The following is a 57,671-nucleotide window of genomic DNA, read 5'->3' on the forward strand; positions in this document are numbered from 1 at the left end:
CCCGTGCTCGCGGTGCCGACCAGCGTCGGGTACGGCGCTTCCTTCGGCGGCGTCGCGCCCCTGCTCACCATGCTCAACTCCTGCGGTCCCGGCGTGCTGGTGAGCAACATCGACAACGGCTTCGGAGCGGCGGTCGCGGCGGCGCGGATGACCCGCCGCCGCACGCCGCGAACGGCATGCGCGGAAGCCGATCTGCCGGTCGGGGCGGCTTCGTGAGCGCGCCGACGCACGCCTGGTTCGACTGCTCGGCGGGCGCCGCCGGGGACATGCTCCTGGGCGCGCTGCTCGACGCCGGAGCGTCGCTGACGGCGGTCCGCGAAGCGGTCGAGGCCATCGCGCCCGGCAGTGTCCGGCTCCGGGTGGAGAGCGTCCGGCGATGCGGTCTCGCGGCCACGAAGGCGCACGTCGACACCGTCGCGGACCCGCCGCACCGCACCTGGCGGTCGATCCGCGCGCTGCTGGCGAAGGCCTCGCTCCCCGAACCCGTACGGGACCGGGCGCAGTCCGTCTTCGCGTCGCTCGCGCGGGCCGAGGCCGCGGTGCACGGGGTGGCCGCCGAGGAGGTCCACTTCCACGAGGTGGGCGCGCTCGACGCGATAGCCGACGTGGTCGGCGTGTGCGCGGCCTTCCACGACCTGGGCATCGCCACGGCGACGGCGACGCCGCTCGTGCTGGGCAGCGGGCGCACCCGGGCCGCGCACGGCGAGCTGTCCGTGCCCGCGCCGGCCGTGCTGCGGCTGCTGGCCGACCACGGGGCGCCGGCCGAGTCCGGCCGTTTCCCCCAGGAGATGTGCACACCGACCGGGGCGGCGCTCGTCCTCTCGCTCTGCTCGGCCTGGGGCCAGATGCCCTCGCTGCACATACGCGGCACCGGAACGGGGGCCGGCACGCGCGACCTTCCCGACGTCGCCAACGTGGTGCGGGTGGTCCTGGGCACCGTCCCGCAGAAGCCGCCGACCGAAACGGAGCTGCCGCCCGGGGCGGCGGCCGAGGCCGAAGCCGAAGCCGAAGCCGAAGCCATGATCGAGGCCGTGGTCGTCGAGGCGAACGTCGACGATCTGGACCCGCGGCTGTGGCCACAGGTCCTGGCCCGGTTGCTGGCTCTGGGGGCGTCCGACGCCTGGCTCACTCCCATCCTGATGAAGAAGGGACGGCCCGCCCACACGCTCTCCGTCCTGTGCACACCGGCGTCCCTGCCGGCCGTACGGGAGTCGATGGTCCGCGAGACGTCGACCATCGGCACCCGCGAACACCGGGTGGGAAAAAGCGAGTTGGCGCGCGAGACGAGGAAGGCCGACGTGGACGGCGTCCCGGTCCGGGTCAAGATCGCCCGGCTGCGGGGGCACGTCGTCAACGTCCAGCCGGAGTACGAGGACGTGGCCGACGCGGCACAGCAGCTCGGCATCCCGCTCAAGACGGCGCTGGCACGGTCGACAGCCGCGGCCGAAAGCCTGGCGAGCGAGCTGACACCCGGCCCGGCGAGCGGCCCTGCGAGCGGACTGGCGAGCGGGCTGGCGAGCGGGCTGGTCGAGGACGACAAAAGGGCGGCTGGTCGATGAAGCATGTGATCGTGGTCGGCGGCGGGCTCGCGGGCCTGAGCACCGTGGAGGCGCTGCGGGCCCAGGGGTACCAGGGCGAGCTGACCCTGCTCGGGGCCGAGCCCCACGAGCCGTACGACCGGCCGCCGTTGACGAAAGAGGTCCTGGCGGGCGACGCCGACGACCCGACGCTGCCCGCCGACTGGGAACGGCTCGGCTGCCGGCTGCGGCTCGGGATGCGGGCCGAGGGGCTGCGGCTGCACGACGGCCGGCCCGGGGGCGTGGTCCGGACGGCGACCGGCGCCCTGGAGTTCGACGCGCTGGTGATCGCGACGGGTGCGACGCCGGTCCGGCTGCCCGGCGCGGGGCCCCAGCACGTCGTCCGCAGCCTGGACGACGCGCGGGTGGTCCGGGCCGCGCTGTGCGAAGGCGCGCGGGTGGTGGTCGTCGGGGCCGGCTGGATCGGCGCCGAGGTGGCGACCGTGGCGGCCGCGAAGGGCTGCCGGGTGACGGTGCTGGAGTCCGCGGACACCCCGCTGGCCGAGGTGGTCGGCCCGGAGATCGGCGCGCTGACGGCCGCCTGGTACGCCGAGGCGGGAGTCGAGCTGCACTGCGGGGTGCGGGTCGCGTCGGTGGACCACGGCGGAGTGACCCTGGCCGACGGCCGGTTCGTGCCGGCCGACACGGTCGTCGTCGGGGTGGGCGTCCGGCCGGAGGTCGACTGGCTGGCCGGGTCCGGGCTCCCCGTGGAACGCGGGGTGGTGGTCGACGGCTCGATGCGGACGGCCCGGCCCGAGGTGGTGGCGGTGGGCGACTGCGCGGCCTGGTGGTCGCACCGCTACGGGCGCCGACTGCTGGTCGAGCACTGGGACTCGGCGCTCAACGCCCCCAAGGTGGCGGCCGCTTCACTGCTCGGCGGGGACGCCGTCTACGACCCGGCGCCGTACTTCTGGTCGCAGCAGTTCGGGCGGACGGTGCAGTACGCGGGTCATCACTCGGCGCCGGAACGGATGGTGTTCCGCTCCTCCGCCGACGGCGCCGGCTGGGCGGCCCTCTGGCTGGACGGGGACCGGCTGGAGGCGATCCTGACCGTCGACCGCCCCCGCGACATGGTCCAGGGCCGCCGCCTGATCGCCGACGGCGCCGCCCTCGACGTCACCCTGCTCCCCGACCCGGACGTCCCCCTACGCGACACAGCCCACCCCCGAACCACCCCGTCCTACGGCAGCCCACGCCCATGACCCACCTCCAACCTCCGCCGCACGGCACGCACGCCCACCAGCCCCACCGGCCCGCACCCGCCCCCTGGGGCCCACGTCCACGCCCACGCCCGATGCCCACGCCCACGCCCGACGCCCATGTCCCACGCCCGCGACCCACGCCTGTGCCCACGGAGCGCCCGGTGCGGCGGACGCCCCCTGACACGCCCCCTCTGGAGACCCATGTCTTTCCTTCGCCCCCATTTCCCGGGTGAACGGGCCCTCATCACCGGCATTGCCATCGACGCGACCGGCTCCGGTCTGTACGTCCCCTTCAGCCTGGTCTTCTTCCACCACGTCACCGGGCTGTCGTTGCCGGTCATCGGGCTGGTGCTGACCATCACGGGGCTGATCGCCATCGGCGCGGTGCCGGTGGCCGGCGTCGCCGTGGACCGGTTCGGCGCCCGAAGAGTGCAGTTGTTCCTGTACGTGCTGCGCGGCGCCAGCTTCGCCTGTTTCCCGCTCGCCGCGCATCTGCCGACCTTCGCCGTGCTGGCGCTGCTCACCGCGATCGGCACCCGGGCCTTCCCCGCGGTGCTGCAGGCGAGGATCGCCGAACTCGTCGAGGGCACGGACCGGGACCGGATGCAGGCACTGCAACGCAGCCTCGGCAACGCCGGGCTCGGCGCGGGCACCCTGATCGCGTCGATCCTCATCGCGGTGGGCGGCGACACCGGCTACGTCATCGCGGCCTTCGTCAACGCGGGCAGCTTCTTCCTGGCCGCGCTGCTGGCGCTGCGGACCCCGCCGAGCCCCGTGGTGAGCGCCAAGGCCCGCGCGGAGAACCCCGGCTCCTACCGGCTCGTCGGCCGGGACCGGCCCTTCGTGACCCTGGTCTTCGCCAACTTCCTGGTGGCGCTGGGCTACACCTCCCTGACCGTGCTGCTGCCCATCTACAGCACCGACTGGCTGCACATGCCCGAGGGTCTGACCGGTACCGCGTTCCTCGTCAACACGGTCATCTGCGCCACCCTCGGCGTTCCGGTCGGCGCGCTGGTGCGGACCCGGTTCAGCACCCGCAGCCGGGCCGCGGCGGGCGGGGCGGCGATGTTCGTGGTCGCCTTCCTGGGGCAGGCCGCGCTCGGCACGTTCCGCCCGGAGCACGTCTCGCTGGCGCTGGCCGGGGTCATCGCGTGCGTGCTCGTCATGACCGCCGGCGAGCTGGTGCACAGTCCGGCCTCGGGCGCGCTGTCCCAGGCGGCCGCCCCGCCGGAGATGCGCGGCCGCTACATGGCCGCCTTCCAGCTGTCCTGGACCCTGGCCTACGCCCTCACGCCCAGCCTGCTGACCTCCCTCCTCACCGTCGACGGCCGGCTGCCCTGGCTGCTGCTGGCGGCGGCCGCGCTGCTGGGCGGGGTGCTGATGATGCGCGTGGAGCGTTCGCTTCCCGACGACGTCGTCCGCTACCCGCGTCCCGCCCCGAGCAAGCCGGTCACCGCGGCCTGACCGCCGACCGGAGCACCGCCGACCGGAGCATCGCCGGCAGGAACACCTCCGACAGAAACACAGAAACATCGCCCACCGACCACCAGAAGAGAGGTTTCCGTGGATCGCGTCTCCCTCACCGCCGAGTACCTGAGCAAGCTGGAGAAAAGCAATCTGAAGTCGAGCGAACTGCTGGGAGCGCTGCCGGAGAACAAGATTCTCAACAGCGACAAGCCGGGCGGCAAGGGCAAGTGGCTCGCGCGTCCGATGTTCCTCGGCGGCGCCGAACTCGCGCGGCTCACCGACGACCTGGACAACCTGCTGACCGCGTTGTCCAGTCTCCCCGACCGCCTTTTCGACGGCGATTTCGCCGCGTTCGCCCGTGCGGTGGGCCTGAACGAAGAGCAGGTGTCCGCAGTTCTCCTGGGAAGGGGCGCCTCGATGACGCGCCAGTCCCGCGCGGACATGATTTGCGACAGTTCCGGATTCAAGCTTTTGGAACTGAATATGGGCAGCACCATCGGCGGCGCGGAAAACGTCGACGTCTGCCGCGAGCTGCTCGCACACCCGGCGCTCGCCGAGTTCGCCGAGCGGCACGGACTGGGTTTCGTGGACTCACTGCGCGAGCAGGTGAACAACGTCCTCGCGGAAAGCGGTTTCAGCGCGGACGACCGTCCGGTGGTCGCACTGACCGAGCAGCCGGGCTGTTTCGAGGACGAGGTCCGGTACATGACGGCCCTCTGCGAACGTTGGCGTGAATTCGGCCTGTTGGCCGAACCCTGTCACCTCGGGCAGTTGGAGCTCCGCGACGACCGGGTCTGGCTCGGCGGGAAGCCCGTGGACATCGTCGTGCGGACGTTCCTCATCCGGGACATGGAGTCCCCCGAGGTACGCGCGCTCGCCGAGGCGGTCTTCGCGGCGGCGAACCGCGGCGAGGTCGCGATCTTCACGGCCATGGACACCTCGGCGTACGCCAGCAAGGGCGCCCTGGCGATGCTCTCGGACGAGCGCAACCGCGATCTGTTCGGCGCCGCCGAGCTGGCGAGCATGGACCGCATCCTGCCGTGGACCCGGATGGTCCGCCCCGGCACGGTCACCCTGGAGAGCGGCGAGCGCGTCGACCTGCTGGAGTACGCGGCCGCCCACCAGCGGGAGCTGGTGCTCAAGCCGACCTCCCTGTCGGGCGGCCGGGGCGTGGTGCTCGGCTGGGCCGACGACGTCACCCCGCAGCGCTGGCGCGAGCAGCTCACCGCCGCGCTCGGCAAGCCGTTCGTCCTCCAGCGCCGAGTTCGCGCCGAACTGGAGCAGCTCCCCGACGGCGACGGCGAGCTGCGACCGTTCCGGCCGGTCTGGGGCGTGTTCACCGGCGCCAACGGGTTCGCGGGGGCGAGCGTCCGCGCCATCCCGGAGACGGTCGGGGACGTCGTGGTCAACGTGTCGAACGGGGCGCACGTCGGTGCCGTCCTGCACCAGAAGGCGGAGCCCGCCGCGGCCCGTTAGGGCAGACCCCAGGAGAGGAGACCCGCCGCGCCCGCTTTCGCTCCCCGGCCCGGGAGCGAAAAGCGGGCGCTCGGTGCACCGAATGCTTTCCCGTCCCGCAACGGCAAATAATCCACCCATAAACAAGTGCCCCTCGCACCTATCCTGTTCCCTCAAGAGAGGCCATATCTTGGGCTGTATTTCTACGTCGTCCCACGACTCCGGTACGGTTAAGATGGACTTGAACGGGACTGCATCTTCTGAGTAATTGAACCAGAATCCGGGCGACACCCCACAGCGCACGACCACCATGAGTCACACCTGTCACGGTGTGAGCCTCACCACCTGATATTCGCCGGTCGAACACGCTACGCTCACGCCCGATCTGACGGCGACAAACATCGCAATCGATCACATGACAACCAAACGGCCGCCCAGTCCAGACCAATGGGCGACCACGACGGGGGGAATGTCATGCAGGCGGTTCGCTGGCATGAACAAGTTCATGCCGGTCAACGCGCGTTGACCGGCCAGACCACGACACAATTGATCAGCATCTGCGCACCGGCACTGGCGTGCGAGGTATTGCGCCAGACACTCTCGGAACTTCCGATTCCGCGCCGGAGTGTGCACCTGACGGGCCGTTTCGCCGCCGAGGCGATCAACCGGCCCGATTCGGACCTCGCCCGATTCGCGTGCGGGCAGACCCTCGGGCGCAGTCACGGGCTACGGCTGCTGCTGCCCCAGACCGACATGCCGGGGCCGGAGACCCACTCCCGCCTGACCCGACTCACCGCCGAGGGGACGCAGATCCGCGTCTCGTCGGGCTCGCTGCCCAACCTGGCGCTGCTGGCCAGAGAGGTCGCCCTGGTGGAGACCGCGGCCGGCCAGGACGGCCGGCCGCAGATCGTCGTCGTCCGCCGCGAGGCCACCGACGCGCTGTACCAGTTCCAGCAGACCCTGTGGGAGCACGCCGCGGAGCTGATGCAGCCCCGGCGCGGCGCCCGCCCGGTACGGCTGGACGAAGCGCAGACGCAGGTCCTGCGCATGCTCGGCAGCGGTATGAAGGACGACACGGCGGCCCGGCAGATGAACGTCTCCGTCCGCACCTACCGGCGGCATGTGGCCGCGATCCTGAAGACCCTGGGCGTCAACACCCGCTTCGAAGCAGGCCTGAAGGCCGCGGAACTGGGGCTGCTGACCCAGCGTCGGGTCCCGTCACAGGGCACCGGACCGGGGGCCGGGGCGGGGGCCGGGGCGAGCAACGGCCCGGGCCGGGGATCCGGTTGCGGACCCGGTGGCAGATCCGCCGACGGTTCGGACGGTCGTTCCAGCAGCCGATCCAGCGGCCGATCCGATGGCCGATCCGATGGCAGGTTCCTGCCGACTCTCCTGACCGAGGACGCTTGTTGAACGTCCCGGACGAGCGGACCGGCTCAGCGGAGCACACCGGCGCGGCGGAGTCGTAGACCTCGCCGGTGTCGCCCCCGGCGCGGCCGGGGGCGACACCGGTGGTTCCCGACTTCAGGCACTGCCTGTGTTCTTGGAACCGTTCACCCCGTTTTCACGTACCTCTGTACGATCACCGCACGCGAGGCGGCGCGCCGAGACGGAGGGGGCGGAAATGGACGACAACTCGGGCAGACCCGGACCGGTTTGGCCGGCTGGGCCAGTTCGGCCGATTCGGTCGGCTGGGTCGGTGCGGCCGGTTCGGTCGGTGCGGCCGCTGAGGGCCATGGCGTCGGCGGCCACGGTCGCCGTGCTGCTCGGCGGCTGCGGCGCCGGGGACGACAAGACGGCCGAGCCGAGCCCTTCGGCGTCCGCCCGGTCGTCGTCCGGCACTCCGTCCGGGTCCGGTTCCCCAACAGCCTCCGCCTCCACCGGCAGTGGTTCGACTTCCGGTAGTGACGCGACGTCGCTGACTCCGTTCGAGGCGGACCCCGCGGCCGTGCCCCGGACGAAGGCGCAGGCCGAGGCCCTGGCGAAGGCGGTCGCGCTACGGCCGCAGGGCTGGGGAGCGGGCTTCGTCGCCCAGCAGCCGGCCGAGAGCGCCCCCGGCACCGCCGCCGTCCTCGACGAACAGTGCCGGTGGCAACGCCGGTCGCTCCCCCAGGGCGTCCTGGCCTCGCTGTCCCTCTACAGCGCGCGGCCGGCCGTCAAGGGCAAGGGAGAGCTCAAGGTGACCGCGGCGGTCACCGTGCACGCCACGGTCCTCGACGCGGACGAGCAGTTGTCCACCACGCTGGAGGAGGCGCTGCGCTGCCCCGTGCAGCAGGTCCGCACCGACGAACAGATCGCCGGACTCCGGTCGATCGGCACACCGTACGGTCAGGGCGCCAACAGCTACGCCGACGACGACGTCCTGGAAGCAGGTTCCTACCTCAGCGCGGACGGCGAGCAGACGTACCGCTGGGACGTCGCCCGGCTCGGCACGCTCACCGTCGCGGTCTCGGTGAAGGGCGCCGCGGGTTACTCCGTCGACGAGCTGACCGATTACATGTCGGAGGGCCTCGTCTCGATGCTCAACCGCGCTGAGTTCGAGCTCGGAGGACAGAACTGATGGAGCCGCTGCGTTCGTCCGATCCCGCCCGTATCGCCGACCACCGCCTGCTCGGGCGGCTCGGCGCCGGCGGCATGGGTGTGGTGTACCTGGCGCGCACGCCGGGCGGCGCCCTGGTCGCGCTGAAGGTCCTGCTCGCCGAGTACGCCGAGGACCAGGATTTCAAGGAGCGGTTCCGCCGCGAGGTCGAGGTCGCCCGGCTGGTCGACACTCCCTGGGCGGTGCCGTTGGTGGACGCCGACGCCGACGCCGAAGCACCCTGGCTGGCAACGGCGTTCGTGCCCGGCCCGTCGCTGGGCGAGGCCGTGTCCGCACACGGGCCGCTGGCCGAGCACGGGCTGCGGCTGCTCGGCGCCCGGCTGGCGGAGGCGCTGAGCGAGGTGCACCGCGCCGGGCTGGTCCACCGGGACCTGAAGCCGGGCAACGTACTGCTCGCCCACGACGGGCCCCGGCTCATCGACTTCGGCATCGCCCGGGCCCCGGAGGACACCGCCCTCACCGCGACCGGAATGGTCGTCGGCACCCCCGGCTATCTCTCGCCCGAGCAGGCCGGCGGCCCCGGCGGCGACGACATCGGTCCCGCGAGCGACGTCTTCGCCCTCGGCTGCGTCCTGGCGTTCGCCGCCACCGGACGGGCGCCCTTCGGCAGCGGAGCGGTCGACGCCCTGCTGTACCGGGCCGTGCACGACCCGGCGGACCTGGACGGAGTGCCGCCGAACCTGCTCCAACTGGTGGAACGCTGCCTGGAGAAGGACCCGGCCGGACGTCCGACCGCGGAGGAACTGGCGCGGGAGCTGGCGGAGGAACCGGAGGAGCAGTCGGAGTCCGGGAAGTCAGGGGCGACATCGGGGTGGCTGCCCGAGCCGGTCAGCCGCCTGATCGCCGAACGCTCGGCAGCCGCCCTCGCGCTACCGGACATCGAGCACACCCACGTGACGGCCGGTGCCCCGGCACAACCGGACGACGACACCGCACCCGCCGAGTCCGAAGCACAGGACACGCCCCCCGGTCAGGCGTCGGCACAGACAGCCGCGCCCGAAGCGGAACCCGAACCGGAGGACGCTGCCCCTCCGGCCGCCCGACGGCGTTTCCTGCTGCTCGCCGGCGGAGCCGTGGCGCTCGCGGCGAGCGGCGGCGCGGCCTGGTGGGCGGTCGCCCGGGACGATGACTCCGGAGACGACGCCCCCGCCGCCTCCGCGTCGTCGCAGCGCCCCGTGCACACCATCGCGCTGCACGGCGACCTCAGCGGTCCGCAGCGGGAGGCGGGCAAGGCCCAGGAGCGCGGACTGCGCCTGGCCGTCGCCGAGTTCAACGCGCGCACCGACGCCCCGTTCACCGTGCGGGTCAAGGCCGTCGACGACGCGGGCGACCCGGCGACGGCGGAGCGGCTCGCGACGGAACTCACGGACGACCCGGCGGTCCTCGCCGTGGTCGGCCCGACCACCGACGCCACGGCGCAGACGGCCCTCGCGAAGTACGACGCCGGGCTCCTGCCGGTGGTCGGCGTGTCCCCCGGCGGGGTCAACCTCGCCCTCTACGGATTTCGCTCGTTCTTCCAGGCACGGCTGACCGACTCGGCGTTCCCCATTTATGTCCACAACTACCTGACCGGCACCGCGCGTTCACGCAAGGTCGGCATCGTCCTCGACCGCCCCGCCGGTAACTACGCTTCAGAGCTGGGCAGTTCACTCAGCGTTGCGCTCACCGGCGCGGGACAGCCGTCCGTGCCGGAGGTCGTCAGCGCGATGCGGCCCGACTTCGGCAGCGCGGTGGACGGTCTGCTCGCCGCCGGCGTCGATTCCGTGTTCTTCGCCGGGCTGTACGACCGGGGCGCCCTGATCGCCGGGACGCTGCGAGACCGCAAGTTCCAGGGCGCCCGCGTGTCCGGCCCCGCGCTGCTCGACGGACGGTTCCTGACCGAGGCCCAGGACGCCGCCGAGGGCTGGGTGGTGGTGGCCCCGGTCATCGACGCGACCGTCAAGCCCGAGGCGAAGGCGTTCGCGGCCGCGTACCGCGAGCGCTGGAAGGAGGCGCCGCCGTGGTACGCGGCGGAGGCCTACGACGTCACCGGCATGCTGCTGAAGTCGCTGTCCGGGCTGCCGACGAAGGGCCGTACCCGGGAGAAGCTGCTCGCGGCGCTGCGCGCGGTGAAGTACGAGGGCATCACCAAGCAGTACGCCTTCCAGCAGAACGGCCAGCTCGTCATCGACGGCAACGGCGGCTACCTCTGGCGGGTCGAGCAGGGCGACTTCGTGTACGGCGGCCCCGCGCCGCTCACCCGCTGATGGAGCCGTTGCGGACCGGCGATCCGTCCCGCCTCGGCCGCTACCGTCTGCTGCGCCGACTGGGCGCCGGCGGCATGGGCGTCGTCTTCCTGGCCCGCGCGCCGGGCGGAGCGATCGCCGCGGTCAAGGTCGTCCGCGCCTCGTACGCCGAGGAGGCGGGCTTTCGGGCCCGTTTCCGCCGCGAGATCGAGGTGGCCCGCCGGGTGGACAGCCCTTGGGTGGTCCCCCTGCTGGACGCCGACGCGGAGGCGGAGACCCCATGGCTGGCGACGGCATACGTGCCAGGCCCGTCGCTCGCCGAAACGGTGGACGCCTTCGGACCGCTGTCGCTCGCGTCCGTCCACACGCTGGGCCGACGCCTCGCCGAGGCGCTCGACGCGATGCACGGGATCGGCCTGGTCCACCGCGACGTGAAACCGGGCAACGTCCTGCTGGCCCCGGACGGTCCCCGGCTCATCGACTTCGGCATCGCCCGCGCCCCGGACGCCACGGCGCTCACCTCCAGCGGCGTGATCGTCGGCTCGCCCGGCTTCCTCTCGCCCGAGCAGGCCCGGGCGCGCGCCGGGGAGATCGGCCCGCCCAGCGACGTGTTCTCGCTGGGCTGTGTGCTGGCGTTCGCCGCGACCGGGGTGCGCCCGTTCGGCGCCGGCGCGGCGGCCGGCATGCTGCTGCGCACGGTCTACGACGACCCCGACCCGACCGCGATGCCGGAACCCCTGGCCCCCCTCCTCCAGTCGTGTCTGCACAAGGCTCCGGCAGACCGCCCCACCCTCGCGCAACTCCAGGAGGCGCTGGCGGAGGGAACGCGGGAGGACGCCCCCGGGCACGCGAGCTGGCTGCCGGAGCAGGTCACCCGCCTGATCAACGAACGATCCGCGGCAGTGCTGGCTGTCGGGGCGATAGAACCGACCCAGGTGCCGAAGCCGACGACCGGAGTCTCACCGGAAGCCACGACGCCGACGACCGGGGTCTCACCCGAAGCCGCGACCCTGACGGCCGTCACGACGGCGCCGCGGCCCGCCGCACCGCCCGCGGTCGGCCGCCGCGCCCTTCTCCTGGGCTCGGCGGCGGGGGTCCTGGCGGCCGGTGGCAGCGGGGCGTGGTGGTGGAGCAGCCGCCGGAAGACGGGAGGAACGACGTCGACGTCCGAGGCGCCCCCACGCCCCGAACTGACCGTCGCCTTCCAGGGCGACCTGACCGGCGCCCAGAAGGAGTACGGCAACGCCCAGCTCAACGGAGCCCGGCTGGCCGTGGAGCAGGTCAACGCCGACAGCGCCCACCCCTTCCGCATCAAGCTGCTCCCGCACGACGACGGCGGCGATCCGAAACGATCGTCCGCGGTGGCCGCCCAGCTGACGAAGGACGCGGGCGTCCTGGCGGTACTGGGCCCCACGACCGACGCCTGTCTGCTCTCCGCCGAACCCACCTACGCCAAGGCGACGTTGCCCGTTCTGTCCGTCTCGGTGGGCGTCGACATGGAGCCCGGTTCGGTCGGCTCGGGGCAGTTCCCGTCCCATGCGTTGCTGCGCGTCACGAACGAGCTCCTCGCCGCCCCCTGCACCCGCTACCTCAGCAACCACGTCAACGCGCAGAACGCGTTCCTCATCGCCGACCAGGCACAGGGCGACTCGGCCTGGAACCTGTGCGACCAGTCCCAGCGAGCACTGGACCGGGTCGGTCGGGACGCCACGCTGAAGAGCATCCCGGCCGGAGAGATCGACTACGCGTCCCTGGCCGCCGAGGTGATGTCCGCGCGGGCGGACGCGGTCGTCTTCACCGGCGACGCGCCCCGCGCGGCCGGCCTGGCGACGGCCCTGAAGTCGGCGGGTTTCACCGGAACCCGCCTGGCGACGGAACGAGCCCTCGCCCCCCGCTTCCTCACCGCCGCCGGCGCCGCCGCGACCGGCTGGGTCTTCGCCACGTCCTTCATCGACCCGACGGCCGCCCCCTCCGCCCGCGCCTTCGCCGCGGACTACCGCACCCGGTTCGGTGCCGCCCCCGGCTGGTACGCGGCGGAGGCCTACGACGCCCTGATGTTCCTGACGGCGGCCTGCACGAGGAACGGCACGGCGGTGCGGGAACGAGGTGCGATCGCCCGCAGACTCCGCGAGATCGCCTACACGGGCGTCAGCCGTACCCTCAAGTTCGAGACCGGGTACGGCTTCAACCACGACGCGATGTTCGTGTTCCAGGTCGTCGACGGCAGGTTCCGCTACCTGGGGCAGTACAAGGACGCGGCGGTGTCGTGAGGCGGGCGGTCAGCGGGAGGTGAGGGGCGTCTCGGACTCGACGTGGGTGAGTTTCTCGGGGTTGCGGACGTAGTAGAGGCCGGTGACGCGGGCGTCGTCCACGCGGAAGGCCAGCACGCCGTCGATCACGCCGTCCACGCGCAGAACGAGTCCGGGGTTGCCGTTGATCGTCGTGGGCTCGCTGGTGAAGGCGCCGTCGGCCTTGGCGACGCTGCCGGCCATGTAGCGGAGCACCTTGTCGGCGCCGACGACGGGCCGCAGGGCCGCCAGCTTGAGGCCGCCGCCGTCGCTGACGAAGACGACGTCCGGGGCGAGGAGGTCGAGCAGCCCCTGCAGGTCTCCGGTCGCGAGGGCGGACTGGAACGATTCGAGCGCTGCCCGGGTCTCCTCGGGGGAGACCGGTGTGCGCGGTCGGCGGGCGTCGACGTGCTGACGGGCGCGGTAGGCGATCTGGCGTGCCGCGGAGGGGCTCTTGTCGATGACGGCCGCGATGTCGTCGTAGCCGAAGTCGAAGACCTCGTGCAGGACGAAGACGGCGCGTTCGATCGGTGAAAGGCTTTCGAGGACGAGCATGAGCGCCAGCGACAGGTTCTCGGACAGCTCGACGTCCTCGGCGACGTCCGGCGCGGTGAGCAGGGGCTCGGGCAGCCAGGGGCCGACGTAGGCCTCCTTGCGTCGTTGGAGGGTGCGCAGCCGGTTGAGTGCCTGCCGGGTCGTGATCCGCACCAGGTAGGAGCGCTGGTCCCGCACCTGCGCCAGGTCGACCTTGACCCAGCGCAGCCAGGTCTCCTGGAGGACGTCCTCGGCGTCCGCCACGGATCCGAGCATTTCGTAGGCGACGGTGAACAGCAGGTTGCGGTGGGCGACGAAGGCCTCGGTCGCGGGGTCGGTGACGTGGTCGCTCATGTCGTGCGTTTCGTTCTCTCCGGAGCGGGGGTGGCGACGGCTAGGCGGCACGCCGAGGGCCGGCGGGGGCCTCTTCCGACTGAGACGCTTCCACACGATCGGCGCCGTCGCCGTGGGACGCGCGGGTCGCACGGGTTGCGCGGGAACTGGCCTTGCGCGCCCCGGAGAGCAGCTTGCCGAGGGTGAACCGGCAGGCGATCTCCTTGACGCCGGCGCCGGTGCGTCCGCTGATGCTGAGCGCGTTCACCTTGTCGTTCAGGTAGGAGAACTGGGTGACGCCTTCGTCGCGGCCGAGGCTGAGGCACTGCCCGGCGAAGAACATCCGGACGGGGGCGGCCTTCTTGCCCGCGATCCGGCGCAGGACGGTGTCGGCGGCGGCCGGGCCGAGCTGGGTGGCGGCCTGGCAGCTCATCCGGAAGGGGTGGTCGGGCATGACTCCCGCGTCCCCGGCGGCGATGATGCGCACGTCCTCCACGCTGGTCAAGGTCGTGTCGGTGATCAGTCGACCGTCGGCGTCGGTGCGCAGCCCGCTGCGGGCGGCCAGGTCCGGGACGCGGAATCCCGCGGTCCAGATGGTCACCGCGCTGGGCAGCGAGCGGCCGTCGTCGAGCCGCACGGCGTCCTGGGTCACTTCCGTGACCCGCGCGCGGGGACCCTCGATGACGTGTACGCCCAGCTTGGCGAGGCGGCGGGCGACGGGGCGGCGGACCCGGGCGTGCAGGGAGGGGCCGAGGACGCGGCCGCAGACCAGGGTGACCTTGCGGCCCGCCTCCGCCAGCTCGGCGGCGGTCTCCAGACCGGTCGGGCCGGACCCGACCACGGTCACCGGAGCCGACTCGGACGTCGCCTCCAGCGCCGACCGCAGTCGTTGCGCCCCTTCGAAGTCCGACACCCAGTGAGCGAACTCCGCCGCTCCGGGCACGCCGGGATCGGCGGCGCCGCTGCCCACCGCGTAGACGAGGTAGTCGTAGGAGAGCGTGCCGCCGCCCGCCAGCGACACCTTGCGCCCGGCGGCGTCGATCCGGGTCGCGGTGTCGACCACCAGCCGGACGTTCCCGCCCAGCACCTCGTCGTAGCCCTCGACCGCGTCGTCGGAGCCGGTCACCAGCTGGTGCAGACGGATCCGCGAGACGAACTCGGCACGCGGATTGACCACGGTCACCGACACCCCGTCGCGCCGAGCCAGCTTGTTGGCCGCCGTCACACCCCCGTACCCTCCGCCGACGACGACTACCTCGACGTTCGCGCTCATGATGTCTCCTCGTGCCGTGATGGACTCGACATGGAGACACCGGCCGTCGGCCCCGCGTAACAACCTCGCGGATGAGACGTAGGACACAAGAGCGCTATGAGGCAACTGCTCCGCTCACTGCACGAGGCCGCGGAGATCAGCGGCCGTTCCCGGGCAAAGCCGCAGGCAGCGGCAGACGAATCGGGCCGTACGCCGGTTTTCCTGACACACATTTCTGACGTGCACCTTCGCGGGCCGGGTCGGCTGTGACCTGCTAGCACGGGTTACGCAGGCGAAGACCGGAGGCAGTCAGCGGAAACCGCTCTGATTCGACCCCGATTCGGCCGGGGCAGGTCGGAGCCGATGGTGAGCAGCGGACGGAAGTCCGCGCCGACACTGTTCCGATGCGACGGGGTGAGCAGGGACTCCTGAGGGTAGGGCGGCCTGCCCGTCAGCGCGAAGAACAACGTGGCGCCGAACGCGTACACGTCTGTGGGTTCCTTGGCACTGGGGAAATCGAGGGGGAACAACAGGTGGGTGGCGCGAGGAGATCGCTACGGCCCTGGGGGAACTGTTGGCGATCTCGGGGGGTGCGGGTAAACAGCCGCGCTGGCAGCGGATCGGGCGCGCGGTCCGTACCAGGGAGGACGGCTGGTACGCGGTCGACGTGCGCGGCTCGGACATCGGACCGGACCAGGACCGGACCAGCTCAAGGGTCTGCGACTGGCCGGCCCCGAGTCGGACGGTGTCGACGGAAGTGGCTTCTCCGTTGCGGAAACGGTGCAGAACGGCTCTCTGCTCACCGTCAAGGTTGCAGAGTTCGCCGACGTCATGGACCCGTATCTGTGGATCCTCAAGCAGCCGCCGACGTTCCTCGTCGAGGCCTTGCGCGATGGCATCGCGGGGCTGGGCGAGGCCCCGCTCGCGAGCGCTCTGGCCGGCGGCTCGGTCGGCGGTACGTCGTCGTCCGACCCGAGCCCCCCGGGGTTCCACCCCGCACAGGCCGACGCCTACCGCGCCCGTCTCGGCGAGGGGGGTGCACCTGGTGTGGGGCCCTCCAGGCACCGGCAAGACGACCGTACTGAAGTGCGCCATCGGCGACCTACTCACCCGCAGCAACCGGGTCCTGCTGGTGTCCGCCACGAACATCGCGGTGGACAACGCCCTGAAAGCCTGGAACAAGGACATCCGGTTGGGGGTGGTAGACGCTGCGGACGTGGTTCGCGGTGACAACAGGTGGGTTACTAGACGTTCAGTGCAACCGATGTGTCGTGAGTCTTCCGTCGCGCGTACCGACCGCGAGCAGAGCACCCCCCTCTGGGGAAGACAACACCGACACCGCGTGGCCGGCAAACGTCTGAGCGATCGGGACACCTGTCAGCAGATCCCACTGTCTGACCGTGTCACTTTCATCCACCGTGAACAGTCTCGTCCGCCCTGAGACAACAGCCAACGCCATGTCCACCACAGTCTCCGGAGCCGAGGTCATTGGTCCCACCTCTTCTCCTGTCTCGGCGTCCCACCGACAAACAGAATCTCCGTCATCCACCGCCCCAATGAACACAGCGCGACCGTCTGGTAGGTACGCGGTCCTCAAGAGGACGATGTGTGGTGCCGAGAGCGGTTCACCGAACGGCTGTCCGGAAATCGCGTGCCACCGGTGGACCTGGCCGTCTTCGGAGCTTGCCACGATCAAAGGAACGCCGTTCGAGATCACCGCGGTCGCCACGGCGACGACATAACCGAGCGGTTTCTCCGGGACAGGTCCGGCAGCGTGGCCGGTGAGGAGATCCCACCGGTACACACCACCTACGCCACCCCCGATGAGAAGACCTCCGCCTTCGACCGACCCATCGGCGGCGACATTGAACAGATGGTGGGCACCGCTGTCGGGCTCGCGAAGCAGACGACCGCTCACTCCGTCCCAGAGGCACAACCCGTCTTCATCGGGTGCCGCGATGCGTACCTGACCGTCAGGCAGAACGGCCACAGCCATACTGGGCACGTCACCTGCTCCGGACTCGAGGGCCTGAAATTCCCCCAGGAGCTCCCCCGAGTCCGGGTCCCAACGATGCAATCGTCCCGAAGCGGCGGTCACCAACTGTGTCTCGCCCGTCGACAATCGGTACAGCAAGGGCAAAACCGGAGCTCCGAAGCCCGTGATCTCCATGCCCGCTCCGGTCCTCACCGATTGCACAACGCCTCCCTGACATCTAGCTCGACGGCGGCAGACTACGCCATCCGCCGGATCTGCATCCTAGGGTTTATCAATCTCATCATCGAGGATCCCCCAGGCGATATCCCCCTTGCCGGCCGCAGGAGGGTTCCTCAAATTATTGAGCAGCGATATCCCTCTTACCGTGAGGACGATCGCCCTATGAGCATCCGGCGTGCCCCTGGATGTAAGATTTCTCATCGCTTTTTTGAATCTGTCGTCGATGAGTACGTCGTCCACGAATCCATTGGTTCCCTGCAGTTTCCGCCAGTCTCGGCCGGTGGCACCTCCCAGGTCACGTGCACATTCCTCCGAGCATATGGTGTTCGTCGAGTAAGCGCTCTGCCATTTGATTATTTTCCCCCCGAGGTTCTTCCGTTGCAGTCCCGCATCCTCCGCCAGCTCCCTTATCCCCTGCTCCGAGTGCGCAGCGGTGCCGTCGCTTCTCTGACCAGTCGCCTGGAACACCACAACGTTGACACCGGAGAGCAACTCCTTGATGGCAGTGACCGTTTTCGGGCTGGCGCCGGCGTTGAGGACGGCGATGGTCCTCGGGACCACCCCCTTCTTCCCTCCGTCGACTATTACCTGAGCGAGAACTATGTTGAGTCCGGTCCGATAGCGCCTTCCGTTCGGTTCCGCACCAAACCAGTCCCGGAGTTCAGTGAGGGCGTTCATGAACGCGAACTGGCCCACGCTTTGAGCGGTGGACATCGCCCACGGACGACGCGGCCAGGGAAGCTTCAAGGTCGATACTACTTTGACCCCTGCCGCGTACGGTATTGCCGCTCCCACACCGCTGCCACCGTAAGAAACACCCCCGCCACCGGTTTTCTTCCCGTTGGTCGGTGTACTTCCGGAGCCTTCGTAATCATGGGCGGCCGAAGAATCCGAATGTCCGGGAGTTGAGTTCAGACAGCTAGGGCAATTCCGGGTCGGGCAGTCGATGTCTGCGCATTCCCCGATGGGATCACTGGTGGTCGCGGGGTTATTGTTTGCGTAGCTATAGCCGTTGAGACTCTGGGCACTGTCGGCTGCCAGGACGGGGTCGACGCTGAGGAATTGGCCGATCGCAGAATCGTATTCGCGGGCACCGATGTGGGTGAGTCCGGTGGACTTGTCGGCCGGTTTACCAAGGAAGGCCTTGTCATCGATCCACGCCGGCCCGACAGCCGTACCGCGTGCGGCTCCGAACGGAGTAGTGAAACGCCGAGTGACCTCCTGGGTGGCAGCGTCGACGGCAAGGTTCGCGGTGCCGTGGTGGTCGCTGGCGACGAACGTGAGCTTGTCGGTGCCTGTTTCGTTGCTGCGGACGGCAATGACCGTGCCATTGGCCGCGTAACTGCGCGTGGCCCAGGTCTTGGTGGTGGTGCCCGTCGCCTTGACGTGCAGTTCGGTTGCGCCGAGATAGAGGACGGATTCGCCCTCGCCGCCGGCACGACGAATCAGCAGTTCCCCGTTGGCGTCGTACAGGTAGTCGGTCCTCTTGCCGCCTTCGGCGAGGCCAGCAAGGGCGCCGTCGGAGTTCCAGGTCAGGCTCTGGGGCGTTCCGGTGAGACCGGGGCGATTGGTCGTGGCACCGGCTGCGTTGTAGGAGTACGCGTCCTCAACGCCGCCGCAGGATGCTCCGGTTGTCGTGGCCGTGAGTCTGTGAGGCTTGTCAGCCTTGTTGTAGCAGTACTTTCGCGTCGTGGGCGTGGTGCCGTTGTACGTGGTCTCGCTGGTGCGTTGGCCGGCGTCGTTGTAGGCGTATTCGCTTCGGTAGGGGGCGGCTCCTCCGGTGACGCTGCTGGCGCAGTCGCCGTTGGCGGGAGTGAGTGCCTGGGTCAGGCGACGGTAACCGTCATAGCCGAAACACTGGATGTCAGCCGTGGAACCTTGGGGAGTGTCCGCGATCTTGGTGACGTTGCCGACCTGGTCGTAGGTGTAGTCCAGGTTCTGCGGCTTGTAAGGGGCGATGGCCGGTGTGGTGACGTCGGCGTGGGTCAGACGACCGGTGCCCTGTTCGAAGACATTGGTCAGGTAGGTCTGCTTGGCGCTGTCGGCCTCCGAGGTGCCCAGGATGAGCTGCTCAGCCTGGCCGAGAGCGCTGAAGCTGGTGCGGAGAAGGTAGCCAGTGGCTCCCGAGACGGTGCTGACCTGACTGGTGGCGTTGTAGCCGTATGTGATCTTCTCAGCAGGCAATCCCCCTACGGCCGGCTGGGTGCTGGTGGCCAGCGTTCCGTCGAGATAATAGGAGGATTCCGCGGTGTAGGTACTGGCTGCCGCGCCGGAGGCGACCAAGGGGTCGTCCGAGGGCAGAGTGAGCTGTGTCTTCTTCGGGCGGTAGAGCTGGTCGGACTCGACGACGGTGTCCGTGTAGGCACGGCCGTCGGCGTATCGCGTGGATGTTTCCAGCTGGCCCTTGTATTTGCTGTCGTATGTCCACTCTGCGAGTTTGTTGGCAGGCTCCTTGACGTTCTGCCAGAGGCCGGTGGTACGGCCGAGGGCATCGATTTCGTAGTAGACCTTGGGTTCGGCGTTGGACTGCGTCCAGTCGATCGTGTCGAGATCGGTGTAGCTGGTAGTGGAGGTTCCCTTGTCGGGGTCGGTCGACTGAATCTCACGGCCGAAGAGGTCGAAGGTCTTGGACCACACAGCACCGTCATTGCCGGTGATGGTGTCCGTTTTGCCATCGCGCGTGTAGTGGTAGGCGAGGTTGGTGTAGGCCGGTGCCGGAGTCGTTCCGCCGTAGTCGGGATCGTTGGTCATCGGACCGGCGTAGTCCCGGCGTTCCACGATGCGGCCGAGCACATCGTTGATGACGCGGCTTCCTTGGCCGCCCTCAGGTGCCGTGGTAGCAGTGCTGTCGCCTGTGTAGCTGGTGGTCGTGGACGACTTCTGTCTGCCGAATACGAGGAGGGCACTTGTCGTCGGGCGGCCGACGCCGTCGAAGACGGTGAGGGTCTGGGCGGGGGCCTCGCCGTGGAGAGCCTTCGTGTAGATCGGGTCAGGGGTGTTCTTGTCGTCGAAGATCTGGTCGTAGGCCTCGGAGATCAAGCCGCGGTCGTCGTAGCGGGTGTCGGTGAGCAGGCGTCCGCCCAGTGGGGTGGGGTTCTGCGTCTGCAGCGGCCGGTACAGCGAGTCGAAGATCTGGTAGGAGACGGTCCGTGCCGATGCCGTCTTGAGCAGCGAGGTTGATACGACCGGTGCGCTCCCGCGTTTGACGGTGTATCCGTACGAAGCGCTCGGGGAGTCATTGCTGCCGCGAGCCCGGTCGGGCAGCCACACATCGGTCAACCGGCCGAGCGCGTCGTAGGCGGACTCGGTCAACCTGTTGTTCGCGTCGTATTCCCGCAGCTTCAAGCCGCGCAGGCCGTCGTAGTAGGTGATCGTCCGGTGGTCCATCGCGTTGTACGTGAGGATGCGGGTCAGAGGGCCGTGACCGGTCGGCGTGTACGTGGTGCGACTGGTCTTGACCTTGTCCTTGCCGTTACTCACCACCAAAGGGCGGCCCAGCGCGTCGAACGCGTTGGTGGCGAGGGTCTGCCAGTTGATGGGATGCCGTTCGCCGCCGCTTGCGCTCGCCGGGTAGCCGGTGGGGCGGCCGGACCATGTGGCCTCGCCCTTCGTGGGGCGTTGGTTGGGTGACCAGGTCGTGGCGTCGGGGTTGTCGTAAACGGTGGCGGCGTCGGAAAGGACGTCACCGCGGCCGGCGGTGTCCGTGGGCAAGGAGAGATCCGTCTCCGAGGTTGAACAGGGCTTTCCGACTGTCCGGGTGCGGGAGACGAGGGAGTTGATGTAGATGCCGGCCGCGGCATCTTCAGTGCGCGCGTACCAGGTGCGGGTGCAGGTTTCCGCCGTACCCACCTTCGTGACCATGCCGAAGGAGTCGTAGCTGGTGGTGGTACCTGTGGTTCGCCACGTTTTGGGAACAGTGAGGTAAGTGTATGTAGCGGAGTTTCCCGGGCGGACGTAATAAGCCTCAGTGTGCGCGTAGGACTTCTGCTGTGAAGCGGTCCTCTGAGACCAGGGATTGTTCACGCTCACCGTGATCGGAGCAGTTCCGTCGTAGGTGATCTCTTGTCTGAGGAAACCCGCGTACTGGTCGGAATCGGTCCAGTCGGCGATGGTCAGGCCAGATACGGGAACCGCTTTGACTGCCGAGCTTCGGCGGGTGCCGGAGTCCACGGCGTTGGCGTCGTCCGTGGCCGGGGTGAGCAGCCGGTCGCCGTTCATGCCCTGCATGTACACAGAGGTGGTCTTGGACCGGGTGCGGTCGGCCCGGCCGGTGTAAGTGGTCACCTGACCGTAGCCTCGCCACAGGGACCAGGTACGTTCGTCGGCTGGTGTGAACGGGGAGTCGTCGTAGTGCCATCCAGGGTTGCTGTAGGCGTACTCGTTCTCGATGGCCGAGCCGGCGACGGGATCGTCGGTGAGGACAGCAGTGACGCGGTATTTATGGAACCAGTCGAGGGAGGCCTCGTCGGAGCCGTTGATGTTCCAGTACACCGGGTAGCACGATTTGCTGTTGGTGTCCTCTGCGGCAGGCATGTTGGAACCGCGGACGCACTCGGCCGGCGAGAGGGTGACGGTCGTGATGGCGCCGGTCTCGCTGGTGATGGTGTGCATGCGTGGGCGGCTGTACGGCAGGATGTTGCCGCCGCCGGGGGTGGTGCCACCCTCCACGCGGTTGGGCCGTAGCTGGTAGGTGAAGGAGACCGGGTCCAGCTTGATGGCGGTTCCGGCGTGTCCGGTGCGTTCGATGCCGGTCAGAACCAGGGTCTGGTCGGAGGTGTTGCCGATGTCCTGGCCGTCTTCCCACTTGTGTGAGAGCGTCCAGGAGTCCACGGGAGTGTAGGCAGTCCCGTTCCATACCCCAGTGGCAATCTTGGTAACACGTTTGCGGGTGAAGAACGAGGGGCTGACGGCCAGGCAGTCGGTGTTGGAGTCTCCGTTGGCGCAGATGGCGTCGTACGGCACATCCGGCCAGTTGTCGGCTGAGTCCTCGGTAAGGGAATCACAGCCGGTGCCGGTCGCCAGACAGCGCTCGTCGTAAGTGAAGGCCACCTGGGCGGTTGCGTTCGTGGTGAACAGCACCGCCGCGCTCTGCCCGAAGAGGATCTTCTGGAGGGTGCCGCCCCGCGTGTAGGCGGCGTTGGCGGTGGAGCCGTTGCCACGTTTGTAGTAGTTGGTTTCCTTGTTGTACCAGTACGTCATGGCGTTGCCATGGGTGTCCTCGACGAGGTCGAGGTTCCAGCGCCATCCCTGGATGTCCCAGCGATCCGCAAAGCTGTTCCCACTGCTGTAGCCGGGCTCACCCGTGTCGTCGCCGAAGACTGGCACGGTCCACACCGAGTTGGTCCGCTCACTGTCAGGCGCGCCCGGCAGTTTGTGCAGACCGAAGGTGTACTTGGTGCCGTCGCCGGTGGTCACCCGCCAGTACTCGCCGTTGCCGTCACCGTTGCCGAGACTTGTGTCCTTGAGCTGTTCGACCTTGGAGGCGTCGTCGTCCTTCAGCTGCCACTGGCCGCTGGTGTCGTCCTTGACCAGCTCGGATGACTTGCCGTCGAGGACCAGGGAGGCGTTGTCGTACTTCCAGCACATGTCGAACTTGTCGACCTGGCCGTCGTCGTCGCACGAGCCGTACTGGCGCTCGATGTAGGAGGCGCCGGGCGAGTTGAAGCCCTCGCCGACCACCGTCGCTTGCGTATTGGTGTTGGCGGTCCGGCCGTCGGTGCTGCCCGAGTCGTAGGAGAGATCCAGCTTGGGGAGGGGTCCGGCCGCGACGGGCGGTGTATCGAGCGGGTAGGACCAGCCGAAGGAGCCGGACGAGGATCCCGCCGTCCAGGAAGAGGAAGGTGAGAGTTCCGTGGCCTTGAAGGATCCGGCAGCCGAGGCTGTCTCACCGGACGCGGCCAGGGCCAGGACAACTGTGGCGGCCTTCCCCGGCACAACCGACCCGTCAGCCTCGGAGGTGACCGCTGCAGAGCCGAAACCGACCCGACCGGTCACGGTCTGCCGCTCGGCATCGTTGACTGTGGTGAGAGGCGTCAGTGTGCGGCAGGCCGGCTTCTCCGGAGTGGTCAGTACGCACTCGGGAAGTTTTGAAAAGCTGAGCCTACCGGCCCAGTCACCACCGTAGGCGGAAGCGAATGCCGCGTAGTCGATGGTGAGCTGAGCGTCTCCGGGCTGCGCCGGAGTGGCGGTGAGCAGCAGGCCGTTGAGCCCTGTGGCACGTGTCTCCTTGCGACCGAGGACCTCGATCTGCGCCGTGCCAGCAATGGGGTGCTTGCCGTGCGGGGTGATCGCGACGGGCAGCCCACCGACCAGGGTGGGCTTCAACTCGGAGGTGTTGTCCGAGCTCGCAGTCGCCTTTACCCTGACCGTGGCCCGGCTGTGTTCGGGCCAGGTCACGTGTTGTTCGGCCAGTGCGCTCTTTGCCCGGGTGTCACCCGCTGCCTTCGACTTCGCAGCCCGCTCCCGAGCCCTCTCAGCTCCCGGCGAGACGGCCTGGACCTTGCTGACACGTTGACCGGAGACATCTGGTACTCCCGGCCGAGACGCGGCTTGAGCCAACGGACTGCCACTTAGCGGTACCAACAACGCCAGAGTCAGGACCCCCACCACGGCACCCCGCCAGCCCACGCGTGCCCGCCCTGTCGCGAGTCGGCCTGTGGCCAGGCGGCGATCGGTTTTCCGCGATGTGCTCATTAACCTGTCAACCCCCAACGAAGGGCCCTGTGTCCAGTGCCGGGACAGCTGGCATCACGGGCTGATACGGCGACGACGTCCAATGCGACGGTGATGTGCCTCGACACGTTCGTTGTGGCCCAGGGCAAGGCGTGCGTCCCTGGGCCACTACGCAGGCCTGGCTAAGTAGTGATCCCGATAACCTGTGTGAGGTGTTCTGCGTCCTCCAGGGCACCGGCGAAGAGGCGGACCTCCTCGATCGTCCCGGGCAGGAAGTTCTGGGAGGCCCCTGCGATGGCGCTCTTGCCGACCTTGATGCCCTCGCCGCCGATCTTGGCGGTGAAGGGCTCTGCTCCGGCTTCCTGCGGGGTGTTGCTCATATACAGGGCCACGGTGCCGTCCTGGGCATCATGGACACCGGTCAGATGAACCTGGGAGGCAGACAGTTCTTCCGCCGTGGTCTCCACGCCTGTGATGGTGCCGTCGGCGTTCAGCCGACCGAAATACCACCGTCCGGAAAGGATCTTTACCTCTTCGGGCTCACCCAGTTCGTTGTCCTCTATTTCGACGCGGAAGCCTGTGCGTTTGAACCAGATCCCCCATGCCGAGTCGCCACTGGTAGCGGTGTGGCCGACCACCTGTGCCAGGTAGCCGTCCGGTTTGGACTCCATCGCGTTCACGTCCAGTTCCACGTGCGTGGTTACGGTGAACGAACCGGTGTCGTCGATGACCGGGGACTCGGTGGATGCGCCGTCGTCGATGCCGTCGAACACCATGCCGTCCGCCGTAGTGGCGGCACCGCCAAGGAGGCTGAGCGGGTGATTTCCGGTCGCATCGGTGACGGTATTGGTCCCAGGTTCGGTGGGATGCCAGTCGGCGACCTTGGCCAGGCCGGGCTTGCTACCGTCATCCCGCATCGAGGCTGCCAGCCCCATCTCGTAGTCAGAGGTCAAGCGCTGCCACACAGTGACCTCGTCGATGCTGCCCGGCCAGTAGTCCGCCCAGGACCCGGCCAACTTTGTGCGGCCGATCTGCAACCCGCCCTGGTCGGTCCAGGCACTGGTGTAGGAGGAACTGCCCTGCAACTTGCCGTTGACATACAGCCGAATCTGCTTGTTCGGCATGTCGTAGACGCCGGCCACATGCACCCACGCCTTGAGCGCCGCGTCGTCCTGGGACAGCACGGACGCCGTCCAACCGCCATCCGGCTTGTCACCGTCGGCAGCGTTGAACCTCCACTTGCCCTGGCTGCACCCCAACCAGAACGGGCTCTTATAGGTGGCATCCTGGCTGACTGCTGCAAAGCTCTTGTCGCACGCGTCCACACGCGCCCAGGCAGAAATGGTGTAGCTCGCCCGTGGGTCGATCACTGGACCGGAGGTGGCCCCGTACTGTGCCGACCCAGTCAACCGGATCGCCTTGTCATCGCCGATGTATGTGCCGCTGCTGTCGAGTAGTTCTCCTCGGCGACCGCCGGCATAGCGGCTCGCACCGGACAGCGTTATGGGGTCCTGGAACGCAGGATCAGTAGTGGAGGTATCCACCGCGGCACCGGTGGCCTCATCGAAGTGCCACTGCCCGACCGGTTTTTCCCCCTCCTTGACGAGGAACTCCACTTGCGCGGTACCTCCGCGGCGGCCAAGGGAGTCCTTTGCCACCACTTGCAGCGTGGCGGTGCCGGGTCTGGTGGGCGTGATGGTCTGGTTGACAGTTGCACCCGGAAGCCAGGTCGACCATGTGGTGTCGGTCGACAACTTGTACTGGTAGTGCGTGTTGGTGTCGCCGACGGCCGGGGTGAAGGTGAACTGCGCGCCCTGGTTGGGACCGCCGGCCGGCGTGCAGGTCACCGCGCAATTTGTGTATGGCGACCCGACCGCGATATTCGGGGGCTTCGGTGCCGACGTGTCCACTTTGAAGTAACAGGCTGCGGTGTAACCGGTGTTCAGGAACGACGTCTGGTTGTCGTAGTACGACATCGTCAGAGCCTTCATGCGATACACCACCCCCTCGCTCAGGGCAGTGGCCAAGGTGGGGGACTGTTTGGTCAAGTTGGCCACGAACCCTGTGGATGGGCTGGTCAGATCGGGGATTCCCACAAGGGGGCCAGATTTCCAGCTGCCGCCTTCTAGCTTGTCGAAGCGGAACCTGATCCTCAGATGTGCCCCCACCGAGCCGCCCACGGCAGTCAGTGGAATGCCTGTCACCTGCGGCTTGGGGGCAGCAACGATCGTCGGATTGGCCTGGTCGGTGGAGCAGATGTAACCGCTCCCGGACGGGAAGCCCACACTGCGAGGTAGTGCCGGGATGCCGACGTAGGTGACCTTGAGCACGGCGTCGTCGTCGAAGCGCTTCCAGCCGTTCGGGTCCGACTCGTCCTTCGCCATCAGCATCAGTGTGAGCAAGGACAGCTTGCCCTCAGCGAAAGACTTCACCGTCGCGGTGAGATTCTCGTCCGGCTCGTCAGGCAGGTTGTCGACGAACTTGATGGGAGCATCCGGCTGTGACGGGCAGTAGGCCGCATTGCCGGCAGCGACACTTCGGTCACCCATCTGATCCAGCTTGGTGGGGCCCGGCCAGTTCGTGGACGCCGAGATCGGATTCGTGCGTTCCAGGTCGACCCATGACGGCGTGCAGGAGAAGGAGTGGCGTTCCGTGATCCAGAACTCGGCTCCCAGGACCCGCTTACCGGCCAACGAGGTCGGCTTGAACTCGAAGTACATCCGGTTCGTGTAAGCGGCACCCTTCGTGCAGTAGTACAGGTAGTCGCCAATCACCTTCTGGGAACAGCGTCCGACACCCAGCCCGTCAGTACCGGTCGAGAAGTTGTACTGGGTTCCGTTGGCCGAGGACAACAGAGTGCGTTCGGATTCGTTGATCTCTACCGAGGGGTCGATATACAGCGGGAAGGAAGCCGCGGGGGTGTCGGTGAGCATTCCCGGATCAGGGGTGACCGCGATGGAGTCCGGCTTCAGGTTGAGTTCGAGCACGGCCGCCTCGTCGCCCACGCCGGGTCCAGCAACCGGGTCCTCGGTGGCCCCGCTGGCATCCAGCGGAATCTCGTCGGCGGTCTGGATCGAGGCCAGTGCACGACTCGGGTTCACCTGCGTGTCGCCGGAGGAGTCCCACATCCGCGCTGCGGGCGACTGGAAGACCTTCTGGCCATTGGTACCCACGGCGATCAGGCCGCCACCAGGGCGATTCTGCATCTTCAGCCCAGTCGTCCTGAGTGAGAAATTGATCTCCGCCAGTGCCGGATTACGGGCCGCCTCGGGGGTCTCCACCTCCAGCACCTGCTGGAAGCCCTCCAGCGTGGCTGTCACGATCAAGTTGGCGTCGGGCAGCACATCGTCGTAGATCACGCGTGCGCCGTCCAGCCGCGGTGTCGGCAGCTCGCCCGGCCAGCCGAGTTCCACCGCGCGTCCGGCTTCGGAAATCTTCACCAGGTGAGATCCGTCGCCCCCTCCGGAGAAAACCATGTCCGCCGTCGCGGCCTTCGGTCGGATCGCACCGTCAGCCCCCTTTGCCAGCGTGGCATCCGGCTCAGCCCAATCCCCACCGGACTTGGCGACCCGCACCGGGGCGACGGACTGCTCCATCGTCATCGTCACGCCATCCGGATTGGCGAACGTGGTGGTGTACTCCCCTCGCTCGCCAATCACTTCGACCCGCTGCCCCGACTCCTGCGCCTGCGCCAGGGCCTGATGAGCTTCGTCCAGCGTGGAGTCCTCCGCGGCGCTCGCGGGTGCGGTGGTTATGATCGCCGGCGACATGGCCAGCAAACCGACCGCCGTGACTGCGCAGACGTTTCTGCGCAGTTGCCGGCCCCATGCGCGGGCAGCACTGTGCCCCCACCTCAACGCCACGATCCCCACCCCAACGTCACAGGAGTCCCACAAGTGCGCTGAGTTAACTGGGGACTACAAGGAATAGTCAACAGCTTTCAAAGGGCGCGCCGAGCAATGCCCCGTTCCTCCATGTTTGACCGCGACGAGAATGCGCCATGACCGATTCCCGCTACTGCACAATCCAGACATGTCCGCAGTCTGGAATCGCAAGGTATTGATACCGATCATCCGGGAGTGGCATCCATGCCGCACAAGCGGAATAGACGCCCAACATTTCATTTGGACCGCTAGGGCGATAAGCCGTCAGACGGATCAATATCGGCCAATCTGGGCCACTGAGCTTCTTCGAGTTGGCCACCGAGCAGGTGACGGTCCATGAAGCGCAACGAGCGAGGCCCCGAGTTGTTGTGCAAGCTCCGTCCGTCTCAGCGGGCGATGGTGGCACTGGCCTCGATTCGTCAGCGATGATCGGTCGCTGATCGGCTCGGCGGTTCGCCCGTAATGTTCCTATGCCGGTCGGGGCGGGCCGTCGCGTGTCGCTGCGGAGGCGTCGGGTTCCACGGGCCCGAGGGTGGGTCGTCCTGTCCTTTCGGTGTCGTCGGGGCGGTGGCCGGCCGTCACATGCGGGCCGGGAGCCGGGTGGCCCGCTGCCAGGCGGTGGTGAATGCGTGTGCCCAGGGCCAGGTGCGGTCCAGGTGCAGCGTGCGGCGGCGGGCGTGGGAGGTGAGCCGGACGGGCAGGTGGTACAGCTTCGTACGGATCGTGTCCGGCTCGGCGGCGGCGAGGTCGGGCTCGTCATGCAGGAGGAGGAGCCGCACCCAGGCGTCGAGGTCGGCGGCGATCGTGGCGGCCAGTACCCAGGCTGCGTTGAGCTGCCAGGACTTCGAGGGCAGCAGCCCGAGACCGATCCGCTTGATCGTCTTGACACGGTCCTCGACCTCAGCGTGATCGCGGTACAGGGCGTCGACGAACCACACCTGCCCGGTGCCGGGCGCCCCGGAAAGCCCCTGGTGGGCTGGGATGTTCGTGGCAATGATCTGGTAGCGCCGGCCGGTGCGTTTCTCGAAGGCGGTCAGCTTCTTCGCATCCCGGCGCGAGGGCTTGACCCTGCGCACGATCAGCCGCATCCCCTTCGGCCGGCCAGTCAGGTCACGCAGGCCGGTCAGCTCGGCGACCTGGTAGGAGAGCCGTTCGCCGTCGGGTCCCTTGATCTCGTGGAGTTGGCCGTCCTGCCGCAGCGTAGCCGTCCACACGTTCTCCGGCAGCAGCGCGATGGCCTGCTCGTCCGTGGCGCTGACGGCCCAGCCGGTCACCCAGGCTCCCAGCGGCATGTGGCCGAAGCTGCCCTTGAAGGTGCCCGCCGCGCCTTGTTTCCGGCTGGTGCAGGTGACGATGGTCGCGTCGAGGTCGAGAACGTACCAGCCGGTCAGCTGCCGGCCGCACACCTCGATCCAGGGGAAGCCGCCGGGGCTCAGAGCGAGCAGCGTCCATACCACGCGGCGTATCGCGGCGCGGGCTCGCTCGACGCGGGCCGCGACCGGGGTGTCGATCGCGGCCAGGGCGCGGCGCAGGGTGCTGTCCGAGACGGGCCGGCCAAACACCGGCCGCCAGTGGTGCTGAAGTTGCTCGGCTTCCAGGATGTTCGTCGCGCCGAGCACGATCGCGCAGGCCAGCTGGATTAGCGCCATGCCCCGGTCTCGCCGGCCCGGCCCGGCGCCCTTCGGCAACGCCGCACTCAGCGCGGTGGTCAGGCCGACGCGATCGGCGACCTTCCGCAGCAGCACCACGCCTGCATGACCGATCAGGTTCTTGCCGTCGGCCCGCACGGCAAGCCGGTGATCCCATTCGGTAGCCTGCACCTTTTGGGTGTCTCTCTCTGCGACGGTTTTGGTCTAGACAACCCAGATCATTGCAGGTGGGAGGCACCCTTCCTGCTGCCGGGGCATCAGGTCACGGCCGTAACTGAACACACGAGGTCGAGCTGTTGCCGAACGGGTTGCCGGGGGCCGGGCGACCAACAGGCCCATACGTTCCTCCGGGACAACTAAGGCGTCCGGGCCTCCAGGTGTCCGGGTGTCCAGGCCTCCAGCAAGGCCTGACCGGCGAGCGGGCGGGCCCTCACCCGCACCCAGACCGACGGGTCGTCGGGGACCGGTGTTCTGGGCGGCGGCCCCGACTGGTGCGGGCCCCTCGGCGACAAAGCCACAGGCAGCGACAAACGAGTCGGGCTGTACGCCGGGGCCGCACCGAAGCAGAGAAGACACACTGACCTGCATGTACGAACGTTCGAACCGAGGCAATGCGCAGCTAGCGCGCACAGTCGTACGCAGTAGATCCAAAATGTAGTGCTCGCTGCCGTCCCGGAGATGCGACGAGGACGAGACGGCCTGCGGGTCCGATCGGCTAACTTGTTGTTCCCCCGACGCCCCGGCTTTCGCCGGACGGACCCGACCCGAGGACAGACGTGCAGACGACTCCGCTCAGCCCGGAAGACCCGGCACAGATCGGTGGCTTCGAGCTGTTGGGCCGGATCGGTCAGGGTGGGATGGGGCAGGTGTATCTGGGCGAATCGCCCGGGGGCGAGCCTGCCGCGGTGAAGGTCATCAAGCCTTCGGTCGTCGACTCGACCTCCCGTCTGCGCTTCGCGCAGGAGATCGAGATCCTGAAGACGGTCTGGGGCGCACGGATCGCGCAGCTTCTCGACGCGGACGCAGACGCGGAGCAGCCGTGGCTGGCGACCGAGTACATCGAGGGACCGGATCTCGGCAAGCACGTGATGACGCACGGCCCGCTGCCGGGGCTTCTCGTCCTCTCGCTCGGCGCGACCATCGCCGAGGGCTTGGGTTATGTGCACAAGCAGGGACTACTGCACCGTGACCTGAAACCCGCGAACATCTTGCTCGGTCCGAACGGCCCCAAGATCATCGATTTCGGTCTGGCCGTCTTCGCCGAGTCGAGCGCCTCCCTCACCGCGGCCAACACCGTCGTCGGTACCCCCTCGTGCATGCCTCCTGAGCAGGCCAGCGGTGAGAAGCCGCTGACGAGCGCCGTCGACGTGTACGCGCTCGGGACAGTGCTGCTGTTCGCCGCGACGGGCCATCTGCCGTACCACGCGAACAACATCCATGTGCTCTTCCACATGGTGACCGATCCGGCGACCGCACCCGATCTGGCCGGCACTCCTCCCGAGCTGGTCCCCCTGCTGACGTCCATGCTGGCTCACCAGGCTCAGGCTCGGCCCACGATCACCGAGGTCGTCCAACAGTGCCGTGCCCTGGTCGAGGCGCAGGGACTGAAGCTCGCCCAGGCTCGCCGGCGCCTCACGACCTATACCGCAGAGCCGCCTCAGGAGTTCCTCACGCTGCTTCCGGCACACGTGTCGGAGGGCGTCGTACCTCCGGCTCCTGCTCCGTCCGACCTGGTGGATGCGCCGCCCGGTGACGGAACCCGGCCCATGCTCGTGGACACGGCCTCCTCGGAAGCCGATCCCACCCTGTTCCTCACCTCACCTCATCAGGCACCGCCGGCCGGGCCGCCTGCCCGACCGGAGCAGACAATCCAGGCACCACAAAGCGCACAGGACGAGCAAGGCAAGGAGGACCCGAGTAATCCACAGGACGTGCCCCGACGCGCTCGGGGCACCGGCCGGCCTCCCGTCCGCTCCCTTCGTCACTCCGCGCAGGCCAGGCGCACAGCCCAGCAGCTGCGCGAGGCCTACGCGGCACGGGCCGCCTTCTGACCCTCACGACACGCACGTGCGTCGTCGCGGCGCCCCTGCGCACCTCGCCAGGCCCCGACCCGCGACTGCTCCTCACCGCGAGCCCTTGACCTGCGGGTCTGCCCCGGTGAGGGTGGTTCACGCGCTTTGCCGCCCATACGGCACAGTGGAGCGGTACAACAGCGTGAGCGGTACGTCGGCCCGCGCCGGGCGACGACCGCGACAACAGCACAGCACGACGGACACGGGAGGCAGCGGGTGACCGCCCAGCAGAGCAGCACCGCACCGGTGGGTTCCGGGGAGGACCAGTTTCCGGCAGGCGCGCAGGTCTTCGTGCGCGACGAGGTGTGGCTCGTGCGGAACTCCGTGCGCACCGAGCACGACGGCGCGAAGGTCGACGTCGTGGGCGTGTCCGACTTCGTACGGGACCAGGAGGCTGTGTTTTTCACCGGCCTGGACACGATCGAGCTGATCGACCCCCGCCGTACGAAGCTGGTCCGGGACGAGTCGTCGAACTTCCGCCGCTCCCGTCTCTTCCTGGAGGCGGTCCTGCGCAAGACCGCGCTGCCGCAGTCCGAGCGCCGGCTGGCCCTCGCCGACTCGTTCCTTCTCGACTCCCTCCCCTATCAGCGCCGCCCGGCCGAGCTGGCCCTGTCGGGCCGCAACCTGCGCCCACGGCTGCTGATCGCCGACGTGGTCGGTCTGGGCAAGACCCTGGAGATCGGTCTGACGCTGGCCGAGCTGATCCGGCGAGGGCGTGGCGAACGGATCCTGGTGGTCACCCCACAGCACGTCCTGGAGCAGTTCCAGCACGAGCTGTGGACCCGGTTCGCGATCCCTCTCGTACGGCTGGACTCGGTCGGCATCGAGCGGATCCAGCGGGAGATCCCGGCGGGCCGGAACCCGTTCACGTACTTCAAGCGGGTCATCGTCTCGATCGACACCCTGAAGAACACCGACCAGTACAAGCACCACCTGGAGCGCATCAACTGGGACGCGGTCGTCATCGACGAGTCGCACAACCTGATCAACCGCGGCTCCCTGCGCAACCAGCTCGCCCAGATCCTCGCCCCGCGCACGGACGCCCTGATCCTGGCCTCGGCGACCCCGCACAATGGTGACGCCAAGTCGTTCGCGGAGCTGATCAGCCTCCTCGACCCGGCGGCGATCCGCGATCCGGAGCACTACCGCGCGGAGGACATCGAGCACCTCTTCATCCGCCGTACGAAGGTCAGCCCCGAGGTCCGCGAGCAGATGAAGGGCCAGTGGGCGGATCGCGGCCCCTCCCAGTCGGTGCGGTGTGCGGCCACACCTGCCGAGGAGAAGATCTTCGAGGAGCTGGCGACGGTCTGGCTGCCCGGCGAGAACGGCACCTCGGTGAGCGGAGTGCCCCTCTTCCCGTACACGCTGCTGAAGTCGTTCCTGTCCTCGCACGCGGCGCTGAAGGCGACGGTGGCGGCGCGCATCAAGACGCTGGAGAAGAAGGACGAGCCGACGGCGACCCGTGCCGAACTCGCCGCGCTGCGCACGCTCCAGGAACTGGTGGCACCGCTGACGGAGACGGACTCCGCGAAGTTCGCGGCGCTGGTCGAGCAGCTGAGAGCGATCGGCGTCGGCCCGAAGTCGGACGCGCGGGTGGTGGTCTTCTCCGAGCGGGTGCAGACCCTGGAGTGGCTGCGTACGGTCCTTCCGGCCGCGCTCGGTTTCCGGGGCCGGGCGGCCGAGGAGTCGACGCGGGTGATGCACGGCGGTCTGTCCGACGAGCAGCAGATGCAGTGCGTGGAGGACTTCGGCCTGGCCGACGCCCCCGTACGCATCCTGCTCACCGGCGATGTGGCGTCCGAAGGCGTCAACCTGCACCGCCAGTGCCACCAGCTCGTCCACTACGACGTGCCCTGGTCGCTGATCCGCATCGAGCAGCGCAACGGCCGTATCGACCGATACGGACAGGTGCACCAGCCACAGTTTCGCGCGCTGATCCTCACCAGTGAGGTGGAGGGGGCGAAGGACGACACGGTGGTGGCCGAGCGGCTGCTGGACCGCGAGGACCACGCACATCAGGCCCTGGGCACGGCCGAGGCGGTGACGGGCCTGTACCGCGCGGAGGCGGAGGAGAAGTCCCTCATCCAGGATCTGCTGCGCGGCCGTACGGTGGACGAGTCGCTGGACGCGCACCGCTCGGAGGCCGAGACGGACGCGGCCATGGACGACTTCCTGGCGGACTTCTTCGGCTCGGTGGGTGACGCCGAACCGGGCGCGGAGGACGACGACCCGGAGGACGCTCAGGCAGGCAATGCCGACGTTTCGGCGCCGAGCGGCGCGGGAGCGGGCGACGCGGCAGTGCCTCGGCTGTTCACGTCGACCGCCGAATTCCTGGACGAGGCGCTGCGCGAGGTGTTCCCCGACGCGACCACCAGCCTGGACCTGCACCGGGACACCGAGTCGGGCCTGTTGTCCTTCCGCCCGCCCACCGATCTGGTGCACCGCCTCAAAGCACTCCCGCTGGACTACGTACGCGAACAACGCCTGCGCGAGCGACTGTTGGTGACCTTCAACCGCCGGCTCGCCGAACACTCCCTGAAGCGGGCCCGCGAGTCGTCCACGTCCAGCTGGCCGGACATCTCGCTGCTCACGGATCTGCATCCGGTGGTGGAGTGGCTGACGGACAAGGTCCTGGTGCGTCTGGGCCGCCAGGAGGCCCTGATCATCACGGCCGACGTGCCCGAGCCCACGTACCTCGTCCAGGGCGTCTACTCCAACGCGTTGGGCCGTCCGACCGTCGTCAAGTGGATGGGCGTGACGCGGGGCGGCACGGTCGAAGACGACATGGTCGGGCTGCTGCGCCGCTCCGGGGTCGGACCGACCATGGCCAACCCGATGCGCCACAGCGAACCGGCGACCGCGCTGGAGGCCGGCATTCCCGACGCCCTCGCTGCCGCCGAGCGGTTCCTCGACCGGCACCGCGACGCCTGGGACGAGCCGCTGCGCAAGCCGATCGACGACTACAAGGCCCGTCTGGGCGACTGGGAGCAGCCCACCCTCGCCGGGGAGCGGACGAAGAAGTCGCTCGCCTCGCTCGCGGACTCGCTGCTGACCACCGGCCGCCCGCTGTTGCGGGTCCTCGCCGTCCTGGTTCCCGACCCGCAGGTGTCGTCCTCGCCGACGCCGTCCACGGCCTGAGCCGACGCTCGCCAGACCTCCCGACCTGAGATTCCCTGAGAAGAGACCGGACATGACGTACGACTCCCTGGTCAACCGAGGAGACTACTTCTCGGCGCACTACCTCGCCGAGGTGCTGCCCAAGGACCTCAAGTCGGGCCTGCTGGCCACCTGGAAGCAGCGCGAGGACGAGGCGAAGGCGGAGGCCGATCGGGCGGCCGCCGCGGGGGCCGCAGGAGCCGACGGGACGTCGGGGGAGCCTGACGCCGACGCCCTGCCCGTCACCCCTCGCGCCGGTCTGCGGGAGCTGCGCCGCGGCTACTTCCGGGCCCGTTCCTCCTTCGCCCTCCCCGAGGACGAGGACGGTACAGCGGCCGCCCAGGACACCGAGGACGACTCGGCGACGTACGACTCCCCCGCCTGGGCCGAACGCGTACGCGCCCTGAACGCCGAGGTCCTGCACGCCCTCGGCTACGACGCCAAGCCGCGCACGATGACGGTGACCCGCGCCGACCAGCCGTACGAGGTACGGGTCGCGCACGCCGAGAAGGGCCTGGTCGCGGTCGACTGCGGCTGGGCCGCCGAACCGGACGCCGCCCTCGACCCGGAGGGCCCCGGTCGCCTCCTGGAACCGGTTCCTCTGGACGGCCGCAACACCGTGCCGACAGGATCGAAGCTCGCCTCGTTCCTCTTCGCCTCCGAGGACGCGCCGCGTTACGTGCTGCTGCTGGTCGGCGGGGTCGTCGTCCTCGCGGACCGGATGGTGTGGGGCGAGGGCCGCTACCTCGCGGTTTCCCTCGACGCGGCCCTGCAACGCAACGACACCAAGGCGGGCGGCGAACTCGACACGATCGCCGCCCTGTTCGGCGCGGACTCGCTGCGCACGCCGGAGGAGGGCGGCGAGAACCCCCTCGCGGAACTCGTCGGCAAGTCCACCAAGCACGCGGTGGGCGTCTCCAGCGAACTGCGCGACGGTCTGCGCCTGAGCGTCGAGCTGATCGCGGGCGAGGTCCTGGCCCGACTGCGCGACCAGGACGTACGCCCCGAGGACATCGGCGAACTGTCGGACCTCGGCAAGCAGTTGACCCGCGAGTCGCTCCGCTACCTCTACCGCGTCCTGTTCCTGCTCTACGCGGAGGCCCGCCCCGAGCTGGGCATCCTGCCCGCCGACTATCCCGAGTACCAGCAGGGCTACGGCCTCGGCCGCCTCGGCGAGCTGATCGCCGAACGCGACCTCGTCGACGAGAAGTCCCGGCAGGGCACCTACCTGTACGAGTCCCTGGACCTGCTCTTCCGCAAGGTGCAGGAGGGCTACCGTTCCCGCCGCACGCACGGCCCCGCGGCCGTGGAGACGGACGACGGCATCGAGGTGGACGCCGTCAGGACCAGCGAGGACGTGGGCCTGCGTTTCGAGCCGCTGCACTCCAAGCTGTTCGAGCAGGAGTCGATCCGGCTGATCGGCCTGGGCGCGATCCCGCACCCGCATGACGATGCCGACGAGGACGACGCCGAGGCCGGCCTTGAAGGCTCGGGCCGCCTCCTGGACACCCGGCTGCGGAACGCCACCCTCTACAAGGTGCTGCGCCTGCTGATGATCACGCGGGGCAAGAAGGGCGAGCGCGGCGGCTTCATCTCGTACGCCCAGCTCGGCATCAACCAGCTCGGGGCCGTGTACGAGGGCCTGATGTCGTACAGCGGTTTCATCGCGGCCGACAACGAGGATCTGTACGAGGTCGCGAAGGGCGGCGACCCGAAGGACGGTTCCTGGCTGATCCCGAAGTCGAAGATCGACGACTATCCGCGCGACGTGTTCGTGTACCGCCGCGACGAGGAGACCGGAGAGGACGTCCGCGTCACCTACACACCCGGCTCGTTCGTCTACCGCCTCTCGGGCCGCGACCGCCAGACCTCGGCCTCGTACTACACCCCCGAGTCACTCACCAAGGTCACGGTCCAACTGGCCCTCCAGCACCGCCTGGACCAGGACGGTACGACGACCGAGGCACGCGAGCTGCTCGACTGGAAGATCTGCGAGCCGGCGCTCGGCTCGGGCGCGTTCCTCAACGAGGCCATCAACCAGGTCGCGGCGGAGTACCTGCGCCGCCGGCAGGAGGAACTGGGCACACCGATCGACACGGAGAAGTACGCGGTCGAGCTCCAGAAGGCCAAGGCGTACGTCGCCCTGCACAACTCCTACGGCGTGGACTTGAATGAGACCGCCGTGGAGCTGGCGGAGGTGTCCCTGTGGCTCAACACCATGCACCCCGGCATGGAGGCCCCCTGGTTCGGCCTGCACCTGCGACGCGGCAACTCGCTGATCGGCGGCCGGCGTGAGGTCTACCCGGCGGAGAAGCTGAAGAAGGCGGCCTGGCTGGGGACGACCCCGGAACGCTTCCCCCTGACAGAGGCGGCGAACGGCCTCCCGGCGACGGTGACCGAGCGCACGACCCGGAGCGGGTCGGTGCAGCGCGTCACCGAGAACGCCGTCCACCACTTCCTGCTCCCCGCGAAGGAGTGGGGCGCGGTCGCGGCCGAGAAGGAGGCGAAGTCCCTCGCCCCGGAGGCGGCCCGCACGCTGGGCAACTGGCGCAAGATGATCACGCGGACGCCCACCGCCAAGCAGGCCGAACGACTTCAGGCGGCGGCCCGGCGGGTGGAGTTCCTGTGGGACTTGGTCGTACGCCGCCTGGAGATCTCCGAGCGGGACATCTCGCGGCGGATCGACGTCTGGGGCGCGGAGGACGGCTGGCTGCGGTCGCCGGAGGTCGCGGTGCAGCGGGAGAAAGTCGTCGCCGACCTGACGGCACCGGACACCCCGTACTGGCGCTTGAAGACCTTGATGGACGCGTGGTGCGCGCTGTGGTTCTGGCCCGTTCAGGAGGCTGGGCTGCTGGACGGCACGGCGGCGGTGTATGAGCGGGGGGCTGATGCTCTCCCGTCTGGTGCCGTCGCTGAGGGGCTGCGGGCGGCGGACGAGTCCGGGGTGCTGATGTCCTGGGAGACGGAGGATCTGTTCGGCGAGGTCACGGGCGGCGGCGAGCTGACGGCGGCCTCGGTGGAGCGCCGGCGGACAGGTCGCCGCAAGGAGGCCATCGGGGGCGCGCGCAAGCGGGCGGTGGTTCCGCTGGCGGGGCTGGACGACTGGCTGGAGTTCGCCGAGTCACTGATCGGCACGGAGGATGTACCGGCGGACTCGCTGGTGGCGGAGTTCGGGTCGTTGGCGGAGCTGGAGCCTTATGAGGATGCGCTGCCGGACCTGATGGGCATGGAGCATTTCCAGCAGCTGGAGCTGCGGTTCCCTTGGGCTTCGGTGGCGGGGGATGTGGCGCGGGCGCAGGGGTTCTTCCATTGGGAACTGGACTTTGCGCAGGTGTTCGCGCGGGGCGGATATGACTTGCAGGTGGGGAATCCGCCTTGGGTTCGGCCACAATGGCGAGAGAATCAAGTTCTCGCCGAGCAGGATCCGTGGTTCATGCTGACCGAGAAGCCAAGCGCGGCGGAATGGAACATGCGCCGCGAGGAGCTACTGATCGCCACAAAAGGTAGCAAGATTTATTTTCTCGACGAGTTGACAGTGAACACAGGAGTCGTCGCAACGCTGACGAGTTCCGCCACCTATCCGCTCCTCGTGGGGACAAAGAGTGACCTATACCGCGCCTTCATGGCCCGAGTGTGGCAGCATACTGCCCGGCACGGTAGTGCTGGCATGCTTCACCCCGACACGCACTTTGGCGGTGTACACGAGGGTGTAATCCGGGCTGCGGCATATCAACATCTTCGGGTACACGCACATTTCGTAAACTCGGCGAACTGGGCATTCGAAGACCTCGACCGCGGTTGGGAATTTGGGGTGCATATCTACGGCACGGCACAAGAACCTGACTTCCTACACCTAAGTGAGCTACGCGACGCCGAGGTCCTTCCCGATTCATTGATCCACGATGGCCGGGGCGCAACACCTGGAATCAAGCACAACGGCTCATGGGATATCCGACCGCATCGCGACCGCTTGGTACACGCGAACACTGAGCTACTGGCCAGTTGGCAGGCCTTGAGGGGCTCAACAGGTGCCGTGACACAGACGCCCCTGCTATACCCGGTCCTCGCCGGCGAGCAGCGCGCGATCGAGGCCCTAGCCGCCTATCGCAGCAACCTCGCCGATTACGGCCCGCTGATTACGATAGGTTTTGACGAAGGCGTCGCGAAGAAGGACGGCCTGATCCGCTGGGGAAATCAAGCAGCCTCCGATTTTACGGACGTTATCCTCCAAGGGCCGCACTTCGCAGCCGCACTTCCCCTATCGAAGGAACCTCGAATCCCCTGCCGGAGCAACAGGGACTGGGACTTGCTCTCACCGACAGAGCTGCCCGATTCATACGTCCCCGTAACCAATTACGTCCGGGCCTGCGATGAGGCAACATATCTGGCAGCAAAAAGCAGCTGGCTCGGAAAACCGTTCACCGAATTCTTCCGTTTGGCATGGCGGAGAATGATCCCATTTAATACGAGTCGCAGCCTACAGGCTGCCCTCATCCCACCCGGTCCTGCCCACGTTCACACAGTGCACTCGATGGCCTTTGCAAACAACCGCCTCACCGCCCTTAACGCGGGCTTTTGGGCGTCATTGCCACTCGACTACCTATTGCGCATCACTGGGCGTGCCGATCTTACGTCGGCGAACGCAAGGCAGATGCCCGCCCCCGACCCGAAACACCCCCTAGCTCCCGCCCTACTCCTCCGTGCCCTCCGCCTAAACGCCCTCACCACCCCCTACGCCCCACTCTGGGCTGAGCTCTTCGACCCCCGCTGGGCAGGCTACGAAGATTGGGCCAACCCCAACTGGCCCCACCTCGAACCCCTAGCGGCCAGCCTCAAGTCCACCTGGGAGTACGCAACCCCGCTCCGCACTGAGCACGAGCGCCGCGCAGCTCTCGTAGAGCTCGACGCCCTCGTCTCCGTCTGGCTCGGCATCACCGCCGACCAGCTCGTCGCCATCTTTAATTCGCGCTACCCGCAGCTGCACGACTACGAGGCAGCCACCTACTTCGACGCCAACGGTCGAAAGATCGCAGCCGACTTCAACACCTACGGCCACGGCCAGACGAAGCAGGACTACCTCGATCTCCTCGCGCATCTGGAAGCCCCGGAACACGCCCCGCCTCCGGTTGGCTACCAGGCCCCCTTCTACAGGGCGGACCGTGAGACTGAGATGAGAGCGGCGCACGCGCATTTCCAAGCCCGGCTGGACGCCGAGATTGCCGCCGGGCGTTGGACCCCACCCGAGCCGGCCGCCGGACGGCACAAGGTGGGAGTGGACGGCTGACCGTCAGCGACCCGCGCCGACGTAAGCCACGCCGTACCCCCGGCCACCCCACGCCTCCCGATAGGTTCCGTCCATGCCAGGACAGTTGCTCGAACTGCACGTGGAGAACTTTCGGAGCCTGCGGGACGTCACCATCCCGTTAGGTCCTCTGACGGTTCTCGTCGGTGCGAACGGTGTCGGTAAGTCGAATGTCCTCAAGGTCTTCGACCTGCTCGCCGACATCATCCGTACCGACCTCGAACCCGCCCTCGAATCCCGGGGCGGGTTCGACGAAGTCGCGTTCTGGGGCGGACCGAAGCCACCGACCACCCTCCGGATTCGACTCAAGGGGACCTGGACCACCCACTCCAGCCCCAACGCCCCTGACGAATACGACCTCAAGGTCCGGCGGTACTCGGCCCCCAGCAACAAGGACAACGGCCGATACCGACTCACCCGCAGTGAGAGCTTTCAGTTCAAGCGGACGCGGGGGCGAGGACGCCGCATCACCGTGTCGGGCGAGCGTGCCACCGTGGTCGACACCCGCCCGAGCAGTGGCCTTGAGGACAGCAGCGAGTTCGGCATCCAGCGACTCAGCAGCGGTCTTTCCACCCTTCCCCGCCTGACCAGCACGGAAGGCGGCACCGAGGTCGCGCGAGTGGCAGACCAACTCTCCTCGTTCCGAGTGTTCGATGTGAGTGTGGACGCGGCACGTCGGCCGTCCCCGGTCGACTACGAGGACCTGTCGTCCAACGCGGACAACTTGGCGGCCTTCCTGTACCTGCTCCACACCGATGACGAAGACCTCTGGAATCGGCTGGTGGAAGACGCGCGTTCGGTGCTTCCCCAGTTGCTGGACATTGAGTTCGTCAGGATCGGGGGCGGGACCGACCAGATCACGGTCTTCCTTCGCGAACGCGGTCTGCGCCGCCCCACACCCCTTGCCGACGCCAGCTATGGAACCGTCCGCCTCCTCGGTCTCCTGGCCTTGCTCTACGACCCCGACCCGCCCGCCCTCACGTGCATCGAAGAGATCGATCACGGCCTTCATCCTCAGGCGCTGCGGTTGATCGTGGAGCGGCTCCGGGAGGCCAGCGCGCTCACTCAGTTCATCGTCGCCACCCACTCCCCCGCTCTCACGGATCGCCTCCTGCCCGAGGAAATCGTGATCTGTGAGCGTGATGACGACGGTGCCTCACTCATCCCCGCCATCACCACGGGCGACGTCCGCGCGATCGTCGAGGAGAGCGGAGACCTGCCACTCGGCGAGCTGTGGTTCTCCGGTGTTCTCGGCGGCGACCTGACGGGGAACGAGCTGTAGTGGCCGGGAGCAGAGGGCCGCAGGAGCGTGGCGTCATCGTGCTGGCCGGCGAGGACACCAACGACTGTCGGATCGTCGCCGAGATCATCAAGCAGCACCATCCGGACCTGGGCAACGCCCGCCTGGTCGAGATCAGCGACAAGACCCGCCTCAAGACGGCCACAGGACCCCAACTCACCGCCCGCGTCAACACGATCATCGGCAAGGCGAAGGGCCGGGCGCTCCGGGCGAAGGGCCCGCTGGTCGGCCTGGTGATCCACGAGGACCTGGACGGGTACACCGACGCCCAGTACACCCGTGTCCGTGCGAACGTCGCCGGAGCCCTCTCCCGTGAAAGCCCCTGCAACTCGGCGCTGGCGCTTGCCGCTTGGGAGTCGGAAGCCTGGCTCTTACTCTTCCCGGACGCCTTCCCGGCCGTCCGCCCCAACTGGAAGGTTCCCGCGCAGCTCCAAAGCCGCGACACCGGAACCATCAAGAGCCCCAAGGAAGAACTCAAGCGCAGGCTCGGTTCCCCGGCCTTCCGGGAAAGCGACGGACCCAAGGTCGCCGAGGAAGCTCGGTCGCTGGGCCTACTGGCCTCGGGCCCGACCGGTACCAACCGCTCCTACAAGGACTTCGTCCACGAACTCGGCCAGTGGCCCACGCCTGCCCTGCCTAGTCCCCGCCGCAGATGAGTCGTTCACGAACCCGTCTTGCGCGGCGACTCAGTGGTTCTGTTCGACGGCGTACCCGACGAACGTCGCCCAAACATCTTGGCCAACAGCCAGTCCGGGACGAGCAGAGTCCTTTGAGTCCCGTACATAGACAGCCTGAGAGCAGGTGGCTACCTCCACGCACTGGCCACCCTCACCACTGCTGTAGGTGCTCTTGACCCAGGTCAGTCCCGTTGCGCCCTTCATAGCTCTCCCAACAGTCCCTCGATGAAAGCCATCGACTCTCGTGGAGTAAGAGCCTGAGCCCGGATAATCCCATACTGCGCCTCAAGCTCCCGAACGGGTGTCCGCTCGGTGTAGAGGTGACTACTTTTCTGAACCTCTGCGTATGCGATCCGCTGCCCCGCCCTGGTCTCGATCAGGGTGAACGGACCTGCAAGTCCCGCGTGGTCCTCCCGCAGCAACGGCATGACCTGGATCTCGACGTTGCGGTTCTGCCCGGTGAGCAGGATCTGCTCAAGCTGGCCGCGATGAACCTCAGCGCCACCGATGGGGCGGCGCAGCACAGCCTCCTCAATGACGAAGCTCATCAGCGGCGCGGGCCACTGCGAGAAGATCTTTTGCCTGAGCATCCGAGCGGCCACCCTCTGCTCGATTGTCTCCTCGTCCAAGAGGGGTCGGCGCATCGCGAACACCGCCCGCGCGTACTCCTGGGTCTGCAAAAGCCCGTTGATCAAGTGTGTGTCGTAGACATGCAGCTCAACCGCCTCTGCCTCCAGCCGCGCCGCATCCCGAAAGAACGCCGGATACTGGGCCTTCGCGACCTCCTCCTTCATCTCCTGCAAGACGCCGCCCGCGTCCAGCAGTTCGTCCGCCACATCGATGAAGCGAGGCGACGGCGTTCGTCTCCCCTGCTCGAACGCCGCGATCGTGGACGCCGAGTACCCGGTCCGCGACCCGAACTCGGCGCGTTCCAGACCCGCTCGCAGCCGGAACCGTTTCAGTTGGCGTCCGAAGACCCGGAGGATGCCCGACCCCGGTTCAGGCGACCCCGACGCCTCCGTCTCGACGTCCGAGTCCACGCCCGCAACCCCGGTCTCGTCCGGCTCCCGCACCAGTTCACTCACCGTCCGCTCACCTCCACCGCCCGTACCGACCGATGCCCACGCTAGAAAGCACACGCTCACCACACCGCCGAACCTCGAAAGTTCACCAGAACAAGTGCTCAGGCGGCCGAGTGCACCGCTCCGCCCGTGCGGTGGTCACGGCGTTCCCTGCAATCGCGGCACACTGCGCGCGGATCATGCGTACGGATCGCACGTTCGCACCCGTCGCAGGTGACCAGCGGCACCCGCTGCGCTGCGGGCGTCGCCGCCGCCGTACGAAGAGGCACCGCTGGCAATGGCGGTGGGAGCAGGGTGCTCAAGCGGTATTCGACGAAGCTCGCCGGGTGGTGGATGGGAACGGCCTCGGACGGCAGGCCTGCGGTGAGCGTGCGGGTGATCTGGTCCGGCGTCGCGACGCGGGCGAGCCAGGTCTCGACAGCAGGCACAAGCCGCTGGACGTCCCGTTCGGACAGCCACAGCCGGGTATCGGCGAGACGTAGACGCGCGAGCAGGTCAGCCGCCGGGCCTGCGGGCATCGTGACGGGTTCCGGGGCCGCACGCCTCGTACGGACCGAATCCGGCACCGATACCTCCGCTGCCGCCGGAACAGCCACCGGCCCGGGTGCAGACAGAACCGCAGGTTCAGGCCCGGCCGCCGCCGTAGAGGCAACAGCCCCCAAGCCACCCCCGCCCGCCACCAACGCGCGTACAACAGCTGCCGGATGATCGAGAAAGAACGTACGCGTGGCGATCCGGCCGCCCCCGAGCGGCACCCGGCGGCGGACGAGGTACCCAGCCGCCTCCAGTTCCCGCAACGCCTTGCCGATCGTCACCTCACCCTCCGGGAAGCGCAGGGTCAGCGCCTTGATGGTGACCGAGGCACCGTCCGGCAGGGACTGGATGTGGACGCCGATGCCGATCGCCGTAGCGGAGAGCCGCGGGTGCTGGGCGAGATGGTTGCCGACGACGGTGTAGCGCTCGGTGTGGCGGTGCCGTACGTGGAGGACTCCGGCGCGGGGTGCGTCCGGCGGGAGTTCCGGAGGTACGGGCGGCGGGTGCTCGGACAACGGGAACGCGGGCAGGGCCGCGTTAGACTGCGGTTCAGCCATGGGGAAGGTGATGTCTTCCTGTGTGGTCAGGCCCTCGCCGGGATTGCCGTCCTGCCGGGGGCCGTTCTCTGTCTGTGGTTGTGTGCGGCGACCGTACCCCACCCGCCTGGCCCGCTGACGGCCCGATCACTCGAACGAGTGGCACCCCAACTCGCGGACGACCAGGCCGGGTTTGGTGGGGTCGGTAGTTTCCCCAAAGGCTTTGAAGAACATCGCGCACGACCGCGTCACGGAATCCCGCGCCCCGGTGCCGACCTGGGCAGATGTCCGGTCACCGAGCCATCCGACCTCCGCCTCGATCACATGCGGGCATGCACCTCTGCGGCCTACCTCAACAAGCGGCACCAGCCCCTCCTCGCCCTCCCCCAGGCCCTCCGAGGGCGTGAGACGGCCCCCTCTGCTCACTACGCTCCGTTGGCCCGCAAGCAGTCCCGTCGGCAGAGGCCGTACGGACCACTGCCCAACGGATCAACCGCCACCCTCCGAAAGGCCTTGTGGCCATGCCCCGCACCGCACCCGTCCCAGGATTCCCGCCACCGCCGCCCGCCGACCCTCCCCGCACACCCTGGTGGCGAACCGGGTGGGCACGCGCCGGCTTCGTCCTGGCCGTACCGGTGCTCGGTTTCCTCAACGCGTTTCTCGGGTTCCTCATGCTGCTGCTCGCGCTCGTCCTCCTGTGGCGGGGCAACATCTGGCGGAAGTCGTGGAAGGTGACCGCGACCGTCGCGGCCGTGGTGCTGTTCGGGGCGGTCCTGCCACCTGCACCCCAGAACAAGACGTCGGACACCGTGGCGGAGACGAACGCGAAGGCACGCAACGCCGGAAGCCCTGTCAGCTCCCCGGCGCAGCAGCAACCCAAGCCGACACCCGCCCAGGACATCCCGAACTACCGTGGCCTACGGCTGGACAGAGCAGAGGAGAGGGCACAGGCCGACGGATTCACCGCCGGCAGCCACGACGCGTCCGATCAGAACAAGGGCATCTGGATGCGCTCCAACTGGACCGTCTGTTTCCAGCAGGTCGGCACAACGTCCAGCGGCAGGAGGACGATCGACTTCGGAGCGGTGCAGACCGGCACGCCATGCCCCACACGAGACGGCGGCCCCATCCCCTGGCCGAGGATGCCCAATCTGATCGGCGCGACCTGGAAGGCGGCTCAGAAGAAACTCGCCGCTCTCGACGTTCAGTCCGAACGGACGTACACGACCACGATCTACGGAAACGACACTCTCCCCGAAGTGGGCGAGTACGACGAGTGGCAGGTGTGTGCCCACGATCCCGCTCGCGAGGAACGGATCCCCGACAGCACGTCGGTGACGCTCTGGCTGTCCGCGCCGGAGAACGACTGTCCAGCCCAGGCAGGGGAGAACTACGGATCGGCCCTGCTGCCCGACCACGACGACGACAGCGACCCGGACTACCTCGACCCGTTCCCCCACGACCGGAACCGCAACAGCACCTTCCCGGACGGCCTGCCTGACGGCTCGGGTGGGTCAGGTGGATCAGGTGGCTCGTCAAGCAGCTCGTCCGGCGGAGGCGGCTGGGGCGGCTGTCGGCACTCCCGCTTGTGCTGAGCAGAACACCTGGGCGCCTCGCGACCGGCGCGTGCCGTATCCGCCATTGTCCATGGTCACGATATGTACGAGGCCGTATGGATTGTCAGACCGCGCAGCTAACCTGACGGCGTGTATGACATGACGGACCCGGTAGCCGCTCGTCAGGCAGCGAAAGCCGCTGAACAAGAGCGGCTGAAACGTGCGCGGGAACGCAAGGAGAGCCGGGGTTCCTCGGGCGTGAGCGGTTTCGTTCAGCGCAAGTGGCGTTGGCTCGGCGTCGGTGGCAGTGAGGCGGTCGAAGCCGTGCTGGCCATGCTCACGGAGGCGGCGGCCGCCGACGGAATACCCGAGGCGGAACGGGCTGTTCTCACGCAGGCCCTCGAAGGAGATCCGGACCGGGAGAGCCTGTTGCCCGCCGTGAACGCAGGGCTGAGCCTCCTGTCGCCGGAGTCGGTCCTCGGTCATCTGCGGAACATCTGGGCCAACGGTGTGCGATGGCTCAACGAAGCGGGCCTGGAGCGGTGCAGGGTGCTGTGTTCGACGGCACCCAGCCTGGACCTGGTCAGCAAGCGCTCCCACTCGGTCTCGGGCGGACCCGCCTTCAGTCTCTTCGCGACCGCGGCCACGCGCGGCGCGATACCCGTGCCGAACCGCTATCTCGACGAGCTTCTCCCGTGGGCGCCCCTGTCCGTCATCGACGATCTGATCGACCACGGTGGCCTCATGCCCGAGGACACACCTTGGACGAAACGGGACGCTGAGGAAGGCCTCTACCTGCGGGCGCGTCTCGCCCCGGCGAAGGTCACCGGCGAGCAGGCCGAGCGACTCGCCTGGCATGCGTATCTGCGCCGGCAGTCCTTCCTCCTGGGTGAAACCCTCGTCCGGCAGGAACCGGACGACGTGTGGGACCTGCTGTACGACGTCGTCATGGACGGCGATGTGACGGCCGTCAACGCACTCGACGCGGCCCTGCCCCGGCCCCAGCAGATCGAGCTCCGCGACCTCAGGTCGGGCGCGCTGTCCGGACAGTGGCCGCTGGCCATGACCGAGGACCGAGGACTGTGGCTGCTGATGGCCGCCCTGTGGCGCCCAAGGAATCTGGTCGACGCCGGACGGAGTCCGTTCTACGCCCTGGTCGCCCTGAACCGCGCCTACGACCTCGTGAAGACCGGTGACCTGGAAGCGGCGGCCGAGCAGGCTCGCTCCCTCACCCGGGACAGTGTGAGCAACCGCAAGGTTCCGGCGGACCTGGTACAGGAGGCCCACGTCCTCGCGGCGTACGTGGCCGTGGCACAGAGCGAGCAGCACGAGTCGCCCGCCGGACGCGACCGGCTTCTCGACTCCGCCGAGGAGTACGCCGACAAGGCCGCCGCGCAGGGAGGAGTCGTCGCCGAACGCAACCTCCGGCTCCTTCGTGCCTGGCGGGGGACGAGAAGGAACGACCGTGGTCCGTTCAACAATCCCTTCCTCGACATCGGCCTCGATCACGGAGCCGACGGGTGGGAGGAACGCTGCCGGGACATCTTCCGGGAGCGCGAAGGTAACGCCAGGGCCCAGTCGGAACTGAACATGGCCGAGGAACGCATCCGGGGCGCGCTGCGCGGCGAGGCGGGCTGGGACGTCTTCTACCAGTTGCCGCTCGACCGGTCGCGATACATCATGCCCTCCCAGGTGCCGAACCATCTGGTGCCCCCGGTGGAGGCCCTGCCCCGCCGGACTCCGGTCACCAGTGGCGGCGAGCTGGAGGCTATCCGTGCCCGTGCCGCCGCCGAGCTGCTCGAAGACTTCCGGACCACCGCGCCACGCCTCGACCGCCACAGTTCCGCGCTATGACCGCGTCGTAGCCCTGACCAACCGTCCGAGCCGAACGAAGCAGAGCAGCCCTGATGCCTCCGAAGAAGAAGACTCCCAAGAGAGAGCGAGCACACCGCCCGTGTCCCGCGTGCGGCCAGACGCAACCCGGGGCGCAGGGCGCTCCGCCACCGCACAAACCCGGAGGCCTGAAGCGCCGCCGGGAACGGCACACGGATGCCGGGGACAAGCCCACGGAGACCGGTGTCGTCGAAGCTCCTCCTCGTCCTGATCCGCTCGACGCGATGACGGTCATCAAAGGGGTGGCGGCCCGCGTGCCGGAGGCCCTGGAGGCTGCCGGGGCGGACGAAGTGCCCCCGGCCGGCGCGCTCACCGCGGCCGTGCGCAGAGCGGTCCTGGACGAGTTCCGTACACGCGCCCAGTTCGCCGGTCGTCTCGCCGAGATCGACGCGCTGCTGTGGTCCCGAGCGGGAGAAAGCCGCGAGACCGTCGGGGGCGCGATGACGGCGCACCTGCGGGAACTGCGGCTGCTGCGGGTGACGGAGCCCGAGGAGAGCGACCGGTTCGTGGTGACGGAGGGCGAGGGAGACGCCTTCGAGTTGCTGAGTCCGGCGTACGTGGATGAGTTGACAGGGAAGGTCATTCTCGCGGGGCAGCTCCGGCGCATCGCCGGGCCCGCGGGTGTGAGGGCGGGGGAGGAAGCATGACGGCTGCCGGAATCGACTTCGGGACCACCAACTCGGTCGCGGCCCAGTGGAACGGCGAATACGTCGAGGTCCTGGAGATCGGTGGACAGGGGCTGGACGCGAACTGGCGGCGCGAGGGCTTCGAGCTGCTCTACCCGTCGGTCGTCGGCACGAGTTCCCTGCGGCCGGGCACCCTGTTCGGCTGGGAGGCGAAACTCCGCTCGGAGCAGGCCGTCGAGGCGTGTAAGCGGATGCTGCGCGAGGAGCCCTTCGTCACGCTGGGCGGTGATCGGTTCGCCGCGACCACGGCCGCCGCGGGCGTCTTCCACGCCATCGCGGGCGCGGCGGAGGAGGAGGCGGCCACCGAGATCCGCGAGGCCGTGATCACCGTGCCCGCCAACGCGACCGGCGCGGCCCGTTTCCGGACCCGCGAGGCCGCGCGTGCCGCGGGCCTCACGGTCCGCACTCTGCTGAACGAGCCGACGGCCGCGGCGATCGCGTACGCGCACGAGATGGAGATCGACGGCGAGTTCCTGGTCTTCGACTGGGGCGGCGGCACGATGGACGCCACCCTCCTCCTGCACGACGACGGGTTCTTCGACGAGAAGGCGAGCCGGGGCGTCAACCGCCTCGGCGGCCTGGAGATCGACGCCCGGCTGCGCCGTATGGTCCTCGACCGGGCTCCCGTACGCGGGCGTTGGAGCGATTCCGAGAAGCGGATGTTCGCCCTGGAGATCGAGCGGGCCAAGATCCTCCTCTCCCATCAGGAATCGGTCCGTGTCCAGACGCCCGACGACGTCACCGTCGAGATCGGGCAGGGCGAGTTCTCCGAGGCCATCCAGGACCTCATCAACCAGGCCCTCGATCCGGTGGAGGAATGCCTGGAGCAGGCTCGGATCGACCCGCGGGACCTCACCGCGGTGCTCATGATCGGTGGCAGCAGTCAGATCCCGGCAGTGCGCGCCGCGGTGTCCGAAGCACTCGACTGCGAACTCGTGGACACCTCGCTGTGCGACCCGATGACCGCGGTGGCCGAGGGGGCGGCGATCAGCGCCGCGGCCATGGACGGCGAGCTGAAGAGCATCATCCGGGTGGTCAACACGCACGCCCTGGGCACGATCACGAAGGACCGCGAGGGCAGGCGGAGCTTCAGCGCCCTCATCGACCGGAACCAGCGCCTTCCGCAGCAGCGCGTGAAGTCGTACGAGCCGACGAAGGACAACGTCTCCCAGCTGACCGTGGAGGTCTGGGAGGGCGACCCCGACCGCGAGGTCGGCCACCCGGACAACGTCAAGCTGACCGACCTCGTCCTGACCTACCCCCGCCGCTGCACGGTCGAGGACGGTGTCTTCGACCTGGAGTACACCTACAGCAAGGAAGGCCTGCTGACCGTCAGGGCGACCTTGCAGAAGACCGGCGAGGTGGTCCTCGACGGCGAGGTGAAGGTGTTCGGGGACGGGAACGTGCTTCCGGAGGTGAAGAAGGAGCTCGACCGGCTGCTCTCTCTCGCCCCTGCCGCGCGGCCCGCGACCGCGCCGACCCATCCCCAACAGCGGAACGCCGACGGTCGGAGCAACGGTGTGTCCAAGCCCGCCCCTCCTCGTTCCGCCGACTCGACGGCCGGCGCACCCACGGTCGCGCCGCCGCTCGTCATCGATGGATCCAACCTCGCGTGGAACGGACGGCCGCCGCGCACGACGGGCGGTAAGCCGAGCTTCGCGGCGCTGGAGGCCGCCGTACGGTCGCTGCGGTTCAAGCACGCCGACCGTGACATCCACGTGGTGGTCGACGCCACGCTCCGCCACGACGTGTCCCCCGAGGAACGGCCCCGCGTGGAGGCGGCCATCGCCGACGGCACCGTGGTGCAGCCCCCGGCCGGAACCGAAGGACGGGGCGACGCGCTGGTGATCAGCATCGCCCACGAGGTCGGCGGGGTCATCGTCTCCAACGACAACTTCGCACCGTTCCAGCGGGCCAATCCGTGGCTGCGGGACGCGGGGAGGGTCATGGGGGCCACGCACTCGCAGGGTGTCTGGGTCTTCAACCGGCGCGTGCCCAATCCGGCGCCGCCGGCTCAGCGGAGATGAGGGGCTCGGGCAGTGGCAGGACCAGATACCGCCGACCGACGGTAGGAGTCGTCTGGCCGCCCATTTCCCTGAAGGCTGCGGCTCGGCCCGCTCCGGAGCCAACGCCGGGCGCTGCCGGTAGTCGATCAGCTACTGTACGGACACGTTCGAATCATGGGTGGCACGTACATATGCGGAGGGGCACATCGTGGTCGGCAGCGCTCCCGTGCCGGAGCCGGAAGAGTCGTCGGATACGCCCTCCAGCGCGCACACTGCGTCCGGCAACGAGGAACCAGCGGTGGAGTTCACCGATACGGGACGCAGCACCGGCATCGAGGTGGAGGACATCGGCGAGGCCGGGAGGCTTCCCTTCAACCCTGAACTGATCGAGGTTCATCCACGTAACCCCACGGTCGACCTCATCATCCAGCGGCTGAAGCGCGGAATGCTCGACCTCCAGCCCGACTTTCAGCGGCAGTCGGGCATCTGGAACGACACCGCGCAAAGTCGGCTGATCGAATCACTGCTGCTACGCATCGCACTGCCGACGCTGTACGTGGCGGAAGAAGAGGACGAATCCTGGTCTGTGGTGGACGGGGTTCAGCGACTCTCCACCATCGTTCGCTTCGTCAAGCCCGAGGCAGCTGGGCTGGAGCCACTTCTGCTGGAGAACCTGGAGTACCTGGGCCACGACGGCAGGGGCTACGAGGGAAAAAGCTTTGACGAACTCCCCGGTCGCATGCAAACGCGCATCCTGGAGACGGAACTCTCCGTGCTACTCATCCGCAAAGGCACGCCGGAAGAGGCCAAGTTCAATATCTTCGCCCGTATCAACACGGGCGGGCAGCCACTCACCCGGCAGGAACTCCGACACGCCTTGATCCCCGGACCGGCCCGTGACCTGCTGGCCAAGCTGGCGAAGAGCAGCCATTTCCTGGAAGCCACGGCCGGCAGCATCTCTCCCGCGCGCATGGCGGAGCGTGAACTGTGCCTTCGATTCCTCGCCTTCTGGATGACCCCGCCAAGACGTTATGTCACACAGGACTTCGACGGCTTTTTGCGCACGACCATGCACTACATCAACGCCCTTCCGGCTGAGGATCTGGAATTGCTGGAAACGCGTTTCTACGTCGCGATGAAGCGCAGCCGGGAGGTCTTCGGAAGGAATGCTTTCCGGAAACAGTTCCACGGCATCACTCGCCGCTACCCCATCAACAAGGCGCTCTTCGAGGTGCAGGCAGTGAGCGTGGCCCGGTGTACACGCGACGAGGTCCACGTCCTGCGCGAGCGGGCTTCGCTCGTTGAGGAGAAGTTCGAGGAGCTGATGGACGACCCGGACTTCTACGACGCCATCTCCTCAGGCACCGGCGACGCCAACAAAGTCAACTACCGCTTCCAGTCCATGAAGGACCTGTTCCGCGAGGTGTTGGAGTCCACGGATGCTTGAGTCGCTCACCCTCACCAACTTCAAGGCGTTCGCTCACCAGGAACTCCGTCTGGCCCCTTTCACCCTGCTGACCGGGCTCAACTCCTCCGGTAAGAGCTCCGTCCTCCAGTCCCTGGCACTCCTGCGGCAGTCGTACGAGTCCGGTGACCTTGCCCCGGTCGGCGGCAGTGAGGCCGGGTTGCTGCTCAACGAGGAGTTGGTACAGCTCGGCATCGGGCAGGACGTGCGGCACGAGTCGTACGACGAGACCGGTCCGTACATCACGCTCGCGGTGCGCGGCGACGAAGCTTCCATGCAGTGGAATGCCGTCTACGAGCGGGAGGCCGACCACCTCAAGCTGCTGCCCGACGAGGAAAGGGGCGGCTGCGAACCGAGCCGGTGCCTGCCCACCCTGTTCGGACCCGGCTTCCAGTACCTGAAGGCCGACCGCGTCTCGCCCCAGGTCAGTTACCCCCGCTCGCACCACGCCGTGTCCACGCGCGGCTTCCTCGGCGCGCACGGCGAGCACACCGTGAACTACCTGCGCGCCCACCAGGACGACCCTGTCGAGTCGTCCGCGCTTCTCGTCCGTGACGCGGCGTCCGCCACGCTCCTCGGTCAGACAGAAGCCTGGATGCAGAAGCTTTGCCCCGGGGTGAGCCTGGAGGCGGCCGGCATCGACGGAACCGACACGGTCCGGCTCAGCTACCGCTTCGGCACGGGCGTCTCCCAGTCCAACCGGTACCGCCCCACCAACGTCGGTTTCGGGCTCACGTACGTCCTGCCGATCGTCGTCGCCTGCCTGTCGGCCAAGCCCGGCTCGTTGATCCTGCTGGAGAACCCGGAGGCGCATCTGCATCCGCAGGGTCAGACCTGGATGGCGTACCTGGCGAGTGCGGCAGCGGCGAGTGGGGCGCAGATCGTGATGGAGACGCACAGCGACCACGTGCTCAACGGGCTACGGCTCCGCGTCAAGCAGGAGCTTCTGAGCACCGACGCGACCGCCGTGCACTACTTCCGACGCAAGGATCAGACCTCGGAGGTCGTCAGCCCGGTCGTCGGGCCGGACGGGCGCCTCTCCGAGTGGCCCGAGGGCTTCTTCGACGAGTGGGAGAACTCCCTCGACCAACTGCTCGACTGAGCAGGCGCACGGAGTCATCGAAGCGCCCCGGGGGGTCGGGGCCATCGGCGCGGAACGAGAATGGGGTGGGGCGTGCCGCTGCATGTATTTCTCAACGAACGGTCCTGTGCGTCCGAGTGTGAGGAGGACGAAGTCGCGGAGGGCATGCGCGCCTTCGTGGGCGTGCTCAGGCAGTTACAGCGTCTGCGCGGCATCAGCCTCGCTACCCAGAATCCGTTCGACGAGACGGAACTCGCACGAGGCTACTACTACGCGGAATGGCGCAATGACGCCCGCAACAAGGAAGAGGCTCTCTACTTCCAGCGGATGCGCGACCGCTGTACATCCTTCACAGCCGCCCTGCACGCAGCGGCTGCGGACGAGCGGGACGACGTATGGCATCGCTTCAAGGGAGTCGACGTCCACGGACTTCGCGCGGCCTTGATGGTGGACGGGCTCGCGCTCAGTCTGCCGCTGGCTTCGGACTGGGACACCGCCTGGCTGGACCTGGACATCGAGGAGTTGTCGGAGGGCCCTGGGCCCGGAGACATCGTCGTCGATGAGTACACGGACAAGGTCCGGCACACCTCCCGGAAGGCGCACCTCTGCGAGCACCAGGACTGGATCCTCCGTGAAGGACTGGACCGCGTCTCCACTGGAGCCGAACTCTGGGCCGGGCGAGCAGACTTCTTCCCCCATCTCCAGTTCCTCGACCGAGTGAAGGACGATCTGGAGAACCTCGACCCGCGGTGGTTCAAGGGTGCCCGCCAGCTACTGCGACAACTTGAGACCACCGCCGCCCAATGGGACCCGGCTTCCTCCACCGGACCACACTGGGAAGCCCCGAACATCAGAGGGGAACACGAGAACTCCCGCAAAGACCGAATGTGGGAGGACAACGGCAAGGACGAATGCTTCCAGCTGCACGGAAATCTGAACCGTGGCGCCGGCCGCATCTACTTCCGGCTGGTTCACGACGAGAAGGCCATCCGCATCGCTCACATCGGGCGCCACCTCTGAAGCAGACACTCTTGGCCCCCTCCATCGACAAAGGCGCAGGTGACATGACTGATTCCACCGCCAGTCCCGCAGAGACGCAGTCCCGCGCCCGCTACCTCCTGGACGGACGGCGGGTGACCCTCACCGATCTGCTCAGTGCCGGGCTTCTGGCGGAAGGCCAGCGCCTGTCGTTCGTTCGGCCCCGGATGGGCGAGAGGCACGACGCCACGGTCACGTCCCGGGGATGGATCCGGCTGGCGGACGGGGAAGAGTTCCGTTCGCCGTCCAAAGCGGCCACGGTCGCTGTCGGGTACGGGACGTTCGACGGATGGGAGGCGTGGCAGGTGGACGACGGCAGATTCCTGATGCAGTTGCGCCAGGAACTGCTGGACCGGGCCGCCGAGGAAGCCGACCCCACAGAACCGGAGGAGCAGCGGCAGACATCGCTGTCGCCCAGCGAGCGCCACGCCCGGCTGAAGAAGGCCCGTGAGTCGGCCGAGGCGGGAAGTCCGTTCACTCTCTCCGTGCAGGAATTGCTGGGCTGGTGGGGCGCGACAGGCCGAGGGCTCGTCAACGAGCAGATCGAGGCCGAACTCGCCAACCACAGCCTCATCACCTCGCCCGAGTTCGACAAGGTCCCCCTGACCGCCACGGTCCACCTGGTCAAAGCCGCGGAAGAGGACACCAAGGACGTTCCTCTCACCGGGTCTCCGGCGACCGGCACAGTTCCGGTCGGCACGTCCGAAGAGCAGGAAGCACGCGAGACCGGACTGACCGTGGGCACCCTGCCGTCCGCACTCGGCGGCGTCATCAGCGTCAAACCGACGGCCACCTTCGAGGAGGTCATCACACTGATGGTGCTCCACGATTTCTCCCAACTGCCCGTCCTCGCCGGTCCGCACAGCCTGGCGAGATCCGTCTCGTGGAAATCGATAGCTCGTGCCCGGCACGCCGACCCCGGAGCCCACCTATCCCAGGCGGTCGTGGACGCCCGGGACGTACGCTACGACCACGACCTGATCGACCTTCTTCCCACTCTCGCCGAGTACGACTTCGTCCTCGTCAGAGACCAGCGGAACGCCATCGCGGGCATCGTCACCGCCGCCGACGTGGCCCAGGCCTACGGGGATCTGGCCGGACACTTCCTCCTGATCGGGGAGATGGACCGCAGGCTGAGGCAGGTCATCGCGGGAGCCTTCACCCTGCCCGAGGTCACCAAACTCTGTGACTCGAAGGGCGAACGCATCAAGTCCTTCGGCGACATGACCGTCGGCGACTACAAACGCGTACTGGAGAACCCCGAGCTGTGGGAGCAACTCGGATGGCCGCTCGACCGCAAGGTGTTCATCGAACGGCTCGACGAGATCCGCAAGATCCGTAACAACGTCATGCACTTCAACAGCAGCGACCCTCTGCCGAAGGGCGACGTGGACAAGATCCGCAACCTCAACAAGTTGCTGAGGGAGTACGGGGAGTAGATCCAGGAACCCCCTGCCGCACACCGCCGCCTACACGTCACACACCGTCGCCTACGGCGGCTCGCTGTGTGCGCGTCGGACCTGGGCACATCAGTGTGCGCCCGGCAGCGTTGGCGGCATGAACAGCGAGCACTCACCCACTGCCACGACGGCGACCGCATCGTGTGGCGCGGCAGAAGTGGGCACCACGACGGACGAGTTCACCATGCGCTTCAGCTCGACTCCCCGAGGCGCCCGCCTCGCCCGGCGTCTGGTCTCGGCCCGGCTCCACGCGTGGGGGCATCCCTACACGTCCACCGCGAACGAGAGGCTGACCCTCATCACGGCCGAACTGACCGCCAACGCTGTACGCCACGGCCATGTACCCGGCCGGGACTTCGAGGTGCGGCTCGTCGCTACCAGCGAGACGCTGCGCGTGGAGGTCTCCGACACGCGTGGGGAGCGCGTTCCGCTGCTATCGCTGCAGGAGGCTCCCGGTGACGCCGAGTCCGGTCGCGGGCTGATGCTCGTAGCCACGCTGGCCGACCGATGGGGCGTCGAGCCACGTGCGGTGGGCCCCGGGAAGACCGTGTGGGTGGAGAAGACGGTCTCTCTCACCGGTCGCTCGCCCGCCCTCGGGATGCGGCGATGACTCGCGTACTCTCCGTGCATGGTTTACGTCATAGCGCTCAGTGAGAAGGAACTCGACCGTATTGACATGGACTTACGGCTGAAGCAGTCCTTCACCAAGACTGTCGCCGCCGATTCCTTGCCCAGTGGTTCCGAGCCTCAGATCACTCTGCTCGTCAAACGGTCGCCCACAGCCGGGCAGACCTCTCCGCTGGTCTGGCTGGGGGTCGTGCGGCAGCCACGCGGAGACAAAGTGGCGGCAGTCGACTCCCGGGTCAACGTGGAACTGCTACGAGAGTGCCCCATCTCTGTCTCGTTGCAGGCCATTGAAAAGAAACTCCCCCTGCATGTCCGCAATGTGGTCCTTGCCGCTTCGGGCAGAGAATTCACCATCCTGGACAACGTGGCATCCGAAGCCCTCCTTTCGGCTCTCACCCAGCATCATGAGAAGCTCCGCCGACTACTCGACTTTCTGGGTGAGGCTGCCGCGCCAGAACGCCTCGATCCGCTGAGCCGGGCCGAGGACGCCTCTTGGCAGGAGCAATACGAAGCTGCCCGGCTGGCTCTGGCAACCGTGGGGATTCCGCCGGCTCGGCTGGCCGCTTGGCGCCGCCCGACCAATCGTCACAAGCCCTTTCTGGCTGGTTTGATCGCCGAGCCGTATGAGCCGTCGCTACTTGACTACGACATGCATCACTTCTTCGATGGAGACGACGTCTTCCAGTCCATGGGGCCGCCGTATGTTGGCGGCTCTCTCGGCTCCGCCTTTCGATGCGACATCCAAGTCTTCGAACACCTCGGCCGCCGAATCGAAATCGCGAACGTCAACGCGTCACCGGTCGAAACTCGCCTCGGCACCGACCTGATTTTCTACCACGAGCCGACGCAAAGCTTTGTGCTGGTGCAGTACAAGCGCCTTCCGCACGAGGCCGGGAACCGCTGGATTCGCGTTGACAAGAAACTGTTGAGCCAGCTGAGCCGACTGGAGCGAGTGGCCGCCCTCAGCCGCCCAGCGGGCCTTCCCCACGAGTGGCGGCTCGGCCCTGATCCCTGCTTTGTGAAGCTCTCCTACTGGCCCCTGACGGAGACCATTGACCCAGGCCCCGCGCCCGGCATGTACCTGCCCGTACCATACGTACGGCTGCTGCTGGAAGACGACGTCACACGGGGCCCCAATGGCGGACGGCTGCTCGGATACCCCCAGATCGACCGGTATCTGACGAACACCGAGTTCACCACACTCATCAAGAACGGCCTGGTGGGCACCGTCGGCACAACGATCGAGCAACTCGCGGCACTCGGTGCGCAACGGGCCGAGGAAGACAAGATGTCCGTAGTCCTCGCCGTCGAGAGGGCCACAGGCCCACTACGCGAGACGGTCAAGGAGCGACACAGGCGCAATCACGCCCAGGGGTACGACAAGGCGCTCGCCAACCGCTTGCGCAGGCAGCGTCGTGACGCACCACCCATTCCCGGTCAGCAGACGTTCCCCGAGGCATAGAGCTTGGCGGTCGCGGGCCGGTCCGGATCGGGAACACTCACAGGCCAAGGCTCCGCACCATGAACGTCATGTGCTGGATGTTGCCCACCTTGTTCCACGTGGAGTGATTGCCGGGGCTGACGGAGCCTTCCGTCCGGTCGCGCAACCACCTCTCCCCCGCTCCCTCGGCCACACCACGGAAGTCCGCGAGGCTGGTGATACAGCGCGCGGCCTCCCGGTTGGCATCGTCGTACTGCCTGCCGTGCGGCACCTTGGACAGGTGGTAGGAACGGGTCGTCGTGTAGCGGAGAGCACCCCATGGCGGGCCCCCGTCGCGCGAAGGCGGGGGCTGGGTGACGTAGGCAGCAGGATGGATGCCGTAGTCGCCGTAGCGCAGTCGGGGCAGA

Annotated in this window: 34 protein-coding genes and 1 pseudogene (2 of these 35 running past the window's edge); 25 read left to right on the top strand and 10 right to left on the bottom strand. The window is 68.0% G+C overall.

Going from position 1 to position 57,671, the window contains the following annotated elements:
- The 9 genes from larB to ACWD4O_RS07755 all read left to right on the top strand — a co-directional run.
- Positions 1-216, top strand: partial view of a nickel pincer cofactor biosynthesis protein LarB gene (gene larB, locus ACWD4O_RS07715; RefSeq protein WP_451278399.1) — the end only. The gene continues 615 nt to the left of window position 1, outside the view; the window shows 216 of its 831 coding nt (coding positions 616-831); the start codon falls outside the window, past its left edge; the stop codon is at positions 214-216.
- The gene (gene larC / locus ACWD4O_RS07720) at positions 213-1,559 is read left to right on the top strand and encodes a nickel pincer cofactor biosynthesis protein LarC (RefSeq protein WP_451278401.1); all 1,347 of its coding nucleotides are present in this window, start codon (positions 213-215) and stop codon (positions 1,557-1,559) included. Before larB ends, larC begins: the two co-directional genes overlap by 4 nt.
- Positions 1,556-2,779: an NAD(P)/FAD-dependent oxidoreductase gene (locus ACWD4O_RS07725; RefSeq protein ID WP_451278403.1), complete on the top strand. Its 1,224-nt coding sequence runs from the start codon at positions 1,556-1,558 to the stop codon at positions 2,777-2,779. The genes larC and ACWD4O_RS07725 overlap by 4 nt, the downstream gene beginning before the upstream one ends.
- Before the next feature lie 201 nt (positions 2,780-2,980).
- Positions 2,981-4,243: an MFS transporter gene (locus ACWD4O_RS07730; protein ID WP_358807277.1), complete on the top strand. Its 1,263-nt coding sequence runs from the start codon at positions 2,981-2,983 to the stop codon at positions 4,241-4,243.
- Between the two features lie 99 nt (positions 4,244-4,342).
- Positions 4,343-5,722, top strand: a complete 1,380-nt coding sequence (locus tag ACWD4O_RS07735) for a hypothetical protein (protein WP_451278405.1) — start codon at positions 4,343-4,345, stop codon at positions 5,720-5,722.
- Positions 5,723-6,328: 606 nt separating this feature from the next.
- Positions 6,329-7,114, top strand: coding sequence for a response regulator transcription factor (locus ACWD4O_RS07740; RefSeq protein WP_451278407.1), 786 nt, complete (start codon positions 6,329-6,331; stop codon positions 7,112-7,114).
- A 322-nt stretch (positions 7,115-7,436) separates the two neighbouring features.
- Complete coding sequence (locus tag ACWD4O_RS07745; protein WP_451278409.1) at positions 7,437-8,261, top strand: hypothetical protein; 825 nt, start codon at positions 7,437-7,439, stop codon at positions 8,259-8,261.
- Positions 8,261-10,546, top strand: a complete 2,286-nt coding sequence (locus ACWD4O_RS07750) for a bifunctional serine/threonine-protein kinase/ABC transporter substrate-binding protein (protein WP_451278411.1) — start codon at positions 8,261-8,263, stop codon at positions 10,544-10,546. Before ACWD4O_RS07745 ends, ACWD4O_RS07750 begins: the two co-directional genes overlap by 1 nt.
- Positions 10,546-12,795 carry a bifunctional serine/threonine-protein kinase/ABC transporter substrate-binding protein gene (locus ACWD4O_RS07755; RefSeq protein ID WP_451278413.1) on the top strand — a complete coding sequence of 750 codons (2,250 nt, stop codon included), beginning with the start codon at positions 10,546-10,548 and terminating at the stop codon, positions 12,793-12,795. The genes ACWD4O_RS07750 and ACWD4O_RS07755 overlap by 1 nt, the downstream gene beginning before the upstream one ends.
- Before the next feature lie 9 nt (positions 12,796-12,804).
- On the opposite strand, the gene ACWD4O_RS07760 is transcribed toward ACWD4O_RS07755, so the two are convergent.
- Positions 12,805-13,701 carry an RNA polymerase sigma-70 factor gene (locus tag ACWD4O_RS07760; RefSeq protein ID WP_451278415.1) on the bottom strand — a complete coding sequence of 299 codons (897 nt, stop codon included), beginning with the start codon at positions 13,699-13,701 and terminating at the stop codon, positions 12,805-12,807.
- Positions 13,702-13,741: 40 nt separating this feature from the next.
- Positions 13,742-14,953, bottom strand: a complete 1,212-nt coding sequence (locus ACWD4O_RS07765) for an NAD(P)/FAD-dependent oxidoreductase (RefSeq protein WP_451278416.1) — start codon at positions 14,951-14,953, stop codon at positions 13,742-13,744.
- Between the two features lie 871 nt (positions 14,954-15,824).
- Here ACWD4O_RS07765 and ACWD4O_RS07770 point away from each other — a divergent pair.
- Positions 15,825-16,178 (top strand): annotated as a pseudogene (locus ACWD4O_RS07770) (AAA domain-containing protein); the annotation flags it as partial.
- Between the two features lie 6 nt (positions 16,179-16,184).
- Here ACWD4O_RS07770 and ACWD4O_RS07775 read toward each other — a convergent pair.
- The 4 genes from ACWD4O_RS07775 to ACWD4O_RS07790 all read right to left on the bottom strand — a co-directional run bounded on the left by ACWD4O_RS07775 (position 16,185) and on the right by ACWD4O_RS07790 (position 29,523).
- Entirely contained in the window at positions 16,185-17,102 is a 918-nt protein-coding gene (locus ACWD4O_RS07775; protein WP_451278418.1) for a WD40 repeat domain-containing protein, read from the bottom strand.
- An 87-nt stretch (positions 17,103-17,189) separates the two neighbouring features.
- Entirely contained in the window at positions 17,190-23,471 is a 6,282-nt protein-coding gene (locus ACWD4O_RS07780; RefSeq protein ID WP_451278420.1) for an RHS repeat-associated core domain-containing protein, read from the bottom strand.
- 530 nt (positions 23,472-24,001) lie between these two features.
- Positions 24,002-27,682 carry a LamG domain-containing protein gene (locus ACWD4O_RS07785; protein ID WP_451278422.1) on the bottom strand — a complete coding sequence of 1,227 codons (3,681 nt, stop codon included), beginning with the start codon at positions 27,680-27,682 and terminating at the stop codon, positions 24,002-24,004.
- A 599-nt stretch (positions 27,683-28,281) separates the two neighbouring features.
- Positions 28,282-29,523 (bottom strand): transposase, encoded by a 1,242-nt coding sequence (locus ACWD4O_RS07790; protein ID WP_451278424.1) that lies wholly within the window; start codon positions 29,521-29,523, stop codon positions 28,282-28,284.
- A gap of 605 nt (positions 29,524-30,128) precedes the next feature.
- On the opposite strand from ACWD4O_RS07790, the gene ACWD4O_RS07795 reads away from it, so the two are divergent.
- The 5 genes from ACWD4O_RS07795 to ACWD4O_RS07815 all read left to right on the top strand — a co-directional run bounded on the left by ACWD4O_RS07795 (position 30,129) and on the right by ACWD4O_RS07815 (position 41,838).
- A complete protein-coding gene (locus ACWD4O_RS07795) occupies positions 30,129-31,403 on the top strand; it encodes a serine/threonine-protein kinase (RefSeq protein ID WP_451278426.1) in 1,275 nt (424 codons plus the stop codon).
- 237 nt (positions 31,404-31,640) lie between these two features.
- The gene (locus tag ACWD4O_RS07800; RefSeq protein WP_451278428.1) at positions 31,641-34,562 is read left to right on the top strand and encodes an SNF2-related protein; all 2,922 of its coding nucleotides are present in this window, start codon (positions 31,641-31,643) and stop codon (positions 34,560-34,562) included.
- Positions 34,563-34,614: 52 nt separating this feature from the next.
- Positions 34,615-39,864, top strand: a complete 5,250-nt coding sequence (locus tag ACWD4O_RS07805; protein WP_451278430.1) for a class I SAM-dependent DNA methyltransferase — start codon at positions 34,615-34,617, stop codon at positions 39,862-39,864.
- Between the two features lie 73 nt (positions 39,865-39,937).
- Positions 39,938-41,164, top strand: coding sequence for an AAA family ATPase (locus ACWD4O_RS07810; RefSeq protein WP_451278432.1), 1,227 nt, complete (start codon positions 39,938-39,940; stop codon positions 41,162-41,164).
- The gene (locus tag ACWD4O_RS07815) at positions 41,164-41,838 is read left to right on the top strand and encodes a hypothetical protein (protein WP_451278434.1); all 675 of its coding nucleotides are present in this window, start codon (positions 41,164-41,166) and stop codon (positions 41,836-41,838) included. The genes ACWD4O_RS07810 and ACWD4O_RS07815 overlap by 1 nt, the downstream gene beginning before the upstream one ends.
- A 30-nt stretch (positions 41,839-41,868) precedes the next feature.
- Here ACWD4O_RS07815 and ACWD4O_RS07820 read toward each other — a convergent pair whose 3' ends face one another.
- The 3 genes from ACWD4O_RS07820 to ACWD4O_RS07830 all read right to left on the bottom strand — a co-directional run bounded on the left by ACWD4O_RS07820 (position 41,869) and on the right by ACWD4O_RS07830 (position 44,134).
- On the bottom strand, positions 41,869-42,063 hold the full coding sequence (locus tag ACWD4O_RS07820; RefSeq protein WP_451278436.1) for a DUF397 domain-containing protein: 195 nt from the start codon (positions 42,061-42,063) through the stop codon (positions 41,869-41,871).
- On the bottom strand, positions 42,060-42,935 hold the full coding sequence (locus ACWD4O_RS07825; RefSeq protein ID WP_451278538.1) for a helix-turn-helix domain-containing protein: 876 nt from the start codon (positions 42,933-42,935) through the stop codon (positions 42,060-42,062). Before ACWD4O_RS07825 ends, ACWD4O_RS07820 begins: the two co-directional genes overlap by 4 nt.
- A gap of 107 nt (positions 42,936-43,042) precedes the next feature.
- A complete protein-coding gene (locus ACWD4O_RS07830) occupies positions 43,043-44,134 on the bottom strand; it encodes a hypothetical protein (RefSeq protein ID WP_451278438.1) in 1,092 nt (363 codons plus the stop codon).
- A 398-nt stretch (positions 44,135-44,532) separates the two neighbouring features.
- Here ACWD4O_RS07830 and ACWD4O_RS07835 point away from each other — a divergent pair, with 398 nt between their 5' ends.
- From ACWD4O_RS07835 to ACWD4O_RS07880, 10 genes are all read left to right on the top strand, one after another.
- On the top strand, positions 44,533-45,606 hold the full coding sequence (locus ACWD4O_RS07835) for a hypothetical protein (RefSeq protein WP_451278440.1): 1,074 nt from the start codon (positions 44,533-44,535) through the stop codon (positions 45,604-45,606).
- 219 nt (positions 45,607-45,825) lie between these two features.
- The gene (locus tag ACWD4O_RS07840; protein ID WP_451278442.1) at positions 45,826-47,421 is read left to right on the top strand and encodes a hypothetical protein; all 1,596 of its coding nucleotides are present in this window, start codon (positions 45,826-45,828) and stop codon (positions 47,419-47,421) included.
- 263 nt (positions 47,422-47,684) lie between these two features.
- A complete protein-coding gene (locus ACWD4O_RS07845; protein ID WP_451278444.1) occupies positions 47,685-48,107 on the top strand; it encodes a hypothetical protein in 423 nt (140 codons plus the stop codon).
- The gene (locus tag ACWD4O_RS07850; protein WP_451278446.1) at positions 48,104-50,173 is read left to right on the top strand and encodes an Hsp70 family protein; all 2,070 of its coding nucleotides are present in this window, start codon (positions 48,104-48,106) and stop codon (positions 50,171-50,173) included. Before ACWD4O_RS07845 ends, ACWD4O_RS07850 begins: the two co-directional genes overlap by 4 nt.
- 187 nt (positions 50,174-50,360) lie before the next feature.
- Positions 50,361-51,599 carry a DUF262 domain-containing protein gene (locus ACWD4O_RS07855; protein ID WP_451278448.1) on the top strand — a complete coding sequence of 413 codons (1,239 nt, stop codon included), beginning with the start codon at positions 50,361-50,363 and terminating at the stop codon, positions 51,597-51,599.
- Complete coding sequence (locus tag ACWD4O_RS07860) at positions 51,592-52,719, top strand: AAA family ATPase (protein WP_451278450.1); 1,128 nt, start codon at positions 51,592-51,594, stop codon at positions 52,717-52,719. Before ACWD4O_RS07855 ends, ACWD4O_RS07860 begins: the two co-directional genes overlap by 8 nt.
- Positions 52,720-52,791: 72 nt before the next feature.
- Positions 52,792-53,718 carry a hypothetical protein gene (locus ACWD4O_RS07865; RefSeq protein ID WP_451278452.1) on the top strand — a complete coding sequence of 309 codons (927 nt, stop codon included), beginning with the start codon at positions 52,792-52,794 and terminating at the stop codon, positions 53,716-53,718.
- Positions 53,719-53,762: 44 nt separating this feature from the next.
- Complete coding sequence (locus ACWD4O_RS07870) at positions 53,763-55,175, top strand: restriction system modified-DNA reader domain-containing protein (protein ID WP_451278454.1); 1,413 nt, start codon at positions 53,763-53,765, stop codon at positions 55,173-55,175.
- Positions 55,176-55,293: 118 nt separating this feature from the next.
- On the top strand, positions 55,294-55,806 hold the full coding sequence (locus ACWD4O_RS07875; protein WP_451278456.1) for an ATP-binding protein: 513 nt from the start codon (positions 55,294-55,296) through the stop codon (positions 55,804-55,806).
- An 18-nt stretch (positions 55,807-55,824) separates the two neighbouring features.
- Positions 55,825-57,285, top strand: a complete 1,461-nt coding sequence (locus ACWD4O_RS07880) for a hypothetical protein (RefSeq protein WP_451278458.1) — start codon at positions 55,825-55,827, stop codon at positions 57,283-57,285.
- Positions 57,286-57,322: 37 nt separating this feature from the next.
- Here ACWD4O_RS07880 and ACWD4O_RS07885 read toward each other — a convergent pair whose 3' ends face one another.
- Positions 57,323-57,671, bottom strand: the end of a protein-coding gene (locus tag ACWD4O_RS07885) for a beta family protein (RefSeq protein ID WP_451278460.1). The gene runs 692 nt beyond the window's last position; only the last 349 of its 1,041 coding nucleotides appear in the window; its start codon lies beyond the right edge, outside the window; it ends in the stop codon at positions 57,323-57,325.

Source organism: Streptomyces sp. NPDC002623 (assembly GCF_053592635.1).

Excerpts from the sequence above, each read along its gene's own strand:
- ACWD4O_RS07725 (WP_451278403.1), top strand. The coding sequence starts at position 1,556 with ATGAAGCATGTGATCGTGGTCGGCGGCGGGCTCGCGGGCCTGAGCACC.
- ACWD4O_RS07730 (WP_358807277.1), top strand. The coding sequence starts at position 2,981 with ATGTCTTTCCTTCGCCCCCATTTCCCGGGTGAACGGGCCCTCATCACC.
- ACWD4O_RS07745 (WP_451278409.1), top strand. The coding sequence starts at position 7,437 with ATGGCGTCGGCGGCCACGGTCGCCGTGCTGCTCGGCGGCTGCGGCGCC.
- ACWD4O_RS07750 (WP_451278411.1), top strand. The coding sequence starts at position 8,261 with ATGGAGCCGCTGCGTTCGTCCGATCCCGCCCGTATCGCCGACCACCGC.
- ACWD4O_RS07755 (WP_451278413.1), top strand. The coding sequence starts at position 10,546 with ATGGAGCCGTTGCGGACCGGCGATCCGTCCCGCCTCGGCCGCTACCGT.
- ACWD4O_RS07760 (WP_451278415.1), bottom strand. The coding sequence starts at position 13,701 with ATGAGCGACCACGTCACCGACCCCGCGACCGAGGCCTTCGTCGCCCAC.
- ACWD4O_RS07765 (WP_451278416.1), bottom strand. The coding sequence starts at position 14,953 with ATGAGCGCGAACGTCGAGGTAGTCGTCGTCGGCGGAGGGTACGGGGGT.
- ACWD4O_RS07775 (WP_451278418.1), bottom strand. The coding sequence starts at position 17,102 with ATGGAGATCACGGGCTTCGGAGCTCCGGTTTTGCCCTTGCTGTACCGA.
- ACWD4O_RS07805 (WP_451278430.1), top strand. The coding sequence starts at position 34,615 with ATGACGTACGACTCCCTGGTCAACCGAGGAGACTACTTCTCGGCGCAC.
- ACWD4O_RS07810 (WP_451278432.1), top strand. The coding sequence starts at position 39,938 with ATGCCAGGACAGTTGCTCGAACTGCACGTGGAGAACTTTCGGAGCCTG.
- ACWD4O_RS07820 (WP_451278436.1), bottom strand. The coding sequence starts at position 42,063 with ATGAAGGGCGCAACGGGACTGACCTGGGTCAAGAGCACCTACAGCAGT.
- ACWD4O_RS07835 (WP_451278440.1), top strand. The coding sequence starts at position 44,533 with ATGCCCCGCACCGCACCCGTCCCAGGATTCCCGCCACCGCCGCCCGCC.
- ACWD4O_RS07845 (WP_451278444.1), top strand. The coding sequence starts at position 47,685 with ATGACGGTCATCAAAGGGGTGGCGGCCCGCGTGCCGGAGGCCCTGGAG.
- ACWD4O_RS07850 (WP_451278446.1), top strand. The coding sequence starts at position 48,104 with ATGACGGCTGCCGGAATCGACTTCGGGACCACCAACTCGGTCGCGGCC.
- ACWD4O_RS07860 (WP_451278450.1), top strand. The coding sequence starts at position 51,592 with ATGCTTGAGTCGCTCACCCTCACCAACTTCAAGGCGTTCGCTCACCAG.
- ACWD4O_RS07870 (WP_451278454.1), top strand. The coding sequence starts at position 53,763 with ATGACTGATTCCACCGCCAGTCCCGCAGAGACGCAGTCCCGCGCCCGC.
- ACWD4O_RS07875 (WP_451278456.1), top strand. The coding sequence starts at position 55,294 with ATGAACAGCGAGCACTCACCCACTGCCACGACGGCGACCGCATCGTGT.
- ACWD4O_RS07880 (WP_451278458.1), top strand. The coding sequence starts at position 55,825 with ATGGTTTACGTCATAGCGCTCAGTGAGAAGGAACTCGACCGTATTGAC.